Annotated in this window: 40 protein-coding genes and 4 pseudogenes (1 of these 44 running past the window's edge); 21 read left to right on the top strand and 23 right to left on the bottom strand. The window is 71.8% G+C overall.

Annotation, left to right across the window (positions count from 1 at the left end):
- The 4 genes in view from ACH4OA_RS30525 to ACH4OA_RS30510 are tightly spaced (at most 5 nt apart) and all read left to right on the top strand, a layout consistent with a single transcriptional unit that may run on beyond the window.
- Positions 1–364: the 3' portion of a hypothetical protein gene (locus ACH4OA_RS30525; RefSeq protein ID WP_397972476.1), read on the top strand. Its footprint begins 173 nt before the window's first position; 364 of the gene's 537 nt are visible here — the last part of the coding sequence; its start codon lies off the left edge, out of view; the stop codon is at positions 362–364.
- Complete coding sequence (locus ACH4OA_RS30520; protein WP_397972473.1) at positions 361–2,142, top strand: hypothetical protein; 1,782 nt, start codon at positions 361–363, stop codon at positions 2,140–2,142. Before ACH4OA_RS30525 ends, ACH4OA_RS30520 begins: the two co-directional genes overlap by 4 nt.
- 5 nt (positions 2,143–2,147) lie before the next feature.
- Positions 2,148–4,319, top strand: coding sequence for an ATP-binding protein (locus ACH4OA_RS30515; RefSeq protein WP_397972470.1), 2,172 nt, complete (start codon positions 2,148–2,150; stop codon positions 4,317–4,319).
- Positions 4,316–4,618, top strand: a complete 303-nt coding sequence (locus ACH4OA_RS30510; RefSeq protein WP_397972467.1) for a hypothetical protein — start codon at positions 4,316–4,318, stop codon at positions 4,616–4,618. The genes ACH4OA_RS30515 and ACH4OA_RS30510 overlap by 4 nt, the downstream gene beginning before the upstream one ends.
- Positions 4,619–4,647: 29 nt before the next feature.
- Here the strand turns inward: ACH4OA_RS30510 and ACH4OA_RS30505 are convergent, their stop codons facing one another.
- The 7 genes and pseudogenes from ACH4OA_RS30505 to ACH4OA_RS30475 form a co-directional block, all read right to left on the bottom strand.
- The gene (locus ACH4OA_RS30505) at positions 4,648–5,307 is read right to left on the bottom strand and encodes a hypothetical protein (protein WP_397942728.1); all 660 of its coding nucleotides are present in this window, start codon (positions 5,305–5,307) and stop codon (positions 4,648–4,650) included.
- Positions 5,304–10,034 carry a hypothetical protein gene (locus ACH4OA_RS30500; RefSeq protein ID WP_397972466.1) on the bottom strand — a complete coding sequence of 1,577 codons (4,731 nt, stop codon included), beginning with the start codon at positions 10,032–10,034 and terminating at the stop codon, positions 5,304–5,306. Before ACH4OA_RS30500 ends, ACH4OA_RS30505 begins: the two co-directional genes overlap by 4 nt.
- Positions 10,035–10,308: 274 nt before the next feature.
- The gene (locus ACH4OA_RS30495) at positions 10,309–13,515 is read right to left on the bottom strand and encodes a M20/M25/M40 family metallo-hydrolase (protein ID WP_397972463.1); all 3,207 of its coding nucleotides are present in this window, start codon (positions 13,513–13,515) and stop codon (positions 10,309–10,311) included.
- A 232-nt stretch (positions 13,516–13,747) separates the two neighbouring features.
- The gene (locus ACH4OA_RS30490) at positions 13,748–15,154 is read right to left on the bottom strand and encodes a helix-turn-helix domain-containing protein (protein ID WP_397972460.1); all 1,407 of its coding nucleotides are present in this window, start codon (positions 15,152–15,154) and stop codon (positions 13,748–13,750) included.
- A 160-nt stretch (positions 15,155–15,314) separates the two neighbouring features.
- Positions 15,315–16,016 carry a lytic polysaccharide monooxygenase gene (locus tag ACH4OA_RS30485; RefSeq protein ID WP_397972458.1) on the bottom strand — a complete coding sequence of 234 codons (702 nt, stop codon included), beginning with the start codon at positions 16,014–16,016 and terminating at the stop codon, positions 15,315–15,317.
- A gap of 275 nt (positions 16,017–16,291) precedes the next feature.
- Positions 16,292–16,685 (bottom strand): annotated as a pseudogene (locus ACH4OA_RS30480) (transposase); the annotation flags it as partial.
- 52 nt (positions 16,686–16,737) lie between these two features.
- Positions 16,738–17,202 (bottom strand): annotated as a pseudogene (locus ACH4OA_RS30475) (transcriptional regulator); the annotation flags it as partial.
- 169 nt (positions 17,203–17,371) lie between these two features.
- Between ACH4OA_RS30475 and ACH4OA_RS30470 the strand changes: the two are divergent.
- On the top strand, positions 17,372–18,133 hold the full coding sequence (locus ACH4OA_RS30470; RefSeq protein ID WP_397972455.1) for an SDR family oxidoreductase: 762 nt from the start codon (positions 17,372–17,374) through the stop codon (positions 18,131–18,133).
- A 140-nt stretch (positions 18,134–18,273) separates the two neighbouring features.
- Here the strand turns inward: ACH4OA_RS30470 and ACH4OA_RS30465 are convergent, their stop codons facing one another.
- Complete coding sequence (locus tag ACH4OA_RS30465; protein WP_397972452.1) at positions 18,274–18,717, bottom strand: winged helix-turn-helix transcriptional regulator; 444 nt, start codon at positions 18,715–18,717, stop codon at positions 18,274–18,276.
- Positions 18,718–18,848: 131 nt separating this feature from the next.
- On the opposite strand from ACH4OA_RS30465, the gene ACH4OA_RS30460 reads away from it, so the two are divergent.
- Positions 18,849–19,721: an aldo/keto reductase family oxidoreductase gene (locus tag ACH4OA_RS30460; protein WP_397948738.1), complete on the top strand. Its 873-nt coding sequence runs from the start codon at positions 18,849–18,851 to the stop codon at positions 19,719–19,721.
- Positions 19,722–20,711: 990 nt separating this feature from the next.
- On the opposite strand, the gene ACH4OA_RS30455 is transcribed toward ACH4OA_RS30460, so the two are convergent.
- Positions 20,712–20,831: a hypothetical protein gene (locus ACH4OA_RS30455; RefSeq protein WP_397972591.1), complete on the bottom strand. Its 120-nt coding sequence runs from the start codon at positions 20,829–20,831 to the stop codon at positions 20,712–20,714.
- 405 nt (positions 20,832–21,236) lie between these two features.
- Here ACH4OA_RS30455 and ACH4OA_RS30450 point away from each other — a divergent pair, with 405 nt between their 5' ends.
- Both ACH4OA_RS30450 and ACH4OA_RS30445 read left to right on the top strand, forming a co-directional pair.
- Positions 21,237–22,127, top strand: a complete 891-nt coding sequence (locus ACH4OA_RS30450; RefSeq protein ID WP_397972449.1) for an SDR family NAD(P)-dependent oxidoreductase — start codon at positions 21,237–21,239, stop codon at positions 22,125–22,127.
- Between the two features lie 81 nt (positions 22,128–22,208).
- Positions 22,209–22,787: a TetR/AcrR family transcriptional regulator gene (locus ACH4OA_RS30445; RefSeq protein ID WP_397948743.1), complete on the top strand. Its 579-nt coding sequence runs from the start codon at positions 22,209–22,211 to the stop codon at positions 22,785–22,787.
- Positions 22,788–23,245: 458 nt separating this feature from the next.
- On the opposite strand, the gene ACH4OA_RS30440 is transcribed toward ACH4OA_RS30445, so the two are convergent.
- The 6 genes and pseudogenes from ACH4OA_RS30440 to ACH4OA_RS30415 form a co-directional block, all read right to left on the bottom strand.
- Entirely contained in the window at positions 23,246–24,544 is a 1,299-nt protein-coding gene (locus ACH4OA_RS30440; RefSeq protein ID WP_397972446.1) for a beta-ketoacyl-[acyl-carrier-protein] synthase family protein, read from the bottom strand.
- Positions 24,507–25,247 (bottom strand): MFS transporter, encoded by a 741-nt coding sequence (locus ACH4OA_RS30435; RefSeq protein WP_397972588.1) that lies wholly within the window; start codon positions 25,245–25,247, stop codon positions 24,507–24,509. The genes ACH4OA_RS30440 and ACH4OA_RS30435 overlap by 38 nt, the downstream gene beginning before the upstream one ends.
- Positions 25,248–25,315: 68 nt before the next feature.
- Positions 25,316–25,585, bottom strand: a pseudogene (locus ACH4OA_RS30430) (hypothetical protein); the annotation flags it as partial.
- A 197-nt stretch (positions 25,586–25,782) separates the two neighbouring features.
- Positions 25,783–25,986, bottom strand: a complete 204-nt coding sequence (locus ACH4OA_RS30425; RefSeq protein ID WP_010982331.1) for a cold-shock protein — start codon at positions 25,984–25,986, stop codon at positions 25,783–25,785.
- Between the two features lie 288 nt (positions 25,987–26,274).
- On the bottom strand, positions 26,275–26,706 hold the full coding sequence (locus ACH4OA_RS30420) for a cytochrome P450 (protein ID WP_397972443.1): 432 nt from the start codon (positions 26,704–26,706) through the stop codon (positions 26,275–26,277).
- A gap of 317 nt (positions 26,707–27,023) precedes the next feature.
- The gene (locus ACH4OA_RS30415; protein WP_397972440.1) at positions 27,024–27,173 is read right to left on the bottom strand and encodes a hypothetical protein; all 150 of its coding nucleotides are present in this window, start codon (positions 27,171–27,173) and stop codon (positions 27,024–27,026) included.
- Positions 27,174–27,594: 421 nt separating this feature from the next.
- Between ACH4OA_RS30415 and ACH4OA_RS30410 the strand changes: the two genes are divergently transcribed.
- Both ACH4OA_RS30410 and ACH4OA_RS30405 read left to right on the top strand, forming a co-directional pair.
- Positions 27,595–28,431 (top strand): alpha/beta fold hydrolase, encoded by an 837-nt coding sequence (locus ACH4OA_RS30410; RefSeq protein WP_397942754.1) that lies wholly within the window; start codon positions 27,595–27,597, stop codon positions 28,429–28,431.
- Positions 28,432–28,453: 22 nt separating this feature from the next.
- Positions 28,454–28,987, top strand: a complete 534-nt coding sequence (locus ACH4OA_RS30405) for a TetR/AcrR family transcriptional regulator (RefSeq protein ID WP_397972585.1) — start codon at positions 28,454–28,456, stop codon at positions 28,985–28,987.
- 123 nt (positions 28,988–29,110) lie between these two features.
- Here ACH4OA_RS30405 and ACH4OA_RS30400 read toward each other — a convergent pair whose 3' ends face one another.
- The 5 genes from ACH4OA_RS30400 to ACH4OA_RS30380 form a co-directional block, all read right to left on the bottom strand.
- On the bottom strand, positions 29,111–29,659 hold the full coding sequence (locus tag ACH4OA_RS30400) for an avidin/streptavidin family protein (protein WP_397942795.1): 549 nt from the start codon (positions 29,657–29,659) through the stop codon (positions 29,111–29,113).
- Between the two features lie 637 nt (positions 29,660–30,296).
- The gene (locus tag ACH4OA_RS30395) at positions 30,297–31,463 is read right to left on the bottom strand and encodes an alpha/beta hydrolase family protein (protein ID WP_397972582.1); all 1,167 of its coding nucleotides are present in this window, start codon (positions 31,461–31,463) and stop codon (positions 30,297–30,299) included.
- 289 nt (positions 31,464–31,752) lie between these two features.
- The gene (locus ACH4OA_RS30390) at positions 31,753–34,002 is read right to left on the bottom strand and encodes an FtsX-like permease family protein (RefSeq protein ID WP_397972438.1); all 2,250 of its coding nucleotides are present in this window, start codon (positions 34,000–34,002) and stop codon (positions 31,753–31,755) included.
- Positions 33,999–34,685 carry an ABC transporter ATP-binding protein gene (locus ACH4OA_RS30385; RefSeq protein WP_397948749.1) on the bottom strand — a complete coding sequence of 229 codons (687 nt, stop codon included), beginning with the start codon at positions 34,683–34,685 and terminating at the stop codon, positions 33,999–34,001. The genes ACH4OA_RS30390 and ACH4OA_RS30385 overlap by 4 nt, the downstream gene beginning before the upstream one ends.
- Positions 34,682–35,206 carry a PadR family transcriptional regulator gene (locus ACH4OA_RS30380; RefSeq protein WP_397948750.1) on the bottom strand — a complete coding sequence of 175 codons (525 nt, stop codon included), beginning with the start codon at positions 35,204–35,206 and terminating at the stop codon, positions 34,682–34,684. Before ACH4OA_RS30380 ends, ACH4OA_RS30385 begins: the two co-directional genes overlap by 4 nt.
- Before the next feature lie 358 nt (positions 35,207–35,564).
- Here ACH4OA_RS30380 and ACH4OA_RS30375 point away from each other — a divergent pair, with 358 nt between their 5' ends.
- The 5 genes and pseudogenes from ACH4OA_RS30375 (at position 35,565) to ACH4OA_RS30355 (ending at position 44,608) form a co-directional block, all read left to right on the top strand.
- Positions 35,565–36,446, top strand: a complete 882-nt coding sequence (locus ACH4OA_RS30375; protein WP_397942757.1) for a prohibitin family protein — start codon at positions 35,565–35,567, stop codon at positions 36,444–36,446.
- 2,056 nt (positions 36,447–38,502) lie between these two features.
- Positions 38,503–41,190, top strand: coding sequence for a tetratricopeptide repeat protein (locus ACH4OA_RS30370; protein ID WP_397972435.1), 2,688 nt, complete (start codon positions 38,503–38,505; stop codon positions 41,188–41,190).
- Positions 41,191–41,501: 311 nt separating this feature from the next.
- Positions 41,502–42,211: pseudogene (locus tag ACH4OA_RS30365) on the top strand (calcium-binding protein).
- Between the two features lie 370 nt (positions 42,212–42,581).
- Positions 42,582–42,980: a hypothetical protein gene (locus tag ACH4OA_RS30360; RefSeq protein WP_397972432.1), complete on the top strand. Its 399-nt coding sequence runs from the start codon at positions 42,582–42,584 to the stop codon at positions 42,978–42,980.
- A 203-nt stretch (positions 42,981–43,183) separates the two neighbouring features.
- Positions 43,184–44,608 carry a chondroitinase-B domain-containing protein gene (locus tag ACH4OA_RS30355; RefSeq protein ID WP_397972429.1) on the top strand — a complete coding sequence of 475 codons (1,425 nt, stop codon included), beginning with the start codon at positions 43,184–43,186 and terminating at the stop codon, positions 44,606–44,608.
- A gap of 536 nt (positions 44,609–45,144) precedes the next feature.
- Here ACH4OA_RS30355 and ACH4OA_RS30350 read toward each other — a convergent pair.
- From ACH4OA_RS30350 to ACH4OA_RS30340, 3 genes are all read right to left on the bottom strand, one after another.
- Positions 45,145–45,657 carry a hypothetical protein gene (locus ACH4OA_RS30350; RefSeq protein ID WP_397972426.1) on the bottom strand — a complete coding sequence of 171 codons (513 nt, stop codon included), beginning with the start codon at positions 45,655–45,657 and terminating at the stop codon, positions 45,145–45,147.
- 592 nt (positions 45,658–46,249) lie between these two features.
- The gene (locus ACH4OA_RS30345) at positions 46,250–47,992 is read right to left on the bottom strand and encodes an endo-1,4-beta-xylanase (protein WP_397972423.1); all 1,743 of its coding nucleotides are present in this window, start codon (positions 47,990–47,992) and stop codon (positions 46,250–46,252) included.
- A 451-nt stretch (positions 47,993–48,443) separates the two neighbouring features.
- Positions 48,444–48,959: a DUF6328 family protein gene (locus ACH4OA_RS30340; protein WP_397972421.1), complete on the bottom strand. Its 516-nt coding sequence runs from the start codon at positions 48,957–48,959 to the stop codon at positions 48,444–48,446.
- An 810-nt stretch (positions 48,960–49,769) separates the two neighbouring features.
- Here ACH4OA_RS30340 and ACH4OA_RS30335 point away from each other — a divergent pair.
- From ACH4OA_RS30335 to ACH4OA_RS30310, 6 genes are all read left to right on the top strand, one after another.
- Complete coding sequence (locus ACH4OA_RS30335) at positions 49,770–49,988, top strand: ferredoxin (RefSeq protein WP_397972418.1); 219 nt, start codon at positions 49,770–49,772, stop codon at positions 49,986–49,988.
- On the top strand, positions 49,985–51,388 hold the full coding sequence (locus ACH4OA_RS30330) for an NAD(P)/FAD-dependent oxidoreductase (protein WP_397972415.1): 1,404 nt from the start codon (positions 49,985–49,987) through the stop codon (positions 51,386–51,388). The genes ACH4OA_RS30335 and ACH4OA_RS30330 overlap by 4 nt, the downstream gene beginning before the upstream one ends.
- Before the next feature lie 62 nt (positions 51,389–51,450).
- Entirely contained in the window at positions 51,451–52,719 is a 1,269-nt protein-coding gene (locus tag ACH4OA_RS30325; protein ID WP_397972413.1) for a cytochrome P450, read from the top strand.
- 23 nt (positions 52,720–52,742) lie between these two features.
- A complete protein-coding gene (locus ACH4OA_RS30320; protein ID WP_397972410.1) occupies positions 52,743–53,801 on the top strand; it encodes a polyprenyl synthetase family protein in 1,059 nt (352 codons plus the stop codon).
- A gap of 243 nt (positions 53,802–54,044) precedes the next feature.
- Positions 54,045–54,554 (top strand): hypothetical protein, encoded by a 510-nt coding sequence (locus tag ACH4OA_RS30315; protein ID WP_397972408.1) that lies wholly within the window; start codon positions 54,045–54,047, stop codon positions 54,552–54,554.
- Positions 54,555–54,558: 4 nt separating this feature from the next.
- The coding region (locus tag ACH4OA_RS30310) for a caspase family protein (protein WP_397972406.1) at positions 54,559–57,671 on the top strand (3,113 nt) is incomplete at its 3' end.

Here is a 57,671-nt window from a genome sequence, read left to right as displayed (position 1 = left end):
CGCCGTGGCGGCCGTGGACGACGAACCGGGGGCCCTCGCCGACCCCTTGGCGTTCGGAGTCGAACTGGGTCCCGAGGGCAGGCCCGAACCCACGCTGGTGCGCCTGGCCGCCTGGACCGGCGGCGCCGGTGTCGCGCTGTCGGCGACCGGGCTCACCGTCACCGTGCAGGTCGCGCAGGCCCGGCCCGCCAAGGTGGTCGCCCTGGTCTCCGACGACCAGGACACCCATGTGCTCGCCGGGGAGATCCCCGCGCAGCGATCCCAGGTGACCCTGCCGGTGACCCTCGGCCCCGGCGGCAAGCACGGCGTCCTGGTGCTGGTGGCCGGCTGGGCGGGCCGCCTGGAGGAGGCGAAGGTGACGTGACCGCGCCCACCGCACCCCTCGACGCGGAGGCCGGTGAGATCGCCGTACACCGGTGCACGGTGACCGTGGTCCGGCGCGGCGGGTGGAGCTGGGGGCCGGACCCGCGCGGCCTGGTGCGGCAGGTGATCGACGCAGTTCCGGAACTGCTGGCGGACCACTTCGCCGGGCAACTGGCCGGCGACGGCCCGGACGTGGAGATCACCGAGCCGGTGACCGTCACCGTCCGGATGGGCCGGACCGGGACCGCCTGGCCCGGCCCGTCCCGCGCGCCCGCCGAGATCCACTTCGCGCCCGCCGTGATGACCGAGGCCCCCGGCGAAGCACCGGACGCCCTGTCGTTCGAGGAGTCCTTCCGCGCCGAGGCGGCCGTCCGGGACACGCCCTCGGCCGCCGCGCTCTTCGGTGAACTCGCCGAACGGGGTGAACTGGACGCGCTTCTCGCGCTGTTGCCCGCAAGGTCGCTCCAGGTGTACGCACTGGCCCTGCTCGGCGACGACGACACGCTGGCCGCCCGGCTCCTTACGGAACTCGCCGTGCGCGCCCGCCCCGGCGGGCCGGCCGATCCGCTGCCCGAGCCGCTGCGCACCGGGGCCGCGGACGCCGGCGCCGCGGCCCTGTCCGGGCTCCTCGCCGAGTACGTGACCTCCGCGCGGCCTGACGGGGTGGCCCGGCTGCTGCGGTCCCCGGCACCGGAGCACGACGAGCCGGCCGAGGACGACCGGACGGCCGGGGAACCGCCTCCGCGAGCGGCGCCGGGTGCCGTCACGGTCCCCGCCGCCGGGGAGGTGCGCGTGCGGTCCGTGCTGCCGTTCCTGCTCGCCGGACCCCTGGCCCGCATCGGCTACCTCGACGCGGTCGGCCCCGCACTGGCCGGTGTCGAACTCATCCGGGACGCACCGCTGTTCGCCGCGGCCCTCGCCTACAAGGTGCTGGGCGTGACCGCACGCGGCTGGCGCCGCCACGAAGCGGACCGCGAGACCGCCGCCGCCTTCGCCGGACTCCAACCGCCCGTCCCCGAGGAGCGGCTGACCGCGTTCGCGCGCACCGTGGGACCCGCGCTCCCGGTGCTCGACGGCATCCTGGCGCTCTCGGTGTGCCGCGGCCACGACCCCGCCGACCCGCTCCTGCTCACCGGGACCGACGACGGACTCCTCCTGGCCGACGCCCAGGGCATGTTCCCGATCGCCTGGGCGGCGGACCCCGCGGCGCTGCTCCCGCACTGGCGGGCGTGCGGACGGCCGCCCGTGCTGGTCTGCGGAGGCAGCCTCCCCCACGGCTCGCTGCGCGAACTGGACCGCGCGGGCGTCGCGTTTCTCACCTCCGTACGGCCCCTGCGCGGCGACCCCGTCACCCGGCTGCCCTGGCGCACGCCCCTGTGGACGGGCGCCGCACGGCGGCTGGCGGACCCGCACCTCGCCACCGGACTGCCCGGCCACACCGACCGGTTCGCGGACCTGGTCACCGCCCTGGTGACCGAGCGGCGGGCCGTACCGCTCGCCCGGGACGGCGCACTGGAGCGCTCCGTCACCCTCGCCGCCGCCCTGGGCCTGGCCACCATGGCCTGGACACTCTGGCGTGACCGCGAGATCCCCGATCCGCTGTCGGCCCTGCACCGCTTCGCCGACCTGGAGGCCACCGTACGGTTCGAGCCGGCCGCCGTCCGGGTGCGCGTTCCGATGGGGCGGCGCCACGCGGACCTGCTGCGCGGTGGACTGCTCGCCGACGTGCCCGGCGTGGACTGGCTGGGCGGCCGGGCCCTGACCTTCTCGGGAGGCTGACCCGCATGGGCGAACCGGCACTGGAACACCTGCGGATCCGCCTCGCGGACATCCACCGGGCACTGCGCGCCGCCGTCGGACGGCAGGCGCGGATCGCGGCCCGGCTCACCCGGCCGGACCTCACGCCGTACTGCGTCACCGACGAACAGGCCGATGTGCTGCTCGGCGAGGTGGGCGCCTTCACCGACGCGATGGCCGAGCCGTACGCCCCCCGACGGCCCGAGCCGGACGGCGAACGGGAGCTGAGGCGGAAGGCGTCGGCCGAGGGCCGGACCCTCCCGCTGGACGCGCTCGCCACCCGGTTCGGCCTGTCGCGCGCCGAACAGGACGCGCTGCTCCTGGTGGCCGCGCCCGAACTGGACCGTGGCTACGAGCGGATCTACGCCTACATCGTGGACAACCTGAACCGCCGGCTGCCCAGCGTGGAACTGCTGCTCACGGTGGGCGCGTTGAGTGGATCAGGCGCCGGCTCCGACGCCGGCTCCGAAGGACCGGAGGGAGCGGCCGGGTCGCCGGCCCCGGCCGCCCGCCTCGCCCTGCGCCGCTCACTCGGGCCGGCCGGGCCGCTGCGCCGGTACGGACTGGTGCGTACGCACGGAGAGGCCGCGGTCGAGCTGGCCCAGGAACTCCTCCTGGGCCCGGGGGTGCTGGACTTCCTGCTGGGCTGGGGCACGGACGTCGGACTGCTCGGCCACGACCCCGGCGAGGTCGTGCCGCCCGGCCCGCAGGAGCTGCCCCCGCATCTGGCCTCGGAGCGGCTCACCCGCCTCGGCCGGGCGCTGGGCGCGGGCGGCATCGACCTGGCCGGGCTGTGGGGCTGCCCGCCCGACGACCAGCTCGATGCCGCACAGGCCCTGGCCCGGGCGGCCGGAGCGCCGCTGCGGACCCTCACCACCGACCCCGAGGCCGATCTGCGCACGGCCGCCGCGCTGGGCGCGGTGCTGTGGATCCCCACCGACGACCTGCACCGCGAGCCGCAACGGCAGGGCCACGCCGACATCGTCGCCGCCGTGCTGCTCCGCTCCCGCGCGCCGGTGTGCCTCACCGGTCTCAAGCCCTGGCGTCCGGCGGCCCTGCTCGCGGCCCGCGCCTACGCCGAACTCACCGTCCCCGTCCCGGGGTTCACCGACCGGCGGGCGATGTGGTCGGCGGCACTGCCGTCCCTGGACGGCAGCCTCCTGGAGGACCTGGCCGTCCGGTACCGCATGAGCGGCGGCGAGCTGCGCGCCGTGGCGTCGGTCGCGGACGCGGGGGCCCGCCTGGCGGGCAACGGACGGCCCGGACCGGTCGCCGACCACGTCGAACCCGCCATCGCCACCGTCACCCGCGGGCGCGGCGGAAGCGCCGTACAGGCGATCGTGCCCCGGCGCACCGTGGACGACCTGGTCCTGCCCCCCGTCCAGTTCCACCAGATCATGGAGATCGTCTCGGCCTTCCGCGCCTGGCCCCGGATCGCCGAGACCTGGGGCTTCGCCCGCCGCTCGGCGCACGGCGGGGTCAAGGCGCTGTTCACCGGGGAGCCGGGCACCGGCAAGACCCTGTCCGCCGAGATCATCAGCGGCATGCTCGGCCTGGAACTGCTCAAGGTGGACCTCGCGCAGGTCGTCTCCAAGTGGGTGGGGGAGACGGAGAAGAACATGGAGACCGCCTTCCGCCAGGCCGAGGAGAGCCACGCGGTGCTGCTCTTCGACGAGGCCGACGCCCTGTTCGGCAAGCGCGGCGAGGTCAAGCACGGCACCGACCGGTACGCCAACATGGAGGTCGGCTATCTGCTGCAGCGCCTGGAGGCCAGCGACGGCCTGGTGCTCCTCACCAGCAACCTCAAGGACAACATCGACCCGGCGTTCACCCGGCGCTTCCACTTCGTCGTCCACTTCCCCCGCCCGGGCGTGGCCGAGCGGCGCAGGCTGTGGCGCCTCGCCTTCCCCGAGCAGGCCCCGCTCGCCGCGGACGTGGACCTGGACGCGCTGGCCCGCCTGGACATGACCGGCGCCGCCATCACGGCGGCGGCCCGCACGGCCGCGCTCGCCGCGGCGGACGGCGGCGGCGCGATCGCCATGCGGCATGTGGTACTCGGGGTCGCCCGCCAGTTCCAGCGCGAGGCCCGCCTGCTCCGCCCGACGGAACTGGGCCCCCACGCCCGACTGCTCGACCTCGACGACGCCTCCCGGGAGTGACACCGACGCTGCCCGCCGAACCCCCGCTCTCCCTGCGCCGCCTGGCGGCACCGGTGCCGCCGGCGCGCGCCCAGGAGATCGCGCCGTCCGCCCATCAGGGGCCGGCCGGCCCGGTTCCGGTGAGCGACGCGGCACTGGCCCACAGCACACACGCGCCGGCCAAGACGCCGTCTGCCGCCACCCAGGACCAGCTCGGCAACGCCATCGTGGCCGGAGCGGCGACGCAGACGGGCCCTGTCGCCCCTGTGCCGGTCGTCATGGCAGCGGCGCCGGAACGCCAGGGTATCCAGGGCGCTTGAACCGGCCCCGGGAAACGCCTTCAAGGGCCTTACCGGCGCCCGGCCGCCGCCTTGCGCCGCAGTTCCTCGACCAGTTCCAGCGAAGCGCGGGCCGATGTGACCTCACCCCCGGAGACCGAGCCCGCGCCCCGGTTCCACGGGCTTTCCCACTCCTGCTCCAACGAGCGGAGAGATGAGGAGTGTTCCTCGTACAGCACCGCGAGCATGGACTCGCCGCAGCGTACCGCCGCGCCTTCACGAACGTCCGTGGTGGGATAGGCGCCCGCGTCGAGGGAGAAGACCGTGGGGCGGCCCGCCCGGAGTTCCGCTAGCCGGTAGCAGATGATGCGGTCGTCGTCCGCGGCGTCGGCAGCGGGAATCTGGAGGAGCGGGACCAGGTCGGGGTCGCGGGCCAGGATGAGCGCCTCGGCGTCGGCCATGGGGTCGGGTGTGTCCGTCGGGCCGCCCCGGTCGAGCGGGATGGCCAGTTGCCAGGGCTGGTTGGTGAAGTACGCCAGCAGATTCAGTGACCACAGCCCGGCGTCGACGACGACGAAGAGCTCCTCGGGAAACGCGACGCCGTAGCATTCGCGGAGCACCTCACGGTGCCCGAGTCCGCTCCCGTACAGCGCCCGTGCCAGCCGCGCCATGGACGCGTAGTGGCCGCGTGACGCCTCTGCCCGCAGTCGGCGGATATCCTCCGGGGTCATTGCCCGCCTCCTCGGTTCCTCTCCGCGAAGGCACTCATGATGTCATCGAGTACCTTGCGCAGGCGCGTCCAGAGGTCTTCGAGCTGTGGGGCGGTGAGTGCCGAGATGACCTCCCTGGCGATGGCGTCCGCCCTCTCGACGGCCTGCTTGAGGTGCTCGTCGTCGCGCACGGCCATCGAGTCGAGGAGTCCGTTGACATCCCGGCCGAGCCGCTGCAACTCACCTTGGATCCTGTCACTCCCCTCGGTCAGTCCAGGGTTGTCGGCCATCAGCAGGATGACGTTCTCGACGTGCTCGAAGGTCTTCTTCCGCAGCGTGCGCTGGAACCTCTCCGTCGCCTTGTCCTGTGCCGCTACGCGCTGGGACAGAATCGGGTTGCTGTGCAGGAGTTCCCTCGTCAGGTTATGGGCACTGGCGGTCGTCTGCGATTGGAGGATGACCGCGTACGCCCGGTGACTGACGCGGATACGGCTGGTCAGCTCCTTGTCCGGCAGGCTCCCCCTCTTCCGCATCTTCCCCTCGCTGGCCAGTTCGACGGCCCTCGGCCGTACGGCCAAGGCTCGGTCCTCGTTCTCCGGCAGCGGGCTGGTGCCGGTGCTCGCCTCCGGCGCGTAGGCCACGGCGAAATCCGTGCCGAACAGCTCCATCAGCCGGATGCGCAGCATGCGGCCCTCCGCGCCACGGAGCCCGAAGAGCTGTCCCTGGACGGCCAGCAGGCCGCGGGCCCGGGCGTCCTGGAAGACGCCGCCGGCGCCTTTCGCGTCCCACGCTTTGATGAGCATGTTCGGCTCGGTCGGATAGAGCATCTCCGGGTGTTCCTCGGTGATGGCCTTCCGGATGGCCCGGTCCAATTCGTTGGAAAGGAGCGTCATCTGCCGCATGTGCGGATGGTCCTTCTCACCCCACTTGAAGCCCTCGAAGTGGTAGCCGCCGATCGTGAGCAGGGGGTGCCGCTTCATGGAGTCGAGTACTTGCTGGTACGCGCGGAGGACACCCACCCCGCTGGCGGCGGCGACCCCGGTGTCGGCGTCCTGGCTGACGATGTGGACCCGGGTGTTGGCGGCCTTGAGGATGCGCACGGCCTGTTCGGTGAAGGAGTGCCCGAGCACCTCTCCGCGAAAGACGCCGTAGGGCAGTTTCCCGTCGCGCCACCCGGATTCGTTGGCGGCGATGGCGGCTTCCTGCTCGCGGTGAGACAACTGTGCGTAGGCATGACGTACCTCGGAGAGCGCGACTTCGCGGCCCTCGCGATGCATCCACCGGGGTGTCCAGAGGAATCCGAACACCCCCAGGAGCTGCCCGTCCTTTGGTGCGATCCGGTCCATCGCGGCCAGGATGCCGGCCTTGCCGCCGGCCTTGCCGCTGTTGCGGTCGAGTCGTTCGAAGGTGTTGATGCCGATGACGACCGCAACCCTGGTCAGCGCCATGGCCTCCGCGCTGTTCCCTTCGGAGTCCTGCCAAGCCTCGTCGAGGTAGCGGGAGGCCACATCCGCTGTGATCTCGCCCGGTGTAGCGGCCATGTTCACGACGAAGCCGACGGTGGAATCCGCGCCGCGCATCGGCACGGTGATCTTCCGGAGCTTCTTGATCACACGGGAGAGCGGGGTGGTCTCTACCCTCCCGCCATCTGGAGCGATCTTTTTGATCTCGTACGGGAACTTCTCCCCGAGGTCCTCGGGCCGGGTTCTGGCAGTGGGGTTGATCGCCAGATCGATGTGGTACTTCTCCTTCGTCTCCCGAACCAGCTTGATCCGGGTCAGCCCGTGCCGTTTCCTGATCGCTGGAAGGCCGCGTCGCACGGTCTTCACCGTGGCGCCCTCCTCCCCGAGGAGGCGGGTGGCGTCACGGACGGCAGCGTCCAGGGCGCGCTGCTTCGCCGCCTCGGACCGTTCGTCGGGTCGTTTCCGCCTGCGGTCCGGTCGCCTCCCGCGCCGGGGCCTTCGACGGTCGTCGCGGCGCTTGCGGCGCCGGCCCGGCCCGCGTCCGCGGGGCCGCCCGGGCCTGTCCCGTTCCGGCCCGCGCTTCTTCGGGTTCTTCCTGTCGAAGGCCGGCTTGAGCCTGGCCCACAGCTTCTTCACCAGGCCGACGATCTTGTCGATGACCCAGTCGACCGCCTTGTCGACCGGGGCGGACAACCGCTGGACGATCGTGCGGACCCGGCCGGCGATGCCGCCGACGCCCAGGACGGCGGCGAGGACGCCGAGCAGGACGGGGATGGAGCGGGCCAGGGCGCGTTCGATCAGGGCGGGGACGCCGCCGGTGCCGCCTCGGGCGATGGCGATGACCGCGTCCAGTACCGCGTTGACGAACTCGAAGATCTGGCGGGCCTGGGTGACGATGAACCGGACGAAGTCGATGATCAGCTTGACGGCCCGGACGAACGCGGATGCCGGGTTGAGCAGCGAGATCACCCACATGATCCCGGCGACCACGAGGGTGGGCGTGACATAGGCGATGACGTGGTCGAGGAGCTGTTTGCGCAGGTCGCCGACGCGCGTCTGCAGGTCCTCCCACATCGCCGCCACGCCTCGTCTGCGGACCTCCGCGAGCAGTGGGACCGCTGTCTCGGCCGCGGCGACGGCTGGTTCGGGGACCTTGCGGGTGATGCGGGCGCGGATGTTCTGCCAGGTCAGGCCGAGCAGGCCGGCGAGCATCTTCACCACGCCCTGGGTGTCGAACGTGGCGGGCAGCGCGATGCCGGCCTCGGCGGTCTTGCCCAGCAGCCAGGACAGGATGCCCTGTTGCAGGTGGCGGCCGATGTTCGCCAGGAACTGCCGCAGGCCGGCGCCGACGGCGGAGACCAGGTTGCGCAGGAAACCGATGGGGTCCTTGAGGATCAGCATGACTGCCTGGGCGGCCTTGGCGAGGACCGCCAGCAGCAGCCGCTTGAGTTCCAGGATGGTGTCGACGACGGCCTTGACCGCGTCGACGGCCTTGGCGACCAGGCCCTTGTTCTTCTCCTTCTCCGCGGCGACCTCGTCGTCGACGGCTTTGAGGGCTTCGGTGTACTTGGTAGCCAGGGTGTCGACCAGTTCGGTGCCCTTGTCGTCAACGGTCTGGGTGAGTGCGTCGAACTTGTCGGTGAACTCGGCCGCCGCCTGCCGGCCCAGGGCCCGCAGATCGTCCGGGAGTCTGCGCACCGCGTCCCGCATCTCGGTGCGGCCCTGGGCGATACGCGCCTTGGCCCGGTTCAGTTCCGTGCCGATGGTGCCGGCGATCTCGGAGATCACCTGCCGCATCCGGCGTACGTAGGCGTCGCGGGCCGTCTCGAAGATCCTGTCGGCCTCGGCGGGCAGACCGGCGAACGCGTCCCGCAGCCAGCGCAGTTTGCCCGTCGCGCCCGAGTACCGGCGGTCCTTGTACTCGTCCATCTTCTGCCGGTGCTCGGCGGTGAACGCGTCCCTGGCCGCCTTCTCACCCCGGGTGAACTGCTCGTCGACGAGTGTGTCGAGGCCGCCGAGGATGGCTTCGACGTCCTTCTTCATCGTGTCGAACACGCCCTGCAGAAGTGCTGTGACCTGGGCGCGTTTCTCCTCGTCCCGGCTCTTGGCGCCGCTCTTGCCCGTATGGATCTGCTGCCCGGTACGCACACGCTGGGCGCCCATCGCGCCCAGCGCGGCCGCACCCAGGCGGCTGGCCTGCGCGGTGGAGGAGTGCAGCTGGGCCGTCTCGTGCGCGCGCAGCCGTGCGGGGGTGGTGTGGGAGTGCTGTTCGGCGGACTTCTTCTCGCCCAGGGCATGGGTGAAGGCGGGTTCGTTGGACGTGCGCAGCTGTGTCTCGGTGACCTGGGCGGCGGCCATCCGCCGGTTCACCTGGGCGGGTCCGGCCGACAGGTCGGTGGCCGACGGCGGCAGCCTGTCGGGGACGGCCTGGGCGGCATCCGGCGCGGGCGGGGTGCCGGGGGGCCGGTCCGGGCTCATCGGCACGACCTTCTTGGGCACGGCCGCCGACGTGTCCGGCGGGGCGGCGGTCGTGGTGGCGATCTGCTCCGCCGAGTCCGACCTGCCTTCGCCGACCTTGCCGTGCACCTCGGCGCGGACCTCGCCGGCCTTGCCGGAGCCGGCGAACTTGTCCGCCTCGTCGAGGTTCTTCGGGGCCTTGTCCGCGATGGCCTTCTCCACCGCCCTGATGAACGCCTCCTTGTCGAACTCCTTGGGCTTGGCCTCGTTCATCTTCTCGGCGTTGGCCGTCTTGCCCTGCGCCTCCGCGTCGTCCTTGGGCGGCACCGACGCCTCCTGCGCCGAGGTCGCCTCGGCACGCGGGGGCGGGTGCGAGGCGGCCAGCGCCCGCTTCTTGTGCTGTACGTCCTTCTTCAGCGACACGAACTTCGGATCCGCCTCGGGACCCGGCCGGGCCTTCACCTGGGCCCCGGCACCAGGAGCGGCCTCCGCCTCCGGTACGGCACCGGAAACCGCCTGTGCCTCCGTATGCCGACCCGGTGGTGCGACGGCGGTCGCCTCCGGTCCGGCACCCGTCCCGGCGCGGCCGGCCGCCGCGACGGCGCCGTTGCCGAGCATGTCCTGCGCGGCGAGCGGCGGCCGCCCCGGCAAGGGCGGTGGTGCCGTCACCGGCCCGGCCGCGCCCGCCAGGGCGGCCGTCACCGCCGCGTTCGACGGGGCGTGCACCGGGGACGACGCGGAACCGGCCGCTTGCGGCCGCTGCTTCGCCGGCGCGGACACCACTGCCGGTGCCGTCGGCCGTACCGCGAGAGCCCTCGGCACTGGCATCGGACGCGATCCCTCCCCAACAGGCCGGTGGTGCCAGGCGCCCGGCGCCTCAGGGACACCCCGGCGCAGTGTGCCCGCACGGGCGTGACGGGCCCGTCACCTCCGCGTCCTCCGCAGCGTCTCCGCGCGCCACGCCGGGCAAGGTGGCTTGCGGAGGCTGTTCCGCACGTGATCGCGTCGCGTATGGCGGGGCCCCGGCCGGCCCCCGTTCCGCGAGGGCCGGCCGGGGCCGGTATGTGCGGGTGTGCGGTTGCGTCCCGCCGGGTGGCGACCGTCAGACGCGTTCCCACAGGGCGGGGACGTTCGGCGGCTCCCAGCCCGGGTAGGCGGTGTGGCCCTGGAGGCACCGGTAGCTGACGCCGTCGTAGGTCACGACGTCACCGGCCGCGTAGGTGGCGCCCAGCTGCCAGGTGGTGTCGCCGCTGCCGCCGGACACGGTGAGGGTGTAGGTGGTGGTGTGGCTGACCTCCCCCGTTCCCGTGATGGTGAGGGTGTACGTGCCGCCGGCCGTGCCCGCGGCGACCTGCACGGTGGCGGTCGAGGACTGGCCGGAGGTCACCGAGGACGGGCTGAACGACACGCTCACGCCCTCCGGGGCGCCGGACGCCGACAGCCTGACGCTCTGGGCGTTTCCGCTGGTGGTGGCGGTGGATATGGTCACCGTGGCGGACGAGCCGGGCGAGACCGTGCCGGTGGCGGGGTTGGCGGAGACCGAGAAGTCGTCGGCCGGTGCGGGTGCGTCACCGACGGCGGTCTTCCAGATCGTGTACGCGATGCCGTCCGCGCTGCGGTTCAGCGCGGTGGCGTTGATGTTGCCGGTGGTGTCGCAGGCGGAGTGGTAGCACGAGTCGTAGGCACGGCCCGCGGTGCCGCCCCACTTGGCGGCCTCGGCGGCGGACTTCACGTCCGAGGCGCCGGTGGCGTAGCCGGAGGTGGGGATGCCCACCTGCTGGAAGGAGTAGTCGTCGGAGCGGCCCTGGCCCTCGACGTTCTCCTGCGGGGCCAGGCCCAGGGAGTCCCAGTAGGCCTTCATCGGCGCCGCGGCGGCCGAGTTCAGGTTGTTGACGAAGTAACCCGCGTTGGTCGAGGCGACCATGTCGAAGTTGTAGTACGCCTTGATCCGGGCGCGTTCGGTGGTGGAGAGCGAACGGGCGTAGAAGCCGGAGCCCTTCATGCCCTGCTCCTCGTCGGTCCACCAGGCGAAGCGGATCCGGTTCTTCATGGTGGGGTGGGACTGGGCCAGGGTCAGCGCGGTCTCCAGGAGCGCGGCGGAGCCGGAGCCGTTGTCGTTGATGCCGGGCCCGGCAGCCACGCTGTCGAGGTGTGCGCCGAACATGTAGACGTTGTCCGCGTCGCCCTGCGGCCACTCGGCGACCAGGTTGTTGCCCGCTCCCGCGGTGCAGCCGGAGGTGCAGCTCTGCTCGGTGACCGTGTAGCCCGCCGTCTGGAGCCGGTCCTTGACGTAGGCGAGCGAGGCCCGGTAACCGGCCGTCGTGGCACGGCGGTTGCCGCCGTTCTGCGAGGCGATGGTGTTCAGCTGGGTCAGGTGGGCCTGCACCTTGGCCACGTCGACGTCCGGCGGGGTGGACGGGTTGCCGCCGTCACCGCCGCCCACCCTCAGCGCGTACTGGGCGGTGTGGGTCCTGGTGCCGGCCGTGCCCGTGACCGTGATCTGGTAGGTTCCGGCGGCCGTGGCCGACGAGGTGGAGACCGTCATCGTGGAGCTGCTGCCGGAGGTGACCGTCGCCGGGCTGAAGGAGACGTTCACCCCGGCCGGCGCGCCGGAAGCGGTCAGCGAGACCTGCTGCGCGCTGCCGGAGACGGTGCTGGTGTTGACGGTGGCGCGCGCCGAGGAGCCCGCGTTGACGTCACCCGAGGCGGGGCTGAGCCCCAGCGAGAAGTCGGTCTGCTCCCCTGTGCAGACCGGATCGCCGGTCTGCGCGGTCACGCTGATCGCGTCCCAGGCGGCCTTGGTGGAGTTGAACAGCGAGCAACTGGCATCGAGGTTCTTCGCCGTGGTGAGGGTGGCGGTGCGGTAGCGCTTGTACGTCATGCCGCTGGTCTTGAGCAGCATGCCGCCGTAGAAGATCTTGCCCGCGTTCTGGATGCCGACGCCGCTGACGGTGGAGTTGTTGCAGGTCGGGCTGGAGGGCTTCCCGCCGCCGGGGTTGGAGCCCTCGGCCAGCAGGTAGAACCAGTGGTTGAGCGGGCCGGCCGCCGCGTGCTCCTCGGTCTGCGGGATCGACGCGGAGTAGCAGTTGGGGTTGTTGCCGACCTGACTGGGGTTGTACATGTTGCGGATCGGGCCGCGGCCCTGGAGGTTGATCATCTCACCGACGGTGTAGTCGGGAGTGTCGTACGGCGCCGGCTCGTTGGCGTATGCCTCGGTCAGGGCGCCCATGATGTCGCCGGTCGCCTCGCCCAGTCCGCTCTCGTGGTTGGCGCCGCCGGGGGTGAAGGAGTCCAGGCCGTGGCCGAACTCGTGGCCCACCACGTCGATTCCGGCGATCCACTCGTTGGCGCTGTTGTGACCGATGGTGATGGTGGAACCGTCCCAGTACGCGTTCAGCTCGTTGAGGCCGACGCGGACCGGCCAGCTGCCGCCGTTGCCGTCGTGCCCGTTGCGGCCGAGCCAGTTCTTGAGCATGTCCGATTCCTTCTGCGCGGCGAACATCGCGTCCACGCAGCCGGTTTCCTTGCTCGTGGGGTTGCCGGTGCCCCAGTTGTCGGTCGCCTTGGTGAACAGGCCGCCGCTGTAGTCCGAACACTGCAGTCCAGGCCGGGTGGTGTCGCGCAGCACGTAGGAGGAGCCCGACCGGGAGGTGTCGATGGTCAGCGGGTTCGGGCCGTTCCACTTGCTGGTGCCGCTGCCCGCCCGCACGTCGTCGTAGCTGTCGACGACCTTTCCGGTGCGCGCGTCGACGAAGACGTGCAGCCGGCTGGGGACGTTCGCCTTGGTGTATCCGGTCAGCACGGTCTCCCAGGCGAGGGTGGCGCGGTCGCCCTCGACCCGCACCACCAGCCGCCGGGAGTCGACCTTCTCGGTCTTCGCGAGTCCGGCCCGGCTGGTGCGGACCGCCTGTGCGGCGGTGACCCGCGCCTTGGTGGAGACCGCGATCCTGGCCTTGGTGGCGGACTGGACCGAGCGGACCCGGCCGCCGCCGTCGGCGAGGACGACCACGTCGCCGCCCACCACGGGCAGGCCCCGGTAGGTGCGCTCGTAGGCGACGGAGTACAGGCCCTTGACCCAGGGGGTGACCTGCCGCCGGTCGTACTGCTCCTCGGGCCCCTTGGCCAGCGCGTCGAGGCCGCTGCGTGCCGCCTGGTCGGCGGCTGCGACGGCTCTGGCGACGGGGGTCGGTTCCGGCTTGCCCGCCGGGGGCGCGACGTGGGGCGCGGCCGAGGCGAAGGCGGCCGGCATCACCACCCCTCCCAGCGTCAGGGCCAGGGATGTCCCGGCCACCGCCAGCTTTCTCAGCATCGTTGCTCCTTGTGAGAGGTCGTGAGGCACACCCGGCACCCGAATAGGCATGCGCATGCCAACCGGTTCGCCGGAGTCCGCGGTACGTCGGTGTCTCCGCCCGCCCGGGCCGGGGTGGCATGCCACCCCGGGCTGGCCGAACCCTCACATCGCCCCGCGCCCGGGTCAACGGCTCGCGGCCCGCCGTCCCGTCCTGTCAAAAACCGGCACAGCCCAGGGCCGCGGAACGCGCTCAGGTCCCCAGGGCCGGTAGCCGCTCGCGGTACTCCCTGACCTCCGGCACGTCGCCCCAGCGGGCGAACAGCCTGCCGTGCAGTCCGCGCAACTCGGCGTTGACCATCAACTCGCGCGAGGACACCGCCTCGTCGAGCACCGGGGTCGCCAGGGCGACCGCCGCGCCCGGGTCACCCGCACACGCCCAGCTGTCCGCCAGGCGCAGGGTGAGCAGCAGCCGGGTCTCCCGCATCAGCGGCGGCAGCTGGGCGCACGACCGCGCGGTGGCGTCTACGGCGCGCCGCGCCGTCACCCGGTCGCCGGTCGCGGCGGCGAGGTCGCGCAGCGCCCCGCCGATCGCCGACTCCACCCTCATCTCGCCCTCGGCGCCGGACAGCCAGGGCGCCTCCAGGCGGTCCCGGTGGCCCAGGCGGGCGAATCGGCGCCGCGCCAGGGCGATGTGCCGCCGGCACTCGGCGACGTCGTGGCCGAGCGCGTGCCCGCGTGCCCGGTACAGGTGGGAGAGGGTGACCACCCACCGCCGCCCGGGGTCCACCGCACCGATGGCCTCGGCGTACGCGAGAGCCGACCCGGCGTCCCGGTCGAGCCGGACCAGGGTGCACACGTCACTGAGCAGGGTCGCCCGGGCCGGCACGTCGTGCACCGCGTCCGCCCAGCCCAGGCCGTGGCCGAACCAGGCCATGCCGATGCTGCTCTGCCCGCGCTGCATCCGCAGCCGCCCGGCGACCTGGGCGTACTGGGCGGCCAGCCGGAGCTGCCCGTACGGCAGCCGGCCGGTGGAGTTCACCTCCCCGGCCCACCGCACCAGTGCCCGTAACAGCCGCTCCACCGTGGGCACGCCGTCGGACGCGCCCCGGTGCAGCGCGCCGCGGATCAGACAGGCCAGCACCGCGGTGAGCATGTGCAGCAGCTCCGGCTCCCTGCCCGTGGGGACGTCGAACCCGCCCTGCGGCGCGGTCAGCCCGTCCAGCAGGTCCGGCGCCCCCGCCCGGTCGGGCACCGCGCAGCCCGCCGTGCCGTGCAGCGGGCACGCCAGCCCCTCGGCGGGCAGTTCCGACGGCCACAGCGCGGGATCGAGCAGGTCCTGGCCGGCGAGGGCCTCCCCGCCGCCCGGCACCGGCGCGAACAGCCGTGGGTCCGCCGGCGGGCGCTCGGGGCGGTACGGCGTCCCGCACGGGGCGGCGACGACCGCCGCCAGTTCGCCGCCGGTCCCCAGGACGGAGTCGAGCCGGCCCGCGATCCCGGCCGGCGGTTCGCGCAGCCCCGCTTCGAGCCTGCTGATGAGACTGTGGTGGTACCCCACCTTCAGTCCGAGCTGCGACTGGGTCAGACCGGCCTGTCTGCGCCAGGCCCGCAGCCGCCGCCCGAACTCCGCCCAGGTCTGTACCGGCTGTGCCGTCTCCACGGACCCGCCCCTCCTGCTGACGAAGGCCCCGCCACCGACAGCGTTGCGCCGGGTGCTCCATGTCCGCGCGCACCCGGGCCGGGCGGGGCCGGCCCGTGCGCCGCATGTCCCGGGCGTGGGTGGGCGCGCTTCCCGGGAGCGCGCGCCGACGCGGCCGGGATCAGGCCGGGCAGGCGCCCAGGTCCTCCCGGACGCCCCACTGGCCGGTGGTGCCGGGCCTGTCGCCCGTCACCCACCACTTGGCACGCCAGGTGTGGCCGCCGTAGGAGACGGTGTCGCTGCCGTCGTAGACGCGTACGGTCTCCCAGGCCGCCGCGGTGCACGTGGTGCCACCACCACCACCGCCACCACCGCCGGTGCCGCCGACACAGGAGTAGAGGGCGTGGGCGGTGTCCGAGATGCTCCACACGGCGAGCACCTTCTGTCGGCCGGTGAAACCGGCGAAGTCCCCCTGCTGGCTGACGTCGGCGCCCGGCTGCTGGCTGTGGCCGTCGAACTCGGCGATCTTCCGGCCGCCGATGAAGTACTGCCGGTCGCTGGTGGCGTGCCGGGCCGTGTGGTGCCAGGTGAACGTGGCGCTCGTGCCGACCGGTGTGACCCGCCAGGGCTTGCCGTCGCCGTCGAGCTCGGCGTACTGGGCGTGTCCGCCGCCGCAATCGCGCAGGCCCTTGGGTCGCTCGACGCTCCGCGGCTCGTACGTGATCTGGCCGCAGGCGACGATGCCCTCGGCGCACTGCTCCTGCGGGCTGGTGGGCAGGGTCACCCAGCCATGAGCACTGGCCGAGCTCGCCGGAAGGCTGACGGCGAGCAGGGGACCGACCGGCGCGCCGACGGCGACAGCCACTCGTCTTTTCGCGCTCATGCCATGCCACTTCCTTCGGTGTACGCCGGGACCGCCGCCATGGGCCGGGCGTGGAGCCGACGCTGGTCCAGACCTGATGTACTAGGTCTAGACCATAGCCGCCAACCGGGCCCGGTCAAGACTCCGGGCGAGGCGAACTGCCGCCCCGCGAAAGCCACTTCGGAGTCCGGTCCGCGCCGGCGACTTCCCTCCGGTACGGGGTCTGTCAAACGAGCGGTGTAACCGGGGTGGTGGGGGCTTCTTCCGGGCTGCTGACAGACGGCCGTCGAAGGCGGGGCGATCTTGTCCCAGTCCTGGCGGGCACAGCGGAAGCTGTTCCGCAGCGGATGCACCACTCCACCGCCTCGGGCAGGCCTTTGAGTCCGTCGCAGACCGCCATGAGGACGTCACTCACGCCGCGATACTTGATCTCGGTGAGGATGTGCAGCCAGTGCTTGGCTGCCTCGCCGCCATCCCCGGCCCGCAGGGCCGGGGATCTCCCGCCGGCCCTCGGTAGTGACGGCCAGGGGCCACGTAGACGGGCCGGTTGGCGACGGCACCATCGCGGAGCTTCACATGGGTGGCGTCGATGAAGACGACCGCATAGACGGCGTCGCGGGGCCTGCTCCGCCACTCGGCCGTGCCCTCAAGGATCTTGTCGGTGAGGGTGGAGATGGTCTGGCGGGCGACGTGCGGCATGGTGCGGGCGTTCTGGCTGCGGCGCCGGGGCGGCGCGTGCTCTTCAGAGTGTCCTTGGGCGCGGGGCGTCCGCCGGTCTGTCGTGTGCTGTACCGGCGGACTCGGTGTGTGAGAGTGCGGCGAGGAGGCGCAGTTTCTCGTCGCTGTCGCTGTCCTTGTCGGGGTAGTAGACCACGAGGATGACGTCGGCGATGGCGAGTTTGTCGCGGTGAAGGCGTAGTTCACCGACGACGGGGTGGTGAACGGTGGTCGTGCCGCCGTCGAGACTGCGGACGTCATGGCGGGCCCACAGGACACGGAACCGCTGACTGGACAGTGCCAGTTCTCCGACGAGTTCGACGAACCGGGGGTTGTCGGTGTCGTCCCCGATGGTGGTGCGAAGGGCGGCGATGAAGTCGGCGGCGGCTTTCGTCCAGTCCTGGTGGAAGGCTTGTTCCTCAGGATCGAGGAGGAGAGAACGAAGCCGGTTCTGGCCGGGCTGCAGGCGGGGGGAGAGTGCGACCGCCATCTGCGCGTGTCCCAGAGGGGGCCCTGGCAGGACCAGGGAAGACCAGGACCCTGGCCCACCCGGCGCATGCCGTCAAGACTGCGAGAGCACTGTTTCGAAAGAGACGCAGACCATCACTGCCGGTGCCGCGGGCCCTTGAACGCCGGCGGCGCCCTGAAGGGAAGATCTCGTGAACCTCTCCAACCGTACCGTTCTCATCGTCGGCGGAACCTCGGGCATCGGGCGAGAGCTGGCCCGGCGGTTCGCTGCGGCGGGCAGCACCGTGGCCGTTGGCGGCCGCAGCCACAAGGCACTCTCGGAACTCGCCGACGAAGGTTTCGGCACGTTCGGCATCGACGTCACCGACCCTTCTTCTGTCGCGTCTGTCCGTGACGCCGCGCTCGCCCGGTACCCCGAGCTGGACACCGTGGTGACGATGTCGGGCGTCATGCTCCTGGAGGACCTGCGCGACCCCGCGCACTTCGAGGCGGCAGCAACGACGATCGACACCAACCTGCTCGGCACCATCCGGGTCATCGACGCCTTCACCCCGCACCTGGTCCGGCGGGGCGCCGGCACCTTCATCACCGTCACCTCCGGCATCGCCTTCCTGCCGTTCCCGCCCATGCCCAGCTACGCCGCCTCGAAGGCCGCAGTGCACGCCTACTCCGAGGCACTGCGCGCACAACTCGACGGCACCGGTGTCGGCGTCGTCGAGCTTGTCCCCCCGGCCGTCGCCAGGGCAGGGCAGGAGAAGGTGGTCGCGCACGCGCTGCCGCTCGATGACTTCGCCACCGAAGTCATGCACCTGCTCTCGCAGGACCCCACCCCCCACGAGGTCCTCGTGAAGGGCGTCCTCATGCACCGCTGGGCCGAGCGTGACGGCACCTACGACGACCTCGTCGCACAGCGATCCCAGGCCCTGGCCATGCTCCCCGGCCGCCAAGGCTGACGCCCCGCCCACCCATTCCGCGTTTGTCCGACACCGTCCGCGCGTCGGACCAGCCCCAGCGGCCTGGCGGCGGCTGTAGTGCTGCGAATACCCAAGCCACTCTGCTCGTTGACGGCGCTGATGAGCAACCCTGGTGCGATTCAGGCGACGCGGGTGTCGTAGGTCTCGCGGTTGGCAAGCACATCGTCCATGTGCGTCTCGGCCCAGCCCTTGAGGCCCCGCATCATCTCGTACAGCGACAGGCCGAGAGCGGTCAGCTCGTAAGAGACCGTGACCGGCACGGTCGGCACCACAGTGCGGGACACCAGGCCGTCGCGCTCCAGGGAGCGCAGCGTCTGGGTGAGCATCTTCTGGCTGACGCCGGCCAGCAGGCGCTGCAGTTCCGAGTAGCGCATCACCCGGGGCCCGCCGGCGCAGTCGGCGCCGGGCTGATGCGCGCTGTCGCTACCGAGTGCGGCCAGGATCAGCGTGACCCACTTGTTCGAGATGCGGTCGAGCAGCTTGCGGCTGGGGCAGGCCGCCACGAAGGCGTCGTACTCCACCTTGGCCTGTGCCCTCTGCTGGGCTGCCGTCATCGTCGCCATGGACCATTCCTCTCACCCGTGGGTGCCCTACGCACTTCGAAGTGCCTACTTCCCGACAAGAAGCTACGCACCAATAGTGGTGCAAGGCGCTGTCAGGCACCATCCCCCGGGCTCAACACGAAAGGCACACCATGGGCACCCCCTCCGCATCGCTTCCCGGCGGCACCTGGACCCTGGGCGACCTGACCGTCACCCGGTTCGGCTACGGCGCCATGCAGCTCGCCGGCCCCTGGGTCATGGGTCCGCCTGCCGACCGCGAGGGCGCACTCGCCGTTCTCCGCGAGGCCGTCGGTCTCGGCATCACCCACATCGACACCGCCGACGCCTACGGGCCGCACATCACCAACCAGCTGATCCGCGCAGCGCTGCACCCGTACTCCGACTCGCTGCACATCGTGACCAAGGTCGGGGCGACCCGCGACGAGGAGGGAGGCTGGCCCCCGGCACGCAAGCCCGAAGAGCTGCGCCGGGCCGTCACCGAGAACCTGGAGAACCTCGACCTCGACACGCTGGACGTGGTCAACCTCCGGCTCGGCGACGCCCAGGGCCCCCTGCCCGGTTCGCTCGCGGAGGCGTTCGGGGCGCTCGTCGACCTCCAGCGGCAGGGCCTCATCCGGCACCTCGGCGTGAGCAACGCGACGGCGGAACAGGTCGCCGAGGCACGCTCGATCGCGCCGATCGTGTGCGTGCAGAACATGTACAACCTCGCCCACCGCCACGACGACGACCTGATCGACGAGCTCGCAGAGCAGGGCATCGCCTACGTGCCCTTCTTCCCTCTCGGCGGCTTCAGCCCGCTGCAGTCCTCGGCACTCACGGCCGTAGCCACCCGGTTGGACGCGACGCCCATGTCGGTCGCCCTGGCCTGGCTCCTGCAGCGGTCGCCGAACATCCTGCTGATCCCCGGCACCTCATCGGTGGCACACCTGCGCGAGAACGCCGCCGGCGCGGGACTCCCGCTGTCCGACGACGATCTCGCCGAGCTCGACAAGATCGGCCGCTAACCCTACGGCGCCCACCAGCGGCTGGGCCGGATCGACCGCGGGAAGCTCGGGCAGCGGCACCGCGAATCGATCCGCGGGTCGGTCAGCCATGCTGGAAGGACGGGCACAGGTCTCCCCAGTGATCACAGAACGTCGCAACTCCATGATCACAGGCACCGTGCTGGTACTTCGCTCTCCCGTGCCGTACAACACCTCCTCGGAAGCGATATCAAGGATGTCTCCGTCGAGCACATCCCTTCCGGTATTAGGGTTCTTGAGTATGGCGCATATGGGGCCAAGATAAAGATCACTGCGCCGCCAAAAGATACAGTCCGCGAATGCCGCTTCGCATATGAGCAGGGCGGCCAGGCCTACACACAGACACTGGACTGCGAGCTCGAACTCAAGGTTTCCGGATAGGCGCCCCTCCAGGAAACAGCTGCTTCCGGCAGTCAGCCGGGATTTCGTCCTCAGGCGCCCTGTCGGCATGAAGCTGGAGCACCTGGCCCTCATGGCGGTATGGGCCTTACCACGGCGGACGTCTGCGCCGCGCCGAATGGCGCGCCCAGATCGCCGCTCCCGGCCGGGCCTGCCTGGACTGCCCGGGCCGGTACGACCCCGCCCACGCCCAAGCCGCACGCGACGGCTCCCTCGACGGCCCCGCCCCCATCGCGGGCCTGCCCACCGAGCGTCCGCTGCGCCGCAAGGAGCACGTCTTCGTTTCTCTGGTGGAGCTGCGGCCGTGTAATCGAACCAGTCCGGCACCGTGACGACTGCGCCGGGCGGGATCGCCGACAGCGGCGTTCACCTGCACCACCTGACCACCGCCAGCCTCGACCGCCGCGAGGATGGCTGCGAGACGGGCTGTCCCTACGGCGGCACGCTGCGGGCGCTCGGCGACGACACCCCCGCCACCGTCGCGGCCCACGGCTACTGCCTGGACGTGCCGTTCGCCGACACCTGCGTGATGACGCGCGCCGACGTTCCGAGGCGAGTGGGGCAGAACCGGGTTCAGGCGGAGGCGCGGGCGATGGTGCCCGCGGTGAGCGTGGCCAGCATCTCCTGTAGGCCCGTCACGAAGTCCAGCTTGAACGCGGTGAGCGAGGGGTCGGCTTCGTAGGCGGCGGGCATCGCCGCGGAGGGCCGTGCGTGTGTCCACACGGCGCCGACGGCCCTGATCATGAACCGGCCTGACCGGACCCGGACTCGGACCCCCGCCACCGGCGCCGAGCCGGCAGCCGGGGCCCGGCCACCACAGCCGGCCCGGACCACGCGCCTGGTCTGCCGCGCAGCACCGCATACCGGGTGGGCGCTGCCCACCCCCACCCGGCCGCATCAGCAGCCCGCGCGCAGCCGTCGCGTACCTGCCCCTGGCTGTCGAGGGTCACGCGGTTCCCCAGGCATCCGCCTGTCTCCTGTCGGCGGGCGGACCGCCACTGCGCCGAAGCCTCAACCGGATAGTTCATCCGTATGTGTGCTACCGTCCGGGGCTAAGCGGATGAGCTATCCGGTTGGCTGCCCGGGGTGGAGGAGCACATGAAGAAGACAGCAGTGGTCACGGCCGGAACTGGGGGCATAGGCCTGGAGACGGCGCTGGGCCTGGCCGTCGCCGGGTTCGCGGTCACGGTGGTCGGGCGCGACGCCGGACGGGGAGCCAGGGCCGTCGAGCGGATCAACGCGACGGGCCCGGTGCACCCGGCCCGGTTCCTGTCCGCGGACCTCGCCTCGCTCGACCAGGTACGTGCGCTCGCCCGGACGATCGCGGACGGCCGCGGCGCCTCGGGCGAACCGTTGACGGTGCTGGTCAACAACGTCGGGGCGATGTTCGCCGAGCGCCGGACCCGGGACGGTGTCGAGGCGTCGTTCGTCGTCAACCACCTCTCGCCCTACCTGCTGACCGAACTGCTGCTGCCCACCCTCACGGCCGGTGCGCCGAGCAGGATCGTGAACGTGACGTCGGGCGCGGTCGCCGTGGCCAAGCGCGTGTTCGACGCCATCGAGCCGCCAGGCGGCTACTACGGCTTCCACTGGTACGGTCGCGCCAAGCTGGCCAACCTGGCCTACACCTTGGACCTGGCGGACCGGCTGGACGGCACCGGCGTCTCGGTCTTCGCCGCCGATCCCGGAGGGGCCGCGACCGACATGACCAACGGCACCATGACCGACCCGAAGATCGTCTCGCCCGCCCTGCGGCTGCTGTGGCCCCTGGTGCGCCGCACCTTCGAACGCTCGACCTCGGGTCCGGCGTCCGCCGCGGCCAGGCCCTCCATCGCGGCCGCCACCGACGAGACGCTGACGGGCCGAACCGGCATCGTCATCGGCGCCCAGGCGCACCCGGTCCCCCCGCACCGGGCTGCGGCCGACCCCCGCGTCGCCGAAGCCGTGCGCCGGCTCAGCGAACGGCACGCGCCGCTCGCCCCCGCCTGAGCGTCGTACGGCAGCGCGGCGCTGCGGGTACCGGACGGGCGGCGGAACTATCCGGATGAACCATCCGATTAGCATGGCCGCATGACTACGCCTCTACGCAAGGACGCGGCCCGCAACTGGCAGCGGATCGTCTCCGTCGCCCGCGACCTGGTCGACGAGGGCACACCGTTGCAGCTCAACGACGTCGCACGCCGGGCAGGGCTCGGGGTCGGCACCGTCTACCGGCACTTCGCCACGCCCGAGGCGCTGCTGGAGACCGTCGCCGCGCCGTGCCTGGAGGCCCTGGCCGTCCACGGCCGGCAGGCGCTGACCGATGCCGACCCCTGGGCCAGCCTGACGGGCTTCCTCTTCCACACCGTCGAGGCGCAGGTCACCGACGCCGCCCTGCCCCCCGTCGCCGCCGCGGCCACGGACGCCTTGCCGCGCACCACGGAACTCAAGAAGTCACTGGCGACGGCCGGCGCCACCCTCCTCGCCCGGGCCCGCGACGCCGACGTGATCCGCCCCGACCTGGCCGCCGCCGACCTCGTCCCGCTCATGTGCGGCATCGCCCACGCCGTGAGCGTCCGCGGCGGCACCCCTGCCGACCGGGTCGACATCGCACACCGCTACCTCACCGCCCTCCTCGAAGGCTTGCGCACGAGACCACCGAGCGCGTAAACGACCCGCCCACGGTGCGCCGGCGGTCTCCAGGCGTACCCGCTCAGCCGCCATCGGGCCGGAGGACCTGCATGAGCTGGCCGCCGCGGCTTCTCCGGCCGGCGTCTCGGGCGCCGCCGGTTACGCGACCGTGCTGCAGCGCCTGGTGGCGGCCGATCCGACCGCTTGGCCCACGAACCGTCCCCGCCGTGCTCGCCGAACTGTACGCGCTCGCTCCTGGCCGGCCCACGCCGACCGCCGCGTGGCTGGGTCTCCTGCCAGGCGGTGAGCGCGCCTTCGATGGCGTCCCACAGTGCGACGGGGCCGCCCTGGCGCACGGTCCAGCCCGACCGGGCGCTGGGCACCTGACACCGCGAACGTAGCGGTCTCTGACTATCTGACGGGTGCCGGCTGACGGCGTACCCCATCGGCGGGACGCCCCGCGCACGGGGTACGCCGGGGTGGCCGGCGTGCGGATCTCAGGCCGCCGCCCCCAGCGCCAGCACCGACGTCTGGCTCCCGAAGGCGAACGACATGGACACCGCGAGGTCGAACGAGGTGTCGCGGACGCCCTCCGCCACGTGATCGTGGTCGCACTCCGGGTCGGGCGTCGTCAGATTGATGGTCGGCGCCAGCCGCTGGTGGTGCAGCATCGAAGCGGTGGAGGCCGCGTTGATGATCCCGGCCAGGCCGAAGGTGTGCCCGTAGATCGGCTTGTTGGAGCTGATCGGGGGCAGCGCCCCGAGACCGCGTCCGGGGTACAGCGCACGCAGGGCCCGGCTCTCGGCGAGGTCGTTGTAGCGGGTCGCGGTCCCGTGGGCGCAGAAGTAGTCCACCTCGTCCGGGCGGCGCCCGGCCTCCTCCAGGGCCTCCACCACCAGACCGGCGGTGACCTTGCCGGTCAGGTTCATGGTGGTGGGGTGGTCGGCCTCGTTCATCGAGGCGTGAGCGAGGACACGGGCGTGGGCCCCGTGCCGCAGGGCGGTCGACTCCCGCTCCAGACACAGCACCACGGAGCCCTCGCCGAGGGCGAACCCCTCGCGGTCGGTGCTGTAAGGGCGCACCGCGCGGGACGGGTCCTCGGACTCCGCGGAGAGCACACCGCTGCCCAGCGCCCGGTAGCAGTGCGCCACCTCGGGCAGGATGGGGAATTCGTGGCCGCCGACCAGGACGGCGTCGCTGCTGCCCGCCCGCAGCTCCCGCATGGCCAAGCCGATCGCCTGATGGCCGCCGACGCAGGCATTGCTGACGGTCGTGACGAGGCCCTGCGCCCCGGTGTGGATGGCGGCCAGGCTGGCCGGGGTGCCGGGCAGCCCGCGGAACATGGCGCCCTTGTCCTCGTACGCCGCCGGGTCCTCGCCGCGCAGCACCTGCTGCCACCAGGAGAGCGGGCCGCGCGACGAGGAGAAGATCACGCTGAGCCGCCGGGGATCGACGTCGCCCTGACCCAGGCCCGCGTCGTCGCGGGCCTGGACGAGCGCGGACATCGCGATCAGGATCTCCCGGCTGTACTTGCGCGCGTGGGAGGGGTCGAGGCCGGGCAGGCGGGCGGTGTGGTCGAAGTCGCGTATCTCGGCCGCCGCGTACACGGGCAGCCCCTCGGCGGGACCGTCGAACCGGGTGAGGGGCACGATCTGGGACCGCCCGCCCGAGACGTGCTGCCAGAATTCCGCGGCCGATCCGGTACCGGGCAGCAGGGTGCCTATCCCGGTGATGACGACGGGGTCGTCGGCAGGCCGGTCACTCGTTGTCGGAAACTCCTTGCCTCGCGGGATCACTGCGTGTCTCCCGCGTCGGTCCGGTGGGGGTGGGGCGTCCGTAGGTGAGGGCCGCGACGGCGACGGCGACGGCCGCGAGGACGAAGGCGGGCACGGCGGTCCACTCAGGGCCGCGGGTGTTGACGAGGAGGCCGCCGACCGCGCCGCCGATGGCGATGCCCAGGTACAGGGCGGAGCTGTTGAGCGCCACGGTGAAGGGGCCGCTGGCCTCGCTGAGCGAAAGCAGCCGGTGCTGCTGCGGCACGAGGTACATCCACCCCGTGGCGCCCCAGACGAACAGCGCGACGCCCGCGCCGGCCAGGGACCCGGACCACAGGGGCAGCAGGGCCAGGTCCACCGCCGTGCCGCCGACGGCGAGCAGGAGCACCACCCGGTTGCCCAGCCGGTCGGTGGCGATCCCGGCGATGGCGTTGCCCGCGACGGCGCCGACGCCGAAGACGAACAGCGGCACCGACAGCGCCCGCCCGCCGTGCGTGGCATCGTGGAGCAGCGGGCCGATGTACGTGTAGACCACATGCTCGGAGGTGACGGCGAGCAGGGTGACCGTCAGGGTGATCAGGACGGCCGGGTTGCGCAGATCCGAGAGCCGTTCGGCCAGCGGGTGCCTCCCTGCGGGCGCCAGCCTCGGCAGCATCGATACGCCCAGCAGCCCGACCGCGCCCAGCGCGGCGACCGCCCACAGCGTGGCCCGCCAGCCCGCCAGCCCGCCAGGCCGCCGATCCAGGTACCGATCGGCACGCCCAGCGCGGTGGCCAGGGTGAGGCCGCCGATGACGATGCCCAGCGCCCGGCCCCTGCGCTCCTCGGAGACCAGGGACGCGGCGGCGGCGGAAGCCTGGGGCGTGTACGAGGCGGCGCCGAGCGCGGCGACGACCCGGCCCGCCGCGACCCATCCGTAGGAGTCGCCCAGCGCGCAGATCAACCGTCCAGCAGCTTCGTGCACGCGACGCGCAGGCGGTCCACCACCGTTCAGAGCGGCTCGATGGTGATGGACCCGTTCGGCCCGGTGCGCAAGGCAACCCGAGTGCCCTGGGTGCCCCATCCGCTCGTCGTGTGCAGGCAGGGCGCATGCGTCGGCGCGTACTGGACCGAACCAGGCGAGTGCCGACGGGGTCGGCAGGACGAGTACCGACGCCTTCCGAGTGGCTGGAAGCCGTTCAGGAGCGGAAGAAGTCGGCTGCCGGACACACGGCACCCGCCCAGCGGGTGCCGCGGGGCGGGTGCCGTGCAGGTGCAAGCTCAGGCGGGGGTGATGTTCTCCGCCTGGGGGCCCTTCTGGCCCTGGGTGACGTCGAAGTTCACCTTCTGGCCTTCCTGGAGCTCACGGAAGCCAGAGCTGGCGATGTTGGAGTAGTGGGCGAAGACGTCGGGGCCGCCGCCGTCCTGCTCGATGAAGCCGAAGCCCTTTTCCGAGTTGAACCACTTGACGGTTCCGCTGGCCATTTACCCTCCAAGGGGACTGGAAGTCGGTTCCCGCGCCGCGCGGGAGCCGGAGGTGATCGCCCTGGCCCTCAGAGACTCTGAACAGCAGAGTCGCCCGTGTACACGCTCACGGGCGACCGGTACTTCGGAACCATGACAGCTGGCTCTGACGGTACACCGGCAGTCCCATCCGCAACACGAAACGCTGGTGAGAAGGGCATGAATTCTTCCTCTCGGATGAGCAGCAGGATCAGTCGGTGCGCGCGGGCAACCCTGCAAGCCCGGTGCCATGCATGCTGCGCTCGCGGATCAGCCCGTCTTCCGCTCGGTCAGGCGCAGGGTGAGGCCGTGGGGTTCCAGGTGCAGCCGGGGCCGCGGACGCACGGGGCCGGGCTCCAGACGCCAGCACCGGACGATGAGGGCGAGGGACAGGGGCAGGTCCATGAAGGCGAGCTCGTAGCCGATGCACTTGGACGCCCCCGCCCCGAAGGGCAGCCACCCCTCGGTACGGTGCGGGTCGCGCCCGTCCCAGCGGTGGGGATCGAAGTTCTCCGGCGCGGGGAACAGATCGGGACGGTGGTGCAGCACGTAGGGGCTCAGCAGCAACTGCGCGCCGGCCGGGATGTGCCGGGTGCCGATGACGGTGTCCCTGGTGGCCACGCGGGGAAAGATCCAGCTGGGAGAACGCCGCCGCAGGACCTCGGCGATCACGCCCTGCGTGAGGGGAAGCCCGGCCGTCACCTCCGGGACCGACGTGGCCGACGGCCACGGCCGTCACGCCGCCGAGGAGCACGGTCATGGCCGTGTCACGCACTTCCCGGTCGCTGAGCGGGTCGCCGTCGGCGGATGTGGTGAACAGGGACATCAGGTCGCCGTGATCTCTTCCGTCTTCGCGGTAGGCAGCGATCTCCTCGTCCAGGAACCGCAGCAGCCTGGCCTCGCTGCTGCGGTAGCGGCGATTGCGTGCGGTCGGCAGCCGGTTCAGACCGGGGACGATCATGCGGAGAACGGTCTGGTGGTCGACGAAGTCGGTGACGGCTGTGCGAAGCCCCGTCACGTCACCGCCCACTGCCCGGCGGGCGAGCATCGTCCTTGTGCGGCAGCGCGGCCAGCAGGGCCAACGGATCGGTGAGCAGCGGCAGAAGGCGCCCGTCCAGCGGCCGGGCACCCGGCACCGTGGGCGGCCTGTCGGCCTTCGACATCAACACGGTCGATTCCTTTCGGGTCACGAGAAGGAGCGACGATCGGTGGTACCGGCGTGGCGCAGGACAGCAACCGCGCGGCGCCCGGTCGTACAGGCGCTTGTCACCGTCGGCGCGATGGCGCCTTCCGCATCTGTCGACGCGACGGTCGCAGGGCGGGCGCGACCGTAGCCGGAAGACCCATACCTACCCGGGCCGGAGGACGAGACGCGTGCCCGCGGGGGCGTGCGGGCGCACTGCGCCGGTGCCGCTTCGCCCGTCCACGCCGCCCCGTGCTTGGCGACGGCGGCGCTGCGGCCGACGGAGGACTCGCCTGTCTCAGAGAACACTTCGGCGTTCCTCCTGGCCGTGTGGGGATCTGTGTTGACAGCCTTGGCTAATCCATTTAGCTTCTAGCTAATGAAGTTAGCCAGATTTGGGGGATGCCATGACCGAGTACCTTGCCGTCGACGGCGGCACGATCGCTTACGAGGTGACGGGTTCCGGCCCGTTGATCGTTCTCGCACACGGCATGGGCGTCAGCCGCGCCGCGTACCGTGCTGTGATGCCGGCCCTGGTGGCGGCGGGCCATCGGGTCGCTGCGGTCGACCTGCGCGGTTGCGGTGAGTCCAGCGTCGGCTGGCCGGCCTGGAGCCGTACTGCGATCGCCGGCGACCTGCTCGCCGTGATCCGCCATTTGGGCGGCCCGGCCGTGCTCGTCGGCCACTCGATCTCCGGCGGCGCCGCCACCATCGCCGCGGCACAGGAGCCCTCGCTGATCACTGCGGTCGTCGAGCTGGCGCCGTTCACCCGCAAGCAGTCGATCAGCCTCGGTGACCTGCGGGTGAAGCGCTTCCGGCGGGGCATGACGCGGCTGCTCGGCGCGGGCTTGTTGGGCAGTGTGCCGCTGTGGCGCTCTTACCTCGACGTGGCCTACCCCGGCGTGAAGCCGGCCGACTGGGCCGAGCAGCTCGATCGCATCGACTCCCTGCTGCGCGAGCCGGGACGGATGAAGGCCCTGCAGAGCATGGGCCACAGCGCCCCGACCGATGCCGGCGCGCAGCTCGGCAACGTCCGCTGCCCGGTCCTGGTCGTGATGGGCACGCTCGACCCCGACTGGGCCGACCCTCACGCCGAAGGGGCGGCAATCGTCGACGCCCTGCCGACCGGCCTCGGCCGCCTTGAGATGATCGAGGGCGCTGGGCACTACCCGCACGACCAGTTCCCCGATCAGGTGGTCTCGCTAATGCTCGCCTTCCTCCGATCGGCCGCCGCCCGTGCCTAGGGCCGGCTTGGACCGGGCGACCGTGGTAGCGGCCGGTGCCGCCCTCGCCGACGAGGTGGGCCTCGCCAACCTGACGATGGGGTCGCTGGCCGAGCGGGTCGGCGTGCGCACCCCGTCCCTGTACAAGCACGTGAGCGGTCAGGAAGACCTCAACCGGCGCATCGCGGCCCTGGCGTTGAACGAGGCCGCCGCCGCCGTAGGCGGCGCGGTCCAGGGGTACGCGGGCCGCGACGCCCTGGAGGCCGCGGCCCGCGCCTTCCGCGCCTTCGTCCTGCAACACCCCGGCCGGTACGCCGCGACGATCGGCGAGGAACCGTCCGGCCCGGACGACCCGCTGGCCGCCGCGGGGCAGCGGCTGCTCGGCGCGTTCACCGCCATCCTGCGCGGCTACGAGATCGCGGAGCCCGACGTGGACCACGCCCTGCGCACCCTCCGCAGCCTCTTCCACGGCTTCGCCACCTTGCAGGTGGCCAATGGCTTCCAGTGGAGCGCCGACATCGACGAGAGTTTCGCGTGGCTGATCGTCTTCGCCGACCGGGGCCTGCGCGCTTTTTGAAAACACTGCCTATAGGAGAGGTGCTGCCGCCGAGCAGACCCTTTCACCTGCGTACGAGAGCGGGGTGCCGGAGAAGAATTGTTCGGCGCGCCGCCCTCGCGTCTCCCGGGAGGGCCCAGTGCGTCACTTTTTCAGGGAGGGCACCCCGGAATTCACGCCGGCCTTGCGGGCGGCGGCGCTGGCGGCGGCGGTCGGTTTGGTCTTGGTGAACTCGTCATGTCCGACCAGCGTCGACTGCCACTGGTTGGCGGGGGTGGTGCCGGAGGTGAGCAACCACTGGGTGTTGATCCGTGCGGCGGTGCCGCCGAAGTACTGGCCGCTCCAGGTCGTCGCGGAGTGGGCGTTGCGGTAGCTGTTGCGCCAGGAGACGGTCCAGCCGAGGGCCGTACCGCTGCCGTCCACCGGGGCGGTGTCATAGCGACCGGTCGCCACGTAGCGGTTCTCGGCGTTGCCGACGGTGGACTCGTACGTGCCGGTGAGGCTGCCGTCCGCGTTCGCGGTCACCGTGAAGGTCGAGCCGAGCTGGTTGTACCAGGTGCCGGTGATGCCGTCCGTGAGATCGGACTTCGCGACCGTCTTCTTGTCCGCGCCCGTGTCGGCGGAGGCGTTCGCCCCGACGGTGACAAGGGTCAGGGAGGTGGCCGCAGCAGCCGCGACCACGATCTTGCGCATATGAGACACGAATTCTCCCCTGATCTGGTGTCCACGAGAACCGGCGGGCTCCTTCTTTCGCGCGCCGCGCCGGAACCTCGATTCCCTGTGTGGAAAGGCAACAGGCTGGTTCGGTCCCGTCGATGACTGCCAACGGCACATGTCCGACGGGATCGTACTCGCGCATGAATGATCGTCTCAACTGGCATTTGTTGCACGGTTTTTCAGCCATTCCGTGACCTGATTTCGCTAAACTGGCCGTTGCGGGTATGCATCGGAATACGTGGCGGCTGGTGCCCGGCGACCGGCAATTCCCGGCGGTGCGTACCGCCGGGCGGGCGTCCGGTCATGACCGGCGTGGATCCCGTTCCGGCCACACCACACCCCAGCTCCTGGCCGAGGTCTACGGCACGACGGCCAACGTCACCGTCCACCCGCGCAACGGCACGCACCCCAGGCGACCTTCCTCCCCGGAGTACCCCTCACCCGGCCACCACGAGCTCCCCGCCCACGTCCTGAGCGGTCCCGTGTCGCTTGCCGGGTGGGCTGGGTCTGCCCGGCTCAGGGCGTCAACACGACCCTGCCGAACACCTCCGGAGACCTCGCAGCCAGGACCAACCTGCCCCGGGCAACGTCATTCCGCTCGCCCGCCCGGCGATCAGGGCGTGTCTCCTCGAAAGAACCTCACCTCCGGGAAGGCCGCGCTCGGGCCGTCGAGCAGATGCCCTCGGCGGTGTCGCAGGTGCAGGTCGAAGAAGGCGAGCGGGTAAGCCTGTTGGATCCGTACCGACCGGGCCGGGACGAGGGTGCCGATCATGTCCTGGACCTGCTGATCGGTCATGCCGAGCATCCTGCCTGCCTGTGGGACGAGCGTCGCGTTGTCGCCGTACGACTGGTGGATGGCTCCGTCGGCCTGGATGTCGAGCCGCCAGCCGCGAAGGTGTGTCCAGAACGTGGCGACGTCCGGCATGGCGGCCCGGGTGAAGACGGCGGACATCATCATGAACGGCCGGTCCAGGTTGGCGGTGATGGTCGGCTGCATCGGGCCGTCGATGCCGAGCCCGGCGCGGACGCGCCGGTCGGCGAGCATGGTGAGCGCAGTGGCGGTGCCGCCCTTCGACCAGCCGAAGGCGCCGATGCACCGCGGATCGAGGGCGCCGAGCAGGCCGGGGGGCAGTGGCTTGCCGTCGACGTCGGGATTGCGGCCCGCGGCGAGTTCCTCCACGCAGTCGAGCAGGAACCGGAGGTCCGCGGCGTAGTCCTTCGGGAACATCGGGACGTCACCCGGGGTGAGCACCCGGCCGTCGGGGAACTCGGTGAACGTATCGTAGGTGTGGTCGACGGTGACCACGGCGTAGCCGTGGCTGGCGAGTTCCTGGACCATGATGGTGTGGTCGCTGCGGTGGCTGCCCGAGCCGTGCGAGTACAAGATGACGGGCAGGCGGTCGCCCGTACGGTGCACGGGCGCGCCTATGCGTCCGGCGGTGAGCGGGCCGAGGGCGGGGTCGATGGGGAAGCCGACGTCCGTCAGGAACGCCCGCAGCGCTCCGTCGGCCATCCAGGGGGCGTGCGGCAAGTCCTCCGTCCTGCGGGCGGGATACCACACGCTGGCCATCAACTCGCGGTGATGCCCCGGACCGGTGACGGGATCCGGGCGTGAGGTGTCGACGAGGTGGAGCGGCACCGTGCCCACCAGGTGAGGCCCGGTGGGCGCAGGCAGGGTGAGTTGCGCCGGGCTGGAGGTGGTCGGAGCCGCCCACGCGCGGGACGCGACTCCGAGCGGCGCAGCCGTCGCGAGTCCAGCGGTCAGTGCTGCCCCGAGCATGCGACGGCGCGTCATCGGGTTTCGGCTGGTGGACGCGGTGACGGTCATGAATCCTCCCGAGTAGGGGTGTCGTGGACGGAATCCGGGCGCGCAGCCCGTCTCGCCGGGTGGGGGACGGCACGGTCAGGGGCTCGCGTCTGGTTCTCGACGTCGCCAGTGTGGGGAGATGCGCATCGTCAGGGCTCCTGGCTGTGGATGCGGAGACGACCGCTGTCGAGGTGCGACGAGTTCCCTCAGCCCCGGACGCCGGTGGGAAGGGATGTCCGGGGTCGTAGCGGGAGTGGGCGTGTCAGCCGTTGCGGGCGGCCTGTGGGCCGGTGATGCGTTTGAGCAGGGGGAGAGTCGAGGCGATGATGCCCAGTGAGGCGCCGAGGCCGAGGGCGACGAGCGCGTAGTAGGCCACGCCCGGCGACACCAGGTCGTAGCGCATCTGCGATTCCAGGAACAGGGCCGAGGCGGCGAAGGCCGTACCGATCGAGAGCGCGGCCACCGCCAGCAGCGGCAGAGTGCTCTCCAGTACGATCACCCGCTGCAGCGCCCGTAGTGGCGCGCCGGTGAGCCGCAGCAGCGCGAACGGGCGCCGGCGATCCGACAGGCCCGCGACCACGCTCACCGCCAGGCTGCAGCCCGCGATCGGCAGGGTGGTCAGCAGTACCACGTCGGCCAGTTGCCGCCAACCGGCCAGCTCTTGCTGCAAGCCGGTGCCCCAGTCGCCCACCGTGCGGACCTGTTGATGCGGGTAGGCGATGGCGAGCACGGTCCGTACGCGTTCCATGGCGGCTGTCGACCCGTCGGTGGCCACGTAGAGCAGTTGCACCGGCAGCTTGGCGACGGCTGCGGTGCCGATCGCGGCGGCGGGCCACGGCACGCTCGGGTGAGACCGCAGGCTGACGAACGCGTAGGAGTCGACGGCCGCGACGCTCGCACCGGCCGGGCAGCGGCCTACCATGGGAGTCCGCGCCAGGTCGGAGCAGGTCACCAGTACCGGCGCCGTCAGGATCGGATCGCCCGGTCGGACGCTCCGGTGCACCGCCTTGCCGATGCCGTCGGGGTTGGCGTGGACGACCGCCGCGCCCCGCACGCCCGGGAGCGTGCGCACCTTGGTGAGCAGCCGTGCCGGGATGACTCCGGCCAGCGGCGCCTGGCCGTCGCTGCCGGCCTCCACCACGGTCCGGGTCTGCCGGTCGCCGCCCAGCGTGCCGCGGTAGTCGTTGATGGTGCCGATGATGCTGACGGTCGCGGTGGTCACGAACAGGGCCAGGACAAGGCCGCTGACCGCGCGGAAGCCGGCCTTCGGATCGTCGGCGAGCCGCCGCACCGCGATCAGGGCGGCCGGGCGTCGGGTGCGCCGGGCCACCGCCCGGGCGACGATCATGGTCAGCCACGGTCCGGCGATGACCAGGCCCAGCATCACCGCCAGGAAGCCGGGGAGGTAGGCCGCCGTCTGGCCGTTCCCGGTCGCCGGACGGCCGGCGAAGACGAAGTACACCAGTTCGGCCAGGCCCGCCAGCAGCGGGATCAGCCGCCAGGCGCTCGGCGGGCGCGGAGTCACCCGGCGGCTCACGCCGAGCGGGGAAACAGCGACCCGGCGCAGCGCGAGGCGCGCCGCGATCGCGGCTGCCACCGGCACGCCGACGACGACGCCGAGGGCTTGCGGGGCGCTGAGCGTCAGATCCGAGAGGAAGAACCGCTGCTGCCCGGTGAGCGGAATGGTAGCCACCAGCGGGCGCAGCGCGGCGTAGAGCCCGAAGCCGGCCACCGTGCCGAGGACCGCCGCCAGCGCGGACTCCACCGCCGAGAGCACCGACACCTGCCGGGGAGTGGCGCCGACCAGCCGCATCGCCGCATAGCGCTGTTCGCGCGTGGCGGCGGACAGCCGGGTCGCGGTGGCGATGAAGATCAGCACCGGGAAGATCAGAGCGCCGGCCACCACGGAGGAGATGAGCGTCAGCGCGTCGCCGGCCACCGCGTTGTCCCAGCAGGCGTTGTCACAGCTGGGTGGCCGGGTGCGGGCGATGGTGGTGACCGCCCTCGCCCCGGGTGCGGCCTTGATCTGGTCCGGGGTACGGCCGATGACGGCGATCAGTGAGTCCGGGGAGGCCAGGGCGGCGTCGCCGATCGTGCCGCTGAGCCGCCCGGGGAACCGGCCGCCCAGCTGGTCGGCTGGGGTGTCGCGGATCAGCTTGGCCAGCGCGGGTGAGGCGTAGTACTCGCCGGGCGACGGCAGGCGCGTCAGGCCGGGCGGGACGGGCGAGGTCGGGCCGGTCGCGGCGATGTCGACCTCCGTGAGGGACTTGCCGTCGTAGTAGTCGCCGTGCGGCCACCACCACAGCGGGTGGGCCGACGTCTGCCCGGTGCGGGTCGCGGCGCCGGTGTCGAGCCACACCTGCCGCTGGTTCGTCCGCTCGACGGCGTTCATGCTGGCCAAGGTCGACAGCAGCAGTCCGACACCGATGGCGACCGCGGCGGCGATCATGGCCAGCCGGGCGAGTGCCTCCCGGCCGCCGCTGACCGCGAGACGGAGCGCGAAGGCGATCACGAGGCGATCCGTCCGGTCGTCAGCAGGTTGGCCTTGCCGTCGCGGACGATGGCCTCCCGGTCGGCGTGCGCGGCGATCCGGGGCTCGTGGGTCACCAGGACGATGGTCGTGCCCTCCTCCTGGGCCGCGTCCACCATCAGGTCCATCACCTGCTCGCCGGTCAGCGAGTCCAGCGCCCCGGTCGGCTCGTCGGCGAACAGCACCTTGGGCCGGGCCACCAGACCCCGGGCCAGCGCCACCCGCTGCGCCTGACCGCCCGACAACTCCCCGGAACGCCGCCGCTCCAGGCCGTCCAGACCCAGCCGGGCGAACCAGGGCCGGGCCTCGGCGAGCGCCGCCGCCCTCCGCGCGCCGGAGAACAGCAGCGGCAGGGCGACGTTCTCCTCGGCGGTCAACTCCGGTACCAGCTGGCCGAACTGGAAGACGAAGCCGAAAGTATCCAGGCGCAGGGCGCTGCGCTCGGCCTCGTTCAGCGTGTCGATGCGGCGTCCGTCGAAGTACACCTCACCCGAGTCGGGAGTGAGGATGCCGGCCAGGCAGTGCAGCAAGGTGGACTTGCCCGAGCCGCTCGGACCCATCACGGCGAACACCTCGCCGGCCTCGACGGACAGGCTGGCGCCGCGCAGGGCGGGGGTCTCACCGAAGGAGAGGGTGAGGTCGCGGGCCTCGATGAGGGCGCTCATGCGCGCACCGCCGCTGCGAGCGTATCCATCCGGGCCGTGGTCAGCTCGATCCAGCGCAGGTCGGCCTCCAGGTGGAACAGGCCGTGGTCGGCGAGGAGGGCGTCGATGATCGGGCCGGTGCGGCGCAGCTTCGTCAGCTCGTGCATCCGCTGCAGGTGGGCGGCCCGCTGGGTGTCGAGATACTGCTGGGCGTCGCGGCCGAGCATCAGGGCCAGAACCACCTTGGTGAACAGCACGGTCTGCAGATTGGGTTCGGGTGCCACCGGCTCGGTGAGCCAGGTCTCGAACTCCGTCGCCCCCGCCTCGGTGATCACATAGCGCTTGCGCTCGGGGCCGACCCCGGGCTCCGCTTCCCCGGCGACGACCTTCCCGTCCCGTGCCAACCGGCCCAGAGTCGTATAGACCTGCCCATACGGCAGCGGCTTGCCGCGGTTGAAGAAGGCGTCGTAGTCGCGCTTGAGGTCGTAGCCATGGCTCGGCTCCCGCTCCAGCAGCCCCAACAGGGTGAGAGGAACACTCATGCGAGGACTGTACACCGCAGATATACTCCGAGTGTATATCTGCGGAGAGTTTCTCAGGTCCAGGGACCTCATCCGGCCGGGTGGGCGATGTAGACGACGGTGAAGTCGATGGCGGTGGCCGGGTACAGGGCGCACCGCCGGGCGGGTTCAGGCTGGTTGGTCTGCTGCGATGACGAGCAGTGAGGTGGCCGTTGAGCCGTGTGGCCAGTGGCGGGTGAGGGTGATCTTGTGTTCGCTTGCCCGTGCCATGGGTGAACCCTGGTGAGGTATGGGCGTCACCTCTGGCCGCTACGATGCGCGCCGGGGTCGCGTCCCAGGGGGGCGCGGAAACGTTTCCTGAGGGGGATCACCTGTGTTCGTGCTGTCCATTGTGCTGCTCATAGCGGCCGTCGTCCTTTTTCTCGTCGGCAGGCACCGGGAGGTGACGGGCTGGAAGCTGGGGGCGGCGCTCAGCGGCCTGGCGGGGGTGCTGGCGGCGGCGTTCGCCTGTGTGCATGTGGTGAGTGCCTACGAGGTCGGCGTCCCGGTGACCTTCGGGAAGACCGGTACGCCGCTGACGTCCGGGGTGCACTTCAAGTCGCCCTTCACCGACGTCACGTCCTTCTCGACCCGTCCGGTCGATCTCGATCTCAACGGCAAGGACGTCGTCGAGGTCCGCTCCTCGCAGGGCGGTGTGCTGTACGCCGACGTCACCGTCAAGTGGGCCGTGGTGCCGGCGAAGGCGGTTGAGCTGTACCGGCTGGCGGGCAGCGAGGAGGCTGTCGAGCAGCGGCTGGTGCTGCCCGACGCCCGCGAGATCATCCGCAACGTCTTCGCCAAGCACACCAGCGAGGAGGGGTACGCTTCCGCGCGCGAGCGGATCGGCTCCCAGATCGCCGGCCTGGTCAAGGAGCGTCTGGCGCCGCGCGGGATCGACGTCACCACCGTCAACCTGCGCAATGTGCGGCCGTCGGACAGGCTGCAGGACCAGATCGACAAGAAGATCCAGCAGGAGCAGGCCACCGAGCGGGCCACGGAGGCGGCCCGTACGGCGAAGGCGGAAGCGGAACGCAAGCGGATCGAGGCGGAGGGCATCTCCGCCGCCAACAAGATCATCGAACGCTCGCTCAGCGACAAGGTGCTGTACAACCAGTGTCTGGAGGCCTACAAGGAGGCCGCCAAGGCCAATCCGGTCTATGCGGTCCCCTGCGGCACGGACGCTGACGGCACACCGGTGATCGTGGACAGCGGTAAGAGGTGACACAGGCGTGGAGAGATGATTCGGCCGCTGCTTCCGCGTGTCGGGGCATGCGGCTGATCGACCGCTTCTCTCCCGTACTGCTGGGACGGTTCCGATGTTCGGCGTACCCCCGCAGGCAACACGCAGTGGGGGAGTGACCTGGACGCTCCCCCAGTCCATGCCCACCCGTGCTGTGCCCGGGCCTGATCTGCCTCCGGTGTGGGCAGCCGAGCCGAAGCGGGACGGCTGCTGTGCCCGGCTGGTCCGTCGCGGTGACATGACGGCGGCGTGCCCGGAGATCCGCGCCGCCGCCCTCGCCCAGTTACCCGAGCAGTTGGGCGGGTGGTGAGCTGGTGGTGTGTCGCCGGCCATCACGCGCCTTGCCCCCGGCCCGGGCGTCTGCCGACCGCTCCGGTCCCGCCGCTGCATGCCGGCGGCCCGAACTTCCTGCATGCCTGCTGCGTTGCCGGGTGCCAGCCTGGCCGTCCGCTGGTCACCCGCCCTTGCCTGTCCCGCGCCGCGCCTGGCCATCCCCCAGTACGACACCTCCGCCCGACCCCGCGCCGTGCCGGCCGTCCACGGTCCGCGCTGTCCGTGTCGCCGTGTCAGGCGTAGGCCTCCGGCGCCGGGCCGTGCCCGCCCGGCTCGTCCCGGTCCGGTGTGCCCTGGGAGCGCAGGGTCTTGCACCGGTCGGCGTCCGTCTTCCGGTCCACCGCCTTACGCGGCCCCGCGCCCGTCGTCCGTCGCGTTGCTCGGCCGGCGTCCCCGCCTTGCTGTCCGCCCCACCGGACCGGCCCGCGCCCGCGCGGGCCCCGCGGCCGCGCCGCACGCCGTCGACACCCCGGCCCGGCCTGCACCCTGGCCGCTGTGCCACACGCCCGCTACCTGACGCCGTTGCCTGTACCGCGCGGTCCGTCGCCCCGCGCGGTTGCCGCACGCCCCGGTCCGCGCAGCCGCTTCGCCCGGCCGGCCGTCCCCGGAAGGTCCCGGCCCAGGTACCGTCCGCGCAGCCCGCAGCCCGCAGCCCGCAGCCCGCAGCCCGCAGCCCGCAGCCCGCAGCCCGCAGCCCGCAGCCCGCAGCCGTAGTCCTTCGTTGCGCTGTTGCCCGGTCGCGCCGGTGCCGTCCGCCGTCTCTGGGTGCCGCCTGGTCCTGTTCCGCGCCGTCATCTCCCTGCGCCTGCCCGCCCGCCGCCGTGCTGCGCCAGTCCCGTCGTGCCGTAGGAGACCACTGTCTTGCGCGGCAGCCGCCGCGGCCGTGCCAGGCGTGGCCGCCGTGTCGCCGTTGCCCGCTGCCAGCCCGCGGTCGCGCGGGTTCCGCCTCCTGTATTCCGGCCGGTCCCGCACCGGGCCTGGTCCTGCGCAGTTCGCCGGTCCGGGTACGCCCCGCCGTCCGGCGGCCTGCTGGCCCCGGCACTGCCGGCCGCCGCCGGCACGCTCCCGTACCCGCCCGCCGTGTTTCGCCGGCCCGACGCCGTCGGGTCGCCGCCCACGGTCCGGTCCCGGTTCGCGGTGTCACGGCTCCGCGTGCCTGTGGAGTCCTCACCGGCGTACCGGCGTACCGGCGTACCGGCGGGCCGGCGGGCCGCTCGCTTGCGTGCTCCCGGCCATCGGACATCGGCGGCGCCGGTGATCGCGGTGAGGCCGGACCGCTGGGCCGTGGTGTTCCAGGCGGTTCGCCGGCGGCGGTGCGTCGCGGTGACGGTCGGGAGTGGGCATCGGGACGGCTTCTGTGCCGGGGCCGGCGTTCCGGCGGGTGTCGGGCGGGGTGGCAGGCAGGCGCGGGTCCGTGCCCGGGGCGTGAAGGCCATGGCGTACTCCTCAAGTGATGAATGCGGCCGCGGTGTGCGGCAGGTGCCGACCGAGGGAAGGACGTCCGGAGGATTTACGGCGACGGCGGGTGGCCGCACCAGATCGCCGTTAACCTGGCGGGCAGGGGTGCGGCCGGCTTTCCGGGGAGTTACGGGACCGGAAGTGAAGCGGGGCGGAGGGCGGGGTAGACGTGGGGCGTCACATCCAGCGGTTCGTGGGCGAGTTGGCGAACGCCCGCCGGGCAGCGGGCGAACCTACGCTGCAGCGCATGGTGCGTCTGGGGGGCGCGGCCGCGCCGCGGGTCGGCACGTCCACCCTCGACGACTGGCTCAACGGCCGCTCGGTGCCGGGGAAGAAGAGCGAGACCTTCCTGCTGCACCTGGTCGGCTACCTCCGCCGGGAGGTCTGTCGTCTCGAAACCGGGAGCACGGGAAGCCCGGTGCCGATCCCTGGTGAACAGGAGCGGTGGCTGCGTCTGGTGCGTGCCGCGCGCAGGGAGCGGAGCGAGGAGTCGCCGGGTGGCCGTCCCCGGACCCGGACGCCGGACGCCAGGCCGGCTGGTGGTCCCGTTACGCTGCCGTCCCCACCACCGGACTTCGCCGGGCGAACGGCCGAAACCGACGCAGTGCTGCGGTGGTTGAGGCCCGGGGCAGCCGGGGTGGAGACCGCGTCCGCACTCGTCGTGTCGGCGATCGCGGGTATGGGCGGGGTCGGCAAGACCGCACTGGCCCTGCACGCGGCGCACGAGGCGCAGCGGCGTGGATGGTTTCCCGGCGGAGCCGTCTTCGCGGACCTGCGCGGGTACAGCGGCCTCGACCCAGTGCCCGCAGGAGCCGTCGCGGACAGGTTGCTGCGGGCCATGGGCGTGCCGGTCCGGCATCTGCCGGGCACGGAGAGCGGAGCGCTGGATGCCTGGCGGCGGCGGCTGCACGACATGGCCGGGCAGAACACACCGTTGCTGGTCGTGCTGGACAACGTCCGCGATCCGGGCCAGGTCGGCATGCTGCTGCCGAAGCCGCCGCACCGGGCGCTGATCACGTCGCGGCAGGCCCTCGGCTCACTGCCCGCCCACCGTGTGGACGTCGCCCCGCTGCCGACGGACGAAGCGGTCGTGGTGCTGGACGCAGCGCTGCGGGCCGGAAAGACGGAGGACCCGCGATGTTCCGACGACCCGGCCGGCGCCGAGGAGCTGGCGAGCCTGTGCGGCGGACTGCCGCTCGCGCTGCGCATCACGGCCGCCCTGTTGCGCACGGACCCGGACCGGCCCCTGGGCGCCCACGCCGGGGAACTGCGCGAAGCCCGTGACCGGTTGGACGCGCTGTCGCTGGAGGAGGAGGACACGGAGGGCCGTCCGCTGGCGGTCAGGGCCAGCCTCGACCTGTCGTACCGCCACCTGCCCGCGGCAGCGGCCCGTGCCCTGCGCCTGCTCGCCACCTGTCCAGGCCCCGACATCTCGACGTCCACGGCTGCCGTCCTGCTCCGCCTTCCCCGTCTTCTCTGCCGCCGCCACCTCGCTGCGTTGGCCCGCCACCACCTGATCGTCCGCACCAGCCTGCCGACGGGAGAGGCGAAGGCTCCTCGGCCGGTCGACGATGCCGAGCGCTGGTCTCTGCACGACCTCGTGCGGCTGTACGGCGCCGAGCAGGCCGAGCAGCACCGGCCCGGTCCCGGGCCGGACGCCGGCCTCGCAGAGGACGAGGTGGCGGCGGCCGCACAGCGGCTCGACGACCACTGCACGACCCTGACCGCGGCGGCGGACGCGCTCCTGGACGGCAGGACCGGTCCGGACACCGCCCCTGGACCGTTCGGCGGGGCTGCGGAGGCACTCGCCTGGCTGGAGACCGAACGGGCCAACCTCGTCGCCCTGGTCGTCGCCGCGCGCATGGCGAACCGTCGCCGGTCGGCCCTCGCGCTCACGCTCAACCTCCAGCGCTACCTGGAGGATCACTGGCAGGGCGCCGACGCGTATCTCTGCGCGACGCACGCGGTGGCAGCGGCCCGGCACCTGTCGCCGGCGGACTACGCAGCGGCCTTGACCACCCTGGGAAACGCCTGCCGCCTGACCGGGCGACTGGACGAGGCGGTGGAGCGGCTCTCCGAGGCGGCGGAGGTCGCGGCGGACGCCGGGCGCCCGCGGACAGTCGGCTCGGCACTCCACAACCTCGGCCTCGTCCACGCCCTGCGGGGCGAATTGCCCTCAGCACAGGCCGCTCACCGCAAAGACATCGATCTGTCGCGGCGCCACGGTGACCGGCAGGGCGAGGCCTCGGCACTCATCGCCCTCGCGGACGTACTCCAGCGGCGCGGCAAACGCAAGGCCGCGACCACGGCACTGGTCAGGGCCGCGCACCTGTTCCACGATCTGGGCGACCGGCGGGGGAGCGGCATGGTGGCCCTGCGCCACGCACGCACCGCGCTGCACGACCTGCGGGCACCTGGATGCGCTGCGGCGTGTCTCGCGTGGGCGGTGCGTGACTTCGGGCAGATCGGCGCGCAGGCCAAAGTGGCCGTAGCGTCCGTCGAACTCGGCGCGGCCTACTGGCAACTGTGCCCCGTCTGCTACGGCCCGGCGGCCATCAGATGGACAGGAGACGGCGCCGCGCTGGCCGAGACGGGCACCGACGACCGGCTCAAGGCCCAGAGCACGTTCCAACTCGGTTCCCTCCTGGCGCAGTCGGGCGACCGTACTGGTGCCCGTACGCACCTGGAGCGGACCGCAGCCATCTGTGCCAGGGGCGCCGGTGACCCGGAACTCGCGCGACTCGCACGCGCGGCCCGCTCCGCCCTGGCACATCTGGGCAAGCCCAAGAGCCCCCTGCTCTGCACCGAAGCGCATGCACGGGAGACGGACGAGCTGGTCCGCCTCGTCGAGGGAATCGCACACGGGGACACCCCAGAGACCAGCCTCCTCGTCATCGACCCTGTCTGGTTCGCACTCACCGGCGCGGACCGCTGACGCGCTCCGTGGGGCCGCACGGCACCGCCCTGATCACACCCGGGCCCCGGAGCGCACCGGGACACCGCACGGCCCTCCGCCTCCGGCACCGGACGCTGCCTCCCGCACCGGGCGCTCGCACGGCGCTCCGCCCCTGGTACGGCGTGGCCGCCTGGACGCCGCAGTGTGTCCTCGTTGCCGGGCACGCCACAGTGAACCGTACGGATGGTGTACGCAGTGCGTACACCATCCGCGCCCCGCATCGCCCGGATTCCCCCCCGCATCCCCCTGTCGTCCGGCCGACCACGGTCGCCGTATCGAGATGAGGTCTCATGAACCGACACCCGGTCACCGCCCGCGCGGCCGCCGTGGCGCTGCTCGCCGCCGGTCTCGCCGCCACCCCGGCTGCCGCCGCTCCCGCCACCGGGGCGAAGGCCGGCGTCGGCGCCGACTGGGCCACCCAGTCGATCGTCTTCACCGCCGCCGCGGGACAGGTCAACGACCTGCACGTGTTCCCCATGGAACGCGGCGCCGGCTCGATCCCGCGGACGAGACCTTCGTCGTCTGCGAACTGCCCACCGGCAGCGCCCGGTCGGACAGGATCGACGTCTTCCTCGGCGACGGCGACGACGAGATAGTCACCAGCGACCCCGGGGTGGGCACCGTGCGGGGCGGGCCCGGCGACGACGTCCTGCACGCCCACACCGCGCACACGGTGCGGGGCGACGCGGGCAACGACATGGTCATGGGACGCGTGGTCCTGGACGGCGGCGACGGCGACGACCACCTGATGGGCGACGATACGGACCAGCGGCTGTGGGGCGGCCGGGGCGACGACAGGATCGAGGCGTACGGCGGCGCGGACACCGTATACGCCGGCCCGGGTGAGGACCGCGCCCTGGGCGGGGACGGCCGGGACACCCTCCTCGGCGGTCCCGGCGACGACAACCTGGACGGCGAGGACGGCGACGACCTGGTCGTCGGCGGCCCCGGACGGGACACCGTCACGGGCGGCCCGGGCCACGACGTCGTCCTGCAGTAGTCCCGGACCGGACAGGCCGGAGCGGGGGAGCCCCGCATCGAACCAGGCGCGGTACGGGGCGCCTTCCCACGGACAGTGGTACGGGGCGCCTTCCCACGGACAAGGGGTGTCGTTCTCGACACATGCTCACTCGGTCCACGGCACGTTCCGCAGACTCGCGTGACGCGAGGGAGCCGCGCCGCCGCCGCACCGGAGCCGAAGCAGCCGCGCCGCCACCGCTTCGGCTTCGGCGCGGGGCGGAATCCGGCAGGAATGGACAGGACACGACTTCTGCCGGTGCAACTTCCTGGTCGCGCACGACAGCGACGGGTTGGCTGTACGACGTCAGGAGGCAGGGCCGAACGTGCCCGCCTCCGCCGGGGAGGCAGTTATGAACAAGATCAAGGCCGCCATCGTCGCGGTCGCCGCCGTGGCGGGCCTCGCCGTGGCCGTCCCGCCTGCCGCGCAGGCCGCCAACGGCTGCAAGACCGGCGGCCATGCCTACATGTGCGAATTCGGCATCACCACCAAGAAGCTGCCGGACGGTACCAAGCAGGTCTTCGTGGTGGGCACGGAGCGGGCGGTGTGGACGCGCTGGACCGACTCCGACGGCGACTGGAGCGAGTGGGAGTCGATGGGCGGGGTGGCGGTGAGCGCCGTGGTGATCACGGACGAGCGACCCTGGCAGTTCGCCATCCACGTCATCATGCCCGACGGCTTCGGCTGGTACCGCCTGCGCAACGTGAACGGCTACTGGACCGACTGGAACCGCAACCCGGACCCGAAGTAGCAGGTCCGCGGTCCCACGCCCGGCGGGGGCGGCCGCCGAGGCGCCACTTCACCGGCCCGGCCGGGTGACGACGTCACCGAGGCGCAGTCACGCGGACGACCGGACCCCGGCGGCCCCTGCCGGCCACACCCACACCTTCCGGCCGACGGCACCCGCCCTGTCCGGCGGGCCGGCTCGGCACGTCCCGCTTCGCAGGAGACATCATGCAACGACGTACGTTCCTCACCGGCACCGTGCTGGGCGCCGCCGCGCTCGCCTCCGTCCCGGCCCTGTCGGCCGGCGCGTCGGCGGCCACGGTGACCGTCGGTTCCCTGGCCGATCTCCAGACCAAGATCAACGAGGCGAAGGCCGGCGACCGGATCGTCCTGGCCGACGGCACCTACACCGTCCCCTCCGACAACCCCATCACCATCTCGGGCAAAGCGGGAACCGCCGACGCGCCGATCACCATCGTCGCGCAGACCCGCGGGGGAGCGGTGCTCCAGGGCGCGAAGAGCTTCGTCCTCGGCAACTCGAGCAACATCACCATCAGCGGGTTCGCCTTCCGGCAGAGCACCACCCTGGAGATCCCGGCGAACTGCACGGGCATCCGGCTGACCCGCAACGACTTCCGCTTCGCCGACGTCAGCGGACTCGACTGGGTCGTCGTGCGGGGCGACAACACCAAGATCGACCGCAACCACTTCCACGACAAGACGACCGAGGGCATCTTCGTCGTCGTCGACGGCCCGGGCTCCACCGCCATGGCCCAGAAGCCGCACATCTTCAAGAACTACTTCTCCGACCACAGCTACGCCGGCGACAACGGCGGCGAACCCATCCGCCTCGGCGTCAGCAGCCGCGCACTGTCCAGCGCCAACGGCGTCGTGGAGTACAACCTGTTCGAGCGGTGCAACGGCGACCCCGAGGCCGTCTCCGTGAAGTCGTCCGGCAACACCATCCGGTACAACACGCTGCGCAACAACCGTGGCGGCATCGTGCTGCGGCACGGCAACCAGTCCACGGTGGAGGCCAACCACCTGCTCGACGGCACCGACGGCGTACGCCTCTACGGCAACGACCACACGGTGGTCAACAACTACTTCGGCGGTCTGTCGGGCCGGGCCCTGGTGATCGGCAGCGGCACCACGCGCGACCACCACTCGGGCGAGACGACCGAGGAGCGCCGCGGCAACGACGCGTGCGACCGCGCGGTCATCGTGCACAACACCTTCGTTGGCAACGCCAGGCCGGTCTCGGGCGAGGAGCGGACCTACGCGCCGCAGGACGCGGTCGTCGCCGACAACCTCCTAGTCGGCAGCACCGGCACTCTGGTCGACATGAAGGAGACCAGCGGCTTCCACTGGCAGGGCAACATCCTGTGGGGTACGGCGGCCAACGGCAGCATCCCCTCCGGCGGATACCGCCGGGTCGACCCGCTCCTGAGGCAGGAGTCCGACGGAGTGTCCCGGCTGTCGGCGGGCAGCCCCGCGATCGACGCGGCTACGCTCGGCACCCTGATCCTGGCCGAAGACATCGACGGCCACCCGCGCGGCAGCGCCCGTGATGTCGGCGCCGACGAGTACTCGGCGCAGGCCCCGCTCCGCCGCCCCCTGACCGTGTCGGACGTGGGCCCGAACGCGTCGTGAACGACTTCGAAGGCGGACCAGGATGCGACGACGTGGCTGGCGCCGGCCACGGGGTGCCGTTGCCAGTACGTCACCGACTGGATCGCCGACAAGCCCCACTGGGGCCTGAGCGTCGCTCTCGCCGAAGAGGCCACGCTGTCGGAGACTTCCAGCCGCTGCCCCAACGTGTGCCGGTCACCGTCACACGCGCCCGGTAACGCACGCCGCCCGGCCCGAGGCACCGCGCCTCGTCCGGAGGCGGGAACATCGGGTGCGGTTGTGGAGGGGACAGTGTCCTGCGCCGCGTAGGCGACCGCCCTTCACGACCACGTTCTCGTCCGCGGCCCCGGCCGGCTGTCCAGCCGTCCGGGGCCGCGTCGTGCGCACCGGCTGAGGGCATCCTGACCGTCTCGGGCTTCGCGCGCCGTCGGCGTGCAGTGGGGGATAGCGCACGGATGTGCCGTCGCGGGCCAGGTCCACGGGGTCCACCACGTCCGGCAGGCACACCTCGACGCGTTGCGGGCCCAGAGGCCCGTTCACCTCGTCCGTCGACACCTTCACGCCCGGGTATCCGACTCCCCGCCGCCGAGCAGTTGCACGTCCAGCGGGCCACCCGGTGACACCGGGAAGGCCGGGGTCATCTGGAGGGTGAGCACCACCTGGGCGCTGCCCGACCGGGAGGCCACCGTCACCGGGCCCGTCTGCGTCCCCGCTGTGGTGAAGGTGACCGATGCGCCGGTGATCAGCGTCTTTCCGGCCGAAGAGCGTGCTTTCACCACCAGTGCATCCCGGAATGGCTCGCCTTGGCCGGTGCTTTGGCCGTCCCGGGACATGGCCCGCAGCGACCCTGTCGGCAGCCGCCACTGCAGCACCACCTGCCCTGACTTTCCGGCGTCTCCCACACCGGTTTCGTAGAGCGGATCCGTCTTGCGTGCAGCCGTGCTGCCCGAACCGGGGCCGCCGCCACCGGAGCTGTAGGCGTAAGGGTCGGTGCCCCAGCCGCCGCCCCCCGCCCGTACCGGGCAGCGGAATCGTCCCGCCACCAGATGGGCCATTGCGGCCCAGGCCACCGCCCTTTCCTGCCGGGACACCGGTGTCATCGCTGATGAACACCGCGGCCCCGCCTTTGTCCTTCACCGTGCCTTTCGCCGGAGTTCCCGCCCGGCCACCCACGACCCGGACCTTCCCGTCGCCTCCATTGGTACCGCCACCTGGCCCGCCGCCGCGCCCGTCGCCATAGCCTGCGCCTCCACCTCGGGCGATGAGCAGGGGCCCATTCCCGGCGCCTGTGCCGGGGCGGTACACGTCGCTCATGCCCCCGCCACCGGAGGTGGTGCTGCCGACGACCACATTCAGCACCTCGTCCGGCTTGACCGTGACGGTCCCCGAGGTGAACCCGCCCCCACCCCCTACGGTGCCACCGCCTCCACTGCCCCAGATGCGGACAACCAGCTTGGACACCCTTTCGGGGCGCGGAAGTCTTGAACTGCGTCCTTGCCTTCGAACCGCTCAAGGCGGCCCGGATCGTCCACGTCCTGGAGATCGAGAACAGCAAGCTCAAGGAGACCAACGCGGAAGTTTCGTGACGGTCCGCCGATCGGTGGACCGTTCTCGTGCCGTGGGCTGAGAGTGGGCAGGCTGAGGGCCCGGGTGTTTGTTTCCTCACGCCTCGTCAAAGGCCTCGAGCAGGCGCTCGTACGCCAGCTTCGGCCGCAGGGCCGCGTCCCACGGCAGGGAATCGGCCGTGCGCGGAGGATAGATCTTGGTGTCGGCGGTGGAACCGTACCGGTCGGTGAATCCCCATGTGGAGAACGAAGTGCAGTTCGGCTCCTCCAGGCAGACCCGCAGCTTGCCCGCCATCTCATCAGCCTGGGTCTGCCGCCCGTCCTCCTCGTCCTCGCCTATGGGGACGTCCATCTCCGACACCCGCGCCTGAACCCCGAGCTCCGCCAGATCCCGCACATGGCTGCGGAAGGTCTCCGGGTCGGTGCGGTCGCCGGGTGCGTACTCATGGTTCTGGAAACCCACGCCGTCGATCGGCACGCCGCGTTCCTTGAGCCGCTTGACCAGATCGTAAAGGGCGTCCCACCGCTCGCCTTCCTCCTCGACCCCGTACTCGTTGAGGAACAGCCGTGCCTTCGGATCGGCCCGGTGGGCGGCCCTGAACGCCTCGTCGATGTACTCCTCGCCCATGGCCTCGAACCACGGGCTCTGCTCGGAGCGCAGGCCGAGATCCCCGTTGGTGTAGCTCTTCTCGTCGTCGGACATGGGCTCGTTGACCACATCCCATTCCGCGACCTTTCCCTTGAAGTGCCCGGCGACCATGGCGATGTGCCGGAGCATGGTCCGGCGTACCTCCTCGGGATCGTCGTTCTCCCGCATCCAGTCGGGCAGAGCCTCGTGCCAGACGAGGGTGTGCGCGTGCACCTTCATGTCGTTCGCGCGGGCGAATCGTACGAGCAGGTCCGCGTCGCGGAAGTCGTAGACGCCCCGGCGTGGATGGAGGAACTGTGGCTTGAACGCGTTCTCCGGAGTGAGCATGGAGAACTGGCTCCCCGCGAGCGCCCGGTAGCGTGAGTCGGTGAGCAGCGGGTTCTCGGCCAGGGCGGTGCCGACGTCGAACGGCCGCCCCACGTCTGCGGCCCGCGCACGCAGCGAGTCGTCGGACTGCTCCTGGCGTAGCTGCGGCGCCTTGATCACGCGGAGTGAGTCACCGCTCTCTGCCCGCGCGATCAGCTGCGTCAGACGCCATCCCTCGCGGCGCTCGTCTTCGCCCGCGTCCGCCTCCAGACCGAACCAGACAGTGCCCTCGGCGAACACCCCCGGGTCTTGCACGGTTCCCAGTCGCCGCCCGTCGGCTTTCACGCGGAAGGTGTCACCGATGCTCGACACGGCGAGCGTCACCGTCCCGGAGCAGCCGCAGTCGAATTCCTTGGAGGTGGCCGGCTCATCGCCCTCGCCGTCCCATATCTGTACTTTCACTTGTCCGTCGGCGGTCACGCCGACGCGGAGTGAGGGCCGCTCCTGCCGCCACTCGTCGTAGACGACCGGTACCCGTCCGTACAGCCGCAGCCATGAGTCGCCGTCACCGTCACCCACACCGGACATGCGCGCGGTGACGGTGAAGTCGCCATCGGACCTGAGGTGCGGGCCGGCCAGGTTCAGCGGGGGGTCGGGCTGGCCGCCGGAGGAGTCCTGCTCCACGATGCGCCGATCCAACGCGCTGATCCGCAGGATGTCGTTCCGCGCGGTGGTGCCCGGCATCTGCGTCCAGTCGTGGTTCCGCAGCAGGTCCTCGTCAATTCCGCCGCCCGCGCCTTCGCCCTGCCCCGTACACCCGGCCGCCACCGCCATGACGAGCACCACGGCGGTCAGCCGCTGCCACGTCCCCCCACCAAGATCCACGGTTGCTCCCACTCTCTTGCTCGAGACGAGATCAACGTCTCCAAACCGGAGCACAGTTCACCACACAGAGGTACGGCGGCCTTGTGGTTACCCGGCGCGTGAAACGGACGTACGCTGCGAGCTGCCTCGGGCTTCACACGGCCGGCTTTGCCGCTGCCCCGGCCGCTGCCGGCGGCGTCCTGCCGATTGCCTCGTGCATTCGGCACCTCATGCGCCCATCACGGCGGGTCTCACACCAGCGGAACCACCACCCACGGCACCGGCACCGGCACCGCCAACGGCAACCTCGCCGGACTGCTGCCCGGTCCTACGCCGTGGAGGAGCACTCACACCCTCGCGCCCGGCACCCCAGCCGCCGGCGCAGGCGGCCACGACCGGCAATGCTCCGGCCTCGAACGCCGAAGCCGAGAGCACCTCCTGGAGGGTGTATCGGCGGGCCGCGCCCTCCGGGCTATCTGCGACTGGCGTAGTGATGTCGGGCCCAGACGGGAAGCACGAGCGATACAGCGAGCAGCCAGGCACCGAAGGCGGCTGTCAGCCACGCGGCGAGCGTGTCGTCGAGAGCCGTGCGCAGCAGCAGGAGCAAGGCCAGCACGGTGGTCGCCGCGAGCAGCACCAGACCGCACTCGGTCATCCGGGCGGCGAGCATCACCGTTCGGGGTTTGATGCGGTGGCCGGCGACGATACGGTGCGGGGACACCGGGCCGATGAGGGCCCCGGCGCCGGCCGCCCCGAAGGTGACTGCGGCGACGTGAATCGCACGATCGAGGTCGGCGAAGACGTACTGGAACGCAGCGACGAGCAGGACGCCGAAAAGAATTGGCGCACCGGCCCAGGCCACCCGCACCTCGTGCAACAGGTCGTCCCACATCCGGTCCGCACGTTCCTCGGCCGTCTCGTCACGCCCTCGCTGCTGGACAGGGTGATCAGGGCCGATGCCCCGGTGATCTTCGGATGTGCTCACCATGACGTACTCTCCGCGCGGTGGGGCCCGTCGAGGAACATTCCCGCACTCTGCATCAAATAGACGATTTCCCCGCTCCGCGCACGCCGGCTGTGCAACAGGCGGATCGACGGATCAGAGCATGTGCGATGTCTTGTGAAGGTGCCGGGCGCGGTGGACTGCTACCAGGGCGTCGTCGCCCAGGCGGCCTCCGGTGTAAGTGAGCAGGTCGCGGCGCAGGTGCCGGACCAATACGGTCGGAGGGCAGTGGGCCCTGCCCGCAGTTGGTCAGACGGGCCAGGGGTTCGTCGTCCGGCAGGTCGGGGAAGAGCGCGGTGATGAAGTGTTCGCCGGTCTCGTCGTCGGTGGCGGAGAAGTCGGTGAGGTAGCGGTGGACGTGGTGGTCCGGGGGGTGGCGAGGCCGGGCAGGCTGGGGCGGCCGGCGGCGGTGAGGCGGAAGGCGTTGAGCAGGAGGGCGGGCTCGGCATGCCGTGGAGCGCAAGCGGGACTAGGCTTTATGAGCGAGCCGCAGTGAACAACACGTCCTGTTCCTTTTACTCACAGGCTTCCCGACCTCCCGGTAACAGCGCCCGACCAAGCGAATGACGCGCAGGGCCTTGGAGAGACCGGTGAAGAGGTCGTTCCTTCCATACCGCTGTGGTGACACCTGAAAACCGCGCCGTACCCCGCTGTCGGGCCGGCGACGGCCATCCGCCTCGCGCCTTCCTGACGGGACCCGCGAAAGATGATGGAGACGGCTGGTGGGGCGGCGACGATGTCGACGGGTACGGCTATGGCGGCGACCAAAGCGCGCCTGCCCGAAGGAGTCTGCCCATGCGAATCGTCGTGGACCTGAATCGATGTCAGGGGTACGCCCAGTGCGTGTATCTGGCGCACGAGGTCTTCCGGCTGAACGGTCAGGAGGCGCTCACCTATGAGCCGAACCCTGATGACGAGCGAAGCCTGCAGGTCGAGCGAGCCGCTGCGGCGTGCCCGGTGCAGGCGATCGCGATCGACCGCTTGGACGGCGAGGAACGAGGCGACGCGTCATGACCTTGCGGGCCACGGTCGCGGAGCTGGTGCGGGAGTTCAGGGCCAGCGGCCGGATCGTCGTCGTGGGTGCTTCTCTGGCCGGGCTGCGGGCCGCGGAGACTCTGCGTGAGGGGGGCTTCACCGGTTCCCTGACCATCATCGGGGACGAGCCGTACGAGCCCTATGACCGTCCGCCGCTGTCCAAGCAGGTCCTCAAGGGCTGGGTGCCGGCCGACCACACCAAGTTGCCCCGCATGCGGGACGTGGATGCGGACTGGCGGCTCGGGGTGGCCGCCACCGGGCTGAACCGGGCCACCAAGCAGGTGCGCCTGGCGAATGGAGAGCAGGTCCCCTACGACCGGTTGCTGATCGCCACGGGAACGCGTGCGCGGCAGTGGCCGAACCCGGCCGAGGCCGCTTTGCACGGGGTGCACACGATGCGCTCGCGTGATGATGCCGAGCAGTTGCAGAAGGCGCTGGCCGAGCCGCCGTCGCGGGTTCTGGTGATCGGCGCCGGGTTCATCGGCTCGGAGGTGGCCTCTGTCTGCCGGGAGCTCGATATCCCGGTGACCGTCGTCGAGCGGGGTTCCGCGCCACTGGTCGGTGCGCTAGGCGGGGTGATCGGGGAGATCGCCGCGCAGATGCAGCGCGAGCACGGTGTGGACCTGCACTGCGGTCTGGGCGTGTCGTCGCTGGAGGGCGACTCCGGTGGACACGTGCGGCGTGCGCATCTGTCCGACGGAAGTGTCGTCGACGCCGATGTCGTGGTGGCCTCGCTGGGGTCGATCCGCAACGTGGAGTGGCTGGAGGACTCCGGGCTGGCGGCCGGTTTCTGGGGCGTCGGGTGCGACGCCGGCGGTCGGGCCTTCGACATCAACGGCGTGGTCACCGACAGCGTCTTCGTGGCAGGGGACGTAGCGCGTGCGCCACACGTGCTGTACGAGTACCAGTTCCTGGCGATGGAGCACTGGGACAACGCCGTTCTCGGTGCCGAGGTCGCGGCGCACAACATGGTGAACCTCGAACCCCACTACCGCCCGCATCTGCTGCTGCCCGGCTTCTGGTCCGGGCAGTTCGGGGTCAATATCAAGTCCGTCGGCGTGCCGCCTTTCGGCGACGAGATCGTCTTCACCCAAGGGTCCGTGGCGGAGCGGCGTTTCGCCGCCGCCTACGGGCGCCGGGGCCGCATCGTCGCGGCCGTGACCTTCGACCACGGAAAGTGGCTGGAGTACTACGGGAAGCTCATCGAGCGGTCCGGTCCGTTCCCGCCCCCGCCGCCGGGCTGGGACCAGCCGGCCGACACCAAGCCGATGCCGGCCGAGTTCCCGGACCCCAGGGTTCCGACGGCGATCCCCGACGTCGTCCTGACCGGCCATGCCCCGAGCGAACGGACGGCCGAGTTCCGGTCCCGGCACCACTGACCCGGCCCGCCGGGCCGAGCGTGCAGGCGGACAGCACCGACATGAGGAAGGAGGGGTGCCTCGTGGTCGAGGAAACCCCCTGGCAACAGGCCCTCCGCTACGCCAACCGCGCCAACCCGTACCCCTTCTACGAGGAACTCCGCAAGACACCGGTGGCACGTCAGCCGGACGGAACCTACGTCGTCAGCACCTACCGGGAAATCGTCACGCTGCTCCACGACCCCCGGGTGAGTTCGGATCCACGAAAGCGCCCCGCTCCGGCCGCGGCCCGCGACGAGGGCTCGGGGGAACAGGCGGCAGAGCCGATCAAGGAGGTGCTGACGGAGCCGAACATCATCAGTTGCGATCCACCCGAGCACGACCGGGACCGCCGGAAGATGATGCCGCACTTCGCCGGCCCGCCCCAGGCGCCTCACCTGATCTCCGACCTGGAACCCGACATCCGCCGCCTCGTGGACGGCCTCCTGGACGACATGAGGGGCAAGACCCGGATCGACGCCGTCGACGACTTCGCCTACCCCCTGCCGGTAACGGTGATCTGCAAGGTTCTGGGCGTGCCACTGGAGGACGAGCCACGCTTCCACCGCTGGATCGAAACGGCCCTGGACGCCTTGGACTTCGGCCCCGAGGCCACTTCCGAAGAGGTCCGGAGCCGGCTGGCCGGAGGCAGGCAGGCCGTGCAGGACTTCGGGCAGTTCGCGACCGACCTGCTCGACCGGTACGCCGACCAGCCCGGTCCGGGCATGCTCTCGGCCCTGGTGAACGAGGACGGCATGGAAGGACACATGTCCAAGGGCGTCCTCGCGAGCAACGCCCTGCTGCTGATCTTCGCGGGACACGAAACCACGGTCAATCTCATCGCCCACAGCGTTCTCACTCTGCTACGGCACCCCGATGCGCTGGAGAAGCTGCGCCACCGGCCCGAGCTCATCGTGTCCGCCGTGGAGGAACTGCTGCGGTTCGAGTCGTCGGTGCAGTTCTGGCACACCCGCTCCGCCCTGGAAGACATCGACATCGCCGGCACCACCATCCCCAAGGGGGCGCCGATCTTCCTGGCGTACGGCTCGGCCAACCGGGACCCGCAACGGTTCACCGACCCCGACGCACTCGACTTCGAACGCCCCGACAACCAGCACCTCGGCTTCAGTCAGGGCATCCACTTCTGCTTCGGCGCACCGCTCGCCCGACTCGAGGTCCAGGTCGCGGTCGGCGAGTTCGTCCGCCGGGTGGAGAACCCCCGGCTCGTCCAGGACCCGCCGCCGTACCGGCACAACCAGATCTTCCGCGGGCCGCGGCATGTCCTGGTCGACATCGACGGGATCCGCGACTGAGCGCGCGTGGGTGAGGGATCGCTATGCGGGCTTTTCAACTGGCCAGGTGGCGGCATCCGCCGGAGCTGCGCGAGGTGTCGGTTCCCGAGCCCGGACCGGGGCATGTGCTGGTGAAGGTCGCGGGTGCGTGCCACGCCGATCCGCACATCATGGAGGCACCGGGGCCACCACCCGGGCTCGTCACCGAACTGCCCTTCACGCTCGGCCACGAGAACGCGGGATGGGGGGAACGGCTGGGAACGGGAGTCACCGGGCTCACGCCCGGGGACCCTGTGAGTACTGGTAGCCGTACGGCCGAGGAGATCTTCGACGCGGGAGGGAAGCTCATCGATCCGGCCGTCAGAGCCTTGGTGGAGCGCCTGCCCTCACCGCTGCTCGATGCCGTCCGCCACCACTACGGCTGGGCCGGCCGGAACGGCGGCCCGGTCACCGGCCAGCCTGGTGGTGTCGGACGCAGGGGTCTGGTGCTGCCTCTGCTGTGCGCGGGTGTTGACGGGAGGCCTGTCGAACGGGGCCTTGCCGCCACCGTCGTCGGCGATCTCCTGGTGAACACCTCGATCATCCACGACGACGTCCTGGGCCGGGATCCGGTGCGCTGCGGTAGGCCGGCCCTGTGGGCCGCCTACGGCACCGAATGCGCCCTCATGGTCGGCGATGCCCTCCTGGGGCTGGCTTTCTCCCTCCTGGGCGAGCGGAGCCACCCCCGCACCCACCAGGCGCTGCGGATGATGAGCGGCGGCTGGAGCCGCCTGTGTGCGGGCCAAATGGGGGACAGCGGCCAGGAAGGGCGGACCGAGACGTCGCTGGAGCAGGCCATCGCGGTGCACGAGGCCAAGGCCGCCGACGGCCTGCGCGCCGTGTTCCGCCTGCCTGTCCTGTTCACCGACGCCACCAGCGAGCAGGTGGAGGCCGTCGGCCGGTACGGCTTCCACTGCGCCTGGCCGCCGAACACCTCCGGAAGGCGGGCCCGCCGCCCGCCCTTTGCGACGACATCCTCGCCGCCGGCGCCCGCTACCTGGCATGAGGACGGCGGGCGGTCGGGACCACCGGCTCCTGAAGCGAGACTCTTCGCCAGGGCATGATGCTCCCCTGCCGACCACAGGAAGGCTGTGCACCGAAGTTGTCCGGCCAGGCCACCCGTAGTGCTCAGTCACAGTGCAGACGCAAGCCGTCTGGAACGCCACCTACGACGCGCTCGCCGCACCCCGCCCCCGCGACACCACCGCGCTGCCCCGCCGGCACTTGGCCGAACCCGGGCCTTACCGAACGGAGTCGCCGTTGGTACTGTCGGCTGGCTCAGCAGCCGCTCCCGTGACGGAGGCCAAGTGGAAGTCACTCTGTCCTCGACCGGCCCGGACGGCGGGAAGGCCGCGGCCACCGGCGAGCTGCACCGGTGGTTGCAGCGCCAGCCGGAGCTGCGCGGCCGCCTCGTCCGGCAGCCGGCAGCCGCCCCGCAGCCCGGGACCATGGGCGCGTCCGGAGAACTGCTGACCCTGCTGCTGGCACCCGGCGGCCTCACCGCCGCCCTGGGAGCGGCCGTCGTGGCCTGGCTCCAGAACCGGCGCGGCGACCAGACCGTCACCATCACCCTGCCCGACCAGACCCAGATCACCGTCTCCGCCACCAAGGTGCGCGGACTGACCGCCCAGGCCACCGGTGACCTGGCCCGGAGCATCGCGGCGACGGTCGAGGCGTCCGGGCGGACACCGGACGGCGCGAGCGGGCGGAACACGCCCCGGGACACCGCCGTGGTCCGGGACACCGCCGTGGTCCGGGACACCGCCGTGGTCCGGGACGCGGTCGGACCGGCCGGGAACAGCGGGGAACGGGTCTGAGACCATGGCGGCGGACGGGGGAGACGCCCGCGACCTGGCGGGCAGCGACTGCCGGGCCCTGCTGGTCGGCACCGGCCGGCACACCGAGGGGGCACTGCTCGCCGGCCTGCCGAGCGCCGTACGGACAGCCCGGGCACTGGCGGACACGCTCACATCGGCCTGCGGGATGCCCGCCGGCCACGTACGGCTGGTGACCGATCCGGGATCGTCCGCCGACATCCTCGGCCCGCTGGAGGAGGTCATCGGCGAGGCCCAGGGCGGAGCGCTCGTCTTCTGCTTCGTCGGCCACGGGCTCCTGGGCCCGGGCGGGAGGCTGTATCTAGCCACATCCGCGACCCCCTCCCACGACAACACCGTCCACGCCGTCCCGTACGCCGAGATCGAGAACCGGCTCGCCGACGCACCGGTGCGCCCGGTGGTGATCCTCGACTGCTGCTTCTCGGGCCTCGCGGAGGCCGCGGGCGGCGGACAGCGCGAGGACCCCTATCTCTCCGTACGGCCGCACGGCAGCTTCCTGCTGGCCTCGGCCACCCACTACGCGGCCTCCTTCGCCCCCGAGGGCGAGCGGTACACCCTCTTCGGCGGGGAACTGCTGCGACTGCTCCGGGAGGGCGAGCCCGGCGGACCGCGCTGGCTCACCCTGGCCGACGTCCACCGCCACCTCGACCGCCGCTTCGAGGACTCGCCCGCCCGGCCGCACGCCGGCAGCGTCGGACGGCTCGGCGACCTGGTCCTGGCCGCCAACCCGCGCTACACCCTGCCCGCCGCCCCGGAGGCGGGACCGGCACCGGGGGCCGGTGACGGACCCTGCCCGTACCCCGGCATGCGGCCGTTCCCGCCGGAGCAGCGCCACCTGTTCTTCGGCCGGGAGGAACTGACCCGGCGGCTGCTGGAACGGGTCACCGCGGAGGACCACGGCGGCCCCGTCGTCCTCGTCGGGCCTTCGGGCGTGGGCAAATCGTCGCTGCTGCGGGCCGGTCTCGGCGCCGCGCTCGACAGCACGGACCTGAAGCCGGTGCTCATGATCCCCGCCCCCGGAGCGCTGCCCTTCCGGACGCTCACGGCGGCCTGGGCGCGAGCCGTCGGCCGGCCCTCCGGCGAGGTGGAACGCGACCTGGGCGCCGGACGGTTCACCGCACCGGCCGGCCGCCGCACGGCGCCGCGCGTCCTGATGATCGACCAGTTGGAGGAAATCTTCACCCACTGCCGGGACAGCGAGGAACGCCGGCTGTTCGTCCGCGCCCTCGAGGGCCCGGCGGACGGCACGGGCCCGCGGGTGGTCCTGGGACTGCGGGCCGACTACCTCGGCCAGTGCCTGCGCGATCCCCGGCTGGCCGGGATCGTCGGCGCCGGCCAGTTCCCCGTACCGGTGATGAACGACGACGAGCTGCGGGCCGCCGTCGAGCAGCCCGCCCGGAGCGCGGGACTGCGCTGGGAGGACGGCCTGCCGGAGCTGCTGCTGCGGGAGCTGCGGCAGGAGCGGGTGGGCACCGGCGACGCCATCGCCCTGCCGTTCCTCGCCCACGCCCTCCAGGAGACCTGGCACCGGCGGCGCGGCGCCGAGCTGACCTTCGCCGGCTACCAGGCGTCCGGCGGCATCCGCACCTCCGTGGCACGGACCGCCGAGGACATCCACGACGCGCTCGACGCCGACGGCCGCGAGCGATTACGCGCCCTCCTGCTGCGGATGGTGCACCTGGTCGACGCCGAGGGCCGGGCGGTACGGCGCCGGGTCCCCCTGGAGGACCTGGACGGCGCCGGTGACCTGCTCGGCCGGCTGGCCGACGCCCGACTCGTCGTCCTGGACGACGGAGTGGCCCAGCTCTGCCACGACTCCCTCCTGCACGGCTGGCCGCGGCTGCGCGGCTGGATCAACGCCGACCTCGACGCCCTGCTGGTGCGCCGCCGGCTCGCCCAGGCCGCCGACGCCTGGGCCGAGACCGGCCGACCGGTGAGCGGGCTGTACGCGGGCAGCCACCTCGCCGGCGCGCGGGCGGTACTGGCGGACGACGGGGCCGCGCTCGGACTGCGCCCGGTGGAACGGGACTTCATCGCGGCCGGCGAGCACGCCGAGCGCCGCCGCAAGAAGCTGTACCGGACCTTCGTCGCCGTCGTCGTCACGATGGCCCTGCTGGCGACGGCCCTGGCCGCGCTCGCCCGCCGCGCCCAGGGCGACGCCGAGGCGCGGGAGACCCGGCTGATCGCCGAACAACTCGCGCGGCAGGCCGACGGAATGCGGAAACAGGACCCTCAGACAGCGCTGCGGCTGAGCCTGGCCGCCTACCGCACCGCGCGGACCCCGGTCACCAGGTCCGCGCTCTACTCCTCGTACATCTCGACCGTGCCCGTCGACCTCAGGAACGGTGTCGAGCAGCCCGTGCTCAACATCGCCTACCGCTCCGACGGCAACGTCCTGGCCACCAGCCAGCGCGGCGGGCGGGTCCAGCTGTGGGACATCACACGCCCCACCGTTCCCCGCGAGGGCGCCGGTCTCAAGCCGGGCGACGCCGCCGTCCTCGCCTTCCAGCCGGGCACCCACCTCCTCGCCGTCCAGACACGCGACCGCCTCCTGGTGTGGGACACCACCGACCCCCGCCACCCACGAAAGAGGGCCGAGCGCCGCACCGGCAAGGGGACGACGTACCCCCTCGCCTTCAGTCCCGACGGCAGGACCCTGGCGAGCGGCTCCGACGAGGGGCGGCTGCGGCTGTGGGACATGACCGACGCCGACCGGCCCCGGCTGCGCCACGAGAAGTCCGTCGCCGGGAACGTCGAACTCATCTCGGTGGCGTTCACCCGCGACGGGCGGCACCTGCTCACCGGCAACGGCAGTCCGGAAAGCGGAGCCTCGTCGCACGCCGCGGTCAGACTGTGGGACGTCGGCGATCCGGCCCGTCCGGTGCTGCGCGACACAGCCGGGGCCGACACCGTCATGGCCGTCGCCGCGCACCCGCGCCGGGACCTGGCCGTGGCCGCGGGCGCGGGCGGCAGGATCGTCTGGTGGCGGGTCGAGGACGGGCGACGGCTGCGCCGGATTGCGCCGGTGAAGTCGTACCAGGGTGAATGGGACGTGCTCGGTTCGGACGACGGCATTCCGTCACTCGCCTTCCGTAAGGA

The sequence above is a fragment of the Streptomyces sp. NPDC017095 genome (genome assembly GCF_044332325.1).
GTDB lineage: Bacteria > Actinomycetota > Actinomycetes > Streptomycetales > Streptomycetaceae > Streptomyces.
The sequence above is the reverse complement of the archived record's forward strand: the minus strand, read 5'-3'. Positions and strand labels throughout refer to the sequence as shown.

Excerpts from the sequence above, each read along its gene's own strand:
- ACH4OA_RS30515 (WP_397972470.1), top strand. The coding sequence starts at position 2,148 with ATGGGCGAACCGGCACTGGAACACCTGCGGATCCGCCTCGCGGACATC.
- ACH4OA_RS30505 (WP_397942728.1), bottom strand. The coding sequence starts at position 5,307 with ATGACCCCGGAGGATATCCGCCGACTGCGGGCAGAGGCGTCACGCGGC.
- ACH4OA_RS30500 (WP_397972466.1), bottom strand. The coding sequence starts at position 10,034 with ATGCCAGTGCCGAGGGCTCTCGCGGTACGGCCGACGGCACCGGCAGTG.
- ACH4OA_RS30495 (WP_397972463.1), bottom strand. The coding sequence starts at position 13,515 with ATGCTGAGAAAGCTGGCGGTGGCCGGGACATCCCTGGCCCTGACGCTG.
- ACH4OA_RS30485 (WP_397972458.1), bottom strand. The coding sequence starts at position 16,016 with ATGAGCGCGAAAAGACGAGTGGCTGTCGCCGTCGGCGCGCCGGTCGGT.
- ACH4OA_RS30465 (WP_397972452.1), bottom strand. The coding sequence starts at position 18,717 with ATGGCGACGATGACGGCAGCCCAGCAGAGGGCACAGGCCAAGGTGGAG.
- ACH4OA_RS30460 (WP_397948738.1), top strand. The coding sequence starts at position 18,849 with ATGGGCACCCCCTCCGCATCGCTTCCCGGCGGCACCTGGACCCTGGGC.
- ACH4OA_RS30455 (WP_397972591.1), bottom strand. The coding sequence starts at position 20,831 with ATGCCCGCCGCCTACGAAGCCGACCCCTCGCTCACCGCGTTCAAGCTG.
- ACH4OA_RS30450 (WP_397972449.1), top strand. The coding sequence starts at position 21,237 with ATGAAGAAGACAGCAGTGGTCACGGCCGGAACTGGGGGCATAGGCCTG.
- ACH4OA_RS30445 (WP_397948743.1), top strand. The coding sequence starts at position 22,209 with ATGACTACGCCTCTACGCAAGGACGCGGCCCGCAACTGGCAGCGGATC.
- ACH4OA_RS30425 (WP_010982331.1), bottom strand. The coding sequence starts at position 25,986 with ATGGCCAGCGGAACCGTCAAGTGGTTCAACTCGGAAAAGGGCTTCGGC.
- ACH4OA_RS30410 (WP_397942754.1), top strand. The coding sequence starts at position 27,595 with ATGACCGAGTACCTTGCCGTCGACGGCGGCACGATCGCTTACGAGGTG.
- ACH4OA_RS30400 (WP_397942795.1), bottom strand. The coding sequence starts at position 29,659 with ATGCGCAAGATCGTGGTCGCGGCTGCTGCGGCCACCTCCCTGACCCTT.
- ACH4OA_RS30395 (WP_397972582.1), bottom strand. The coding sequence starts at position 31,463 with ATGCTCGGGGCAGCACTGACCGCTGGACTCGCGACGGCTGCGCCGCTC.
- ACH4OA_RS30385 (WP_397948749.1), bottom strand. The coding sequence starts at position 34,685 with ATGAGCGCCCTCATCGAGGCCCGCGACCTCACCCTCTCCTTCGGTGAG.
- ACH4OA_RS30380 (WP_397948750.1), bottom strand. The coding sequence starts at position 35,206 with ATGAGTGTTCCTCTCACCCTGTTGGGGCTGCTGGAGCGGGAGCCGAGC.
- ACH4OA_RS30370 (WP_397972435.1), top strand. The coding sequence starts at position 38,503 with ATGGTGCGTCTGGGGGGCGCGGCCGCGCCGCGGGTCGGCACGTCCACC.
- ACH4OA_RS30360 (WP_397972432.1), top strand. The coding sequence starts at position 42,582 with ATGAACAAGATCAAGGCCGCCATCGTCGCGGTCGCCGCCGTGGCGGGC.
- ACH4OA_RS30355 (WP_397972429.1), top strand. The coding sequence starts at position 43,184 with ATGCAACGACGTACGTTCCTCACCGGCACCGTGCTGGGCGCCGCCGCG.
- ACH4OA_RS30340 (WP_397972421.1), bottom strand. The coding sequence starts at position 48,959 with ATGGTGAGCACATCCGAAGATCACCGGGGCATCGGCCCTGATCACCCT.
- ACH4OA_RS30335 (WP_397972418.1), top strand. The coding sequence starts at position 49,770 with ATGCGAATCGTCGTGGACCTGAATCGATGTCAGGGGTACGCCCAGTGC.
- ACH4OA_RS30330 (WP_397972415.1), top strand. The coding sequence starts at position 49,985 with ATGACCTTGCGGGCCACGGTCGCGGAGCTGGTGCGGGAGTTCAGGGCC.
- ACH4OA_RS30320 (WP_397972410.1), top strand. The coding sequence starts at position 52,743 with ATGCGGGCTTTTCAACTGGCCAGGTGGCGGCATCCGCCGGAGCTGCGC.